Source organism: Leptospira licerasiae serovar Varillal str. VAR 010 (genome assembly GCF_000244755.1).
Classification (GTDB): domain Bacteria; phylum Spirochaetota; class Leptospiria; order Leptospirales; family Leptospiraceae; genus Leptospira_B; species Leptospira_B licerasiae.
On the sequence record NZ_AHOO02000012.1, the window covers coordinates 1 to 57,671 of the forward strand.

The window sequence follows — 57,671 nt, forward strand, 5'->3', positions numbered from 1 at the left end:
CCGTACGTACGTACGTACGTACGTACGTACGTACGTACGTACGTACGTACGTACGTACGTACGTACGTACGTACCCCGTTAAAGTTACCCCCCCGTTACGGGTTACGGTTACGGGACCCCTTTACGGGGTAACCCCGGTAGCTCAGTCCATCCAACGATCATGTTCCCAAACCTGAGCAACGATCGGTAGAGAGATATTATACACTATAACTGAAAAAAACATTCTCCAGCCGCTGGTAGCCGGGATCGGAAGCAATAAAACTATGATACATAGTATTGTGAAGGAAATATGAAAGAATATGGAATGCTTTTCTGTCGTTTTCATCGATGGATTTCTATCTTTACGGCCCGCCGAGGCAATCTTTTTTCCTCCTTTTCCCGCTTGATTTATTTCCCTGTGACAAAAGGATTTCAGGAAAAATCTATAAGAGATAGGTATTATAAGAATCACATGTCCCAATCTTCCAAAATTTCGGCGATCCGCGCCCGCGAAATCATGGATTCCAGAGGAAATCCTACGGTAGAAGTAGATGTAAAGCTGGAAGACGGCTCATTCGGTAGAGCCGCAGTCCCCTCCGGAGCCTCCACTGGGGAATACGAAGCAGTAGAATTAAGAGACGGAGATAAATCCCGCTACTTAGGAAAAGGTGTCCTGAAAGCTGTAGATCATGTAAACGTCAAGATCAAAGACATTCTAATAGGCGAAGATGCTTTAGACCAGAATCGAATCGATTTCCTTATGTTGGATAAGGACGGAACCAAAAACAAATCCAAATTAGGTGCAAATGCGATCCTCGGAACTTCCCTTGCGGTAGCAAAAGCAGCAGCGTCTCATGCGAGACTTCCACTTTACAGATACATAGGCGGGAATTTCGCAAAAGAGCTTCCTGTTCCAATGATGAACATCATAAACGGAGGAGCTCACGCAGACAATAACGTGGACTTCCAAGAATTTATGATCCTTCCCGTGGGAGTAAATAGTTTCCGCGAAGCTTTAAGAGTCGGGGCAGAAGTTTTTCACAGCCTTAAGTCTGTTCTTAAATCCAAAAAATTGAATACTGCAGTCGGAGACGAGGGTGGATTTGCACCTGACCTGGCAAGCAACCTGGAAGGGTTAGAAGTCATCCTCCAAGCCATCGAAAAAGCGGGTTATAAGCCTGAAAAAGACGTATTATTGGGCCTGGATGCTGCTTCTTCCGAGTTTTTCGATAAATCCAAGAAAAAATACGTTCTGGGCGGAGAAGGAAATAAAGAGTTCTCTAGCGCAGAATTAGTGGAATACTATTCAAATCTAGTCTCAAAGTATCCGATCATTACTATTGAAGACGGTCTAGATGAGAACGACTGGGAAGGTTGGAAACTTCTAAGCGAGAAATTAGGTAAGAAGATCCAACTCGTTGGAGACGACTTGTTCGTTACCAATATAGAAAAACTTTCTCAGGGAATTTCCCAAAAGGTGGGTAATTCCATCCTGATCAAAGTGAACCAAATCGGAAGTTTATCCGAAACATTGGCGTCCATCGATATGGCTAAAAAAGCCAAATATACGAATGTGATCAGCCATAGATCTGGAGAAACCGAGGACGTAACCATTTCGCATATCGCGGTAGGTACGAACGCGGGCCAGATCAAAACTGGTTCCCTTTCCAGGACCGATAGGATCGCTAAATACAACGAACTTTTGAGGATCGAGGAAGAATTAGGTTCTTCTGCGGTTTACAAAGGGAGAAATACATTCTATAATCTCTGAACTTCTATGGGTATAAATCTGGCGAACAAACTGTTTTTACTTCTGCTCTTCCTATCCGGAATGTTTTATTTCACGGTACTAGGAGAGTCAGGTTTGGTCGTAAGATCTACCCTAGAAACCAGTCTTTCCAGCCTTCGTTTGGATGTGGAAAGACTGGAGTATGAGAATAGACAACTAGAAGAAAGGCAAAAACTTCTACGCGACGATAAGGTTGCACTAGAGAAAGAAGCTAGAAAGTATTATCTTCTCTCAGAAAACGCACAAATTATTAAATTTAGGGAGCCAGAACCGAAAGCGGAGAATCGTCCGGTCCTCGCCTCTCGTCTAATTGCTTTAAGAGCGGACCGTGATATGCCGGTCCCTCCGATCCAGTTACTTCGCTTTTTTTACGTTTCCTTTGTAGCTTTCGTATTTATTGGAGTTTTCAGGAAATTACGGAGGAAGAAACTGGAAGAACGAACCGCTGCTTAAGGGAGCCAGAATGTCTGAGACTGAAAAAATATCCGAAGTAATCGAAGAATTAGCCGGTAGCAAAATTTCCAAAAAGTTCATCGACCATAGAAAAATTTTCTTATGGGGTGCGGTTACAGATGAATCCGCAAAAGACATCGTAGGCAAACTACTCTATCTGGAAATGGCGGACCCAGGAAAAGAAATTACATTCTATATCAATAGTCCCGGAGGAGTTGTTACTTCCGGACTTACCATCTACGACACAATGAAGATGATCTCTTCTCCAGTTCATACAGTTTGTATGGGACTCGCTGCTTCTATGGGATCCGTTCTTTTAGCAGCAGGAGTAAAAGGAAAAAGATCTATTTGGCCTAATGGTAAAGTTATGATCCACCAACCTAGTATCGGTGGACAGATCGTAGCTCCTGCATCAGATCTTAAGATCCAAGCAGAAGAGATCCTAAAGACCAGAGCAAGATTGAACCAAATACTTGCAGATGCTTGCGGTCACCCTGTCGAAAAGTTGGAAGAAGACACGGACAGAGACTATTATATGGACGCAGAAGAAGCGATCAAATACGGGATCGTAGACATTCTTGCTACCAAAATCGAATTCCCGAAACAAAATTAAGGTTTTCTAACTTGTCTGGTCCCTCTTCCTTAGAAGAAACCGTTCGCTCCTTTCTGGAAACTATTCCGGAAGGAGCTAATCTTGCAGAAAAAGAAATGCCTTCCCTTTTTCTGGAATTCTCAGAGCTATTATTTGAGAATCCAGAACATACCTCTGAAAAAATCCTAATCTCCGACCTGGGTGGTTTCGAATTAGATGAATTCTTGAATTTTTATTTGGAAGATATGTTTCCGGATGATGCAAAGATCAGAGAGAAAGGAAAAGTTTTTCTCAAAAAGTTCAGGAAGTTCTTAGATAAAAAATCACTTTTAAAAAAAGAACAAGAAGAAGAGTGGAAAGAGTTTTTTAAAGAAAACGAAATCCGTTGATCCATGGAAGCTTCTCATTTTCGACCTAAAAGATTCGTCTCGGGCAAACACGCTCAAACTATTTACAGTACACTTTTTCCTCCAGAAAATCCACTTAGGACTTCCTATTACTGCGAAGACATCCTTCTCACTGTAAGCGGAGAATCGGGAGATAAACTCTGGTTAGAACATAACCCTCCAGTTTCTTCCTATCGTAAGAGTTCCATTCCTTCCAACGGAACTTATATACTTATGATCCATGGGATGGAAGGAGATTCGGAAAGTTCGTATTTAGTATCTCTTGCAACTTCCGCTCTGGAAAGAGGATACGGCGTGATTCGTATGAATTTACGAAACTGCGGTAGAGGAAGAGGATTCGCTCGTAAATCGTATTACGCGGGTCAGTCGGAAGATGTTCAGGATGTTCTGGATTATATGTATGAGTATCTGAGCAAAAAGATCTTTGTATCCGGATTCTCTCTATCCGCAAACCTAGTCCTGAAATTTTTCGGAGAATCCAGAAATCATAAGTCGCTCGCATTCTCCGCAGTCTCCCCTCCTCTGGATCTTGCAAAAAATTGCGATTTTATAGACTCACTTTCCGGAAGATTTTATAGAAATCATTTTATCAGTAGTTTTAAGAAGAAGATCAAAGAAGGTATCTTAGATCTAACTCCTGTACAGTTGGAAAATTCCAAGAAGATAAAGACTTTTTTCGACTTCGACGATATGATCACCGCTCCTTCTTTCGGTTATCCTAGCGCAATGGAATATTATAAAAAGAATTCCTGTATCGGTTATATCCAATCGATCACTCATCCGGGAATATTGATCCATGCGGAAGACGATCCTGTCGTACCTTTATTCGAATGGAACTCTATCGACTGGTCCAAACTTCCCAACTTAAAAACCATTCTGACCAAACAAGGAGGTCATGTGGGATTTGTGACCGATTCTAATCCGGATCTTCCGGATGGTCGTTGGCTTACTAAAATTCTGCTGGATTATTTCGATTCCAAATTATAACCTGCTGCCTGAAACGAAGCTTTAACCAAGTGAATTCCAAACAAACCTCTTCCAAACCCAAAAAACCTCTTCCAGCTTCTTTCTTTATAGTGGTTTCCTATGAAAATGAAGAGGCTTACTATCGTTTAAAAGAAAAGGCAGAAGACGCATTTTCTCAGGCATTATACGAATCCAAACCTCTCCCTAAATGGACCCATCAATTCGAGAATTTTTTAGATTCTCCCATCGGAAGATTCACCCGTATTCTTTCTCTAAAGAGAAGGATTTCCAGAGAGGAGCTCCCGAGCCTCCAAAAAGAATGTACCAAATTTCAGACCTATTTGCGTAAATCGGACGAGTCCATCAGAGTATTACCTGGTTATCTCACTCCTTATAATTTGGTTTTGGCCTCTCTTGAGGAAGATCTACATAGGATCTATCTGTTCCATGGAGTATTCGCGGAAATCATTTATACGTATCAGGGACAAAAATGGGTCCCGGAAACAGCTGCGTGGGAATTTTTTAAACATCCTGAAGTTCTATACTTTTTTACTAATTTACGAGAATCTTATGTTAGCTCTTTGGAAAAACGTTAAATTTATATCTTTGTCTCTGATTGTATTCGCAGCCTGCGAACCTTCTGTTCTTTCCGTTAGCAATGTGGAACTTTGCGACTATTTCACTCGGGATGGGGTTTGCAGAGAACCTTCTCCCCTAAATAAAAAATATTCAGTAGATATTCCGAATGCAAAAAAGCCGAACACCTGGGAAGAATTAGGGAATTATCTTTATTTTCATGCTCGAGAAACTCCCGGTTTCGTTCTTAGAATGAATCGTAGGATGAGCCCGGAGGAAAGAAAGCAGATCCAAGAGACCTACTTTGCAATGTATGAATTTGCAGGAGTTAAAGGTAAAATGGAAGGTTTCGAGATCGGGGAAGATTGGATCGGTTCCTTTAATTACTTAGGCTCTATGGTAAAGGAAAAACAGAAAAAGGAAAATCGTTTGGGTCAATATCCTTACGAAACTTCCATCTTTCCTACCGATCTAGAGTTTACTTGGTCTGCAAAAGGGATCAAAGGTAGCACGAAGACTAAAATCGACTTCGTGTATCATGTTCTTCCTGCGGAGAAAACGCCTTAAAACTTCTTCGTAAAAAGTAAAAAGAAAATTCAATTTTCTTAATATGTTTCGAAGATCTGGACCGGGTTCAAAAAGATCTGCCCTATACTTAAATCTAAAGTAAAATAGGCAAAAAATCCCAATACCACTGCAGAAACTACCGGGATCAAAAGATTATCGTCCACGATGCCGTTCCAATAAGTTCCACTATACAGTTCAGTTACTGCAGCGGCGATCACCGCAGGCAAAACTAAAATTACATTCTGTAAAAACTCTCCGGAAGAAAATTGATAGATCCCGAATTCTCTAGAACCCGACTGGATCACATAGATAAACCAAAGTCCTACGATCGTGGAAGATAAAATGAATGCAAGTATCCCTTCTTTGGATTTACCGTTTGAAAATCTATTCTTCCCAAAATGAGTTCCTACCCAAGCAGCCATCGGATCTCCAATCACCAAGAATAGTAGGGAAAGAATTGCGATATCGGGAGGGAAGAAGAATACAACTAACGTTATGGAAAGAAAGTAAGGGAATGTTCCGTTGATCCTTGACTTTTCCTCTTCCTTCAATAAAGGACCGGCAAACCTTACGAATACGGTTTGGACAATGGGAATATGGAACCTAGCCCATTCCAATAATACCAAAAGCCCAAGACAAAGAACGAGTAAAATTGTTAGAATGGCGCGGGTAGCATACACTAACGAAAATTGTCCATGAAATACGTCGAAATAATAGAACGCAGGAATGATCAGCCCGAGCAAATGCCAGGCCTTTCTAAAATAATTAAAGGAAGAAGTTTTTTCAGATTTCATTTTCTATTTCCGAGATTTCAATCTTAGATCCGAGAATATCAACGTTTAGAAGCCATCTTTAAGGCAGCCTCTTCGTCGTTTGCGATTAGGAAAAATCCGCTTAGGCCGGCCATTTTAAAAACATTGATCACAGCTTTGGAGATATTTACAAGGACGAGTTTATTCTTACTGGAAAAACTGGATTGGCTCACTTCTTTTAAGGCCTGGACTCCAGTGGAGGATACCAAATGTACGTCTTCCATATCCATGATGACCGGTCCCTGGCGAACAGCCAAGGAAAGCACATCCTTAAATTTTTTCTCCGTAAAGGAGTTGATAGAACCCTGCAATTTCAGAACTTGAACGCTGTCTATCTTTTCCGTTGAGATGATAATCTCGTTCAGGATCATAACGGTTCGATTCGTCAAGATACCGGAATTTCACAATAGATACAAATGGTTTTTCTATTCTTCACCTCTGCTTATCTGTTTTTCAAAACCTATGGATTTCCATTTTCCGGTTCCTTGGTGCTTTGTCTTACGATAGCATTCTCCCAGTTCCATTCTTCTAAGAGCCTTAGACCTAATCTCGGTTTTTTACTTTTTCCGGCCTCATTATGTGCACTTTCCTTTTGGGATGGTACATCTGCAGAGTTCATTTTGGATCTTGTTTCTCTGACCCTTGCCGGAATGATCTCTTCCGGCGGTTTTTCTTTTTTAGGAAGTCGTTCCCCTGCATTTAAGGAAACATTAGGAGTTCTAATATTGGCAGGTTCCTGTATCCTATCCTTTTCTAGGAGAGAACTTTCTCCTTTTTTGATCCCGGCACTTTCATTATTTCTAATTTTATCCATTCCGAAACAGGTTCGTATTATTATTTTAGTATTTTGTGTTTCACTTTCGGGAGCTTGGATCTTATATGAGCCGGCGCATCCAGGCTTAGAACCTTCCCTATTTAAATCTGTATTGTTATTTTTAGGAATATTTTGGGTGATCTGGAAAGGAAAGAAGGACCTACTTAGTGGTCTCTTATTTTCCACCTTCTTTCTTCTTATATGCCTATCCAAACCGGGAGAGGAGTTGATGATACTCACTTGCGGGCTCTTTTTTTCCTACTTGCAAGAAGCAGCCTGGGGCCTAGACTCAGGAACTGAAGTTTAAAGTTCCAGGTCTTATTCCATGAAAATTAAAGTGGCTCATCTTTTACGCAAAACGGAAGAAATAGATAGGGACCTGACAGAACTAGGCAAAATCAAGGATAGAATTGCAGCAGACCGGGATTATTCCGAATCTTTAAAAGTATCTATTGGATCAGAGATGGATAAGCTCTCCGCTCAAAAACAAGAGATGCTTTCTATGAAGACTAAAGAAACTCCTTCCGATTGGAATTCTTCCGGCAATCCTTCCGGTGCAAGGGCAGCCGAAGGACTTTACCAAGACAACGAAAAACGCCTAACTCGCGAAATATCCGTTGAAATCCAAGGTAAGAAGCAGCAACCTGCCCGAAAGACCATCCATAAATACTAGTCTTTTCGAGATCCGAAAAGAACGGGTTATATAAAACAACATGAACAAAAAAATAATCGTACTCTCCATCCTGGCCGCATTACTCTTTCAGTGTAATTCAGACTCGGATGTATTAGCCTCATTCAAAGGGGGCACAGTTACCAGAAAAGAACTCAGGAACTTCTACCAACTCAATACAGGCGGACGCAAACCGGAGCCGAATCATCCAACCAAAGAAGAACAAACACAACTTCTGGAAACTTTAGGTCTTTTCAAATTGATCTCTTTGTACAATACGGAAAAGAAACTTGTATCCGAAGATGAATTAGCTGTTTTTCTAAAATATTCTAAGCCGCAGATGGCAGCTTCTTTCCTGCAAAGGAATTTAGCGGAGAAGTTAGAACAAGTAGGTAAATTAAAATTCGCTTTCGTAAGAGTGATCGCAGTTTTCTCTTTCGACCCTAAAGACGAAGAAGTTACCAGACAAAGAGCTCAAAGTATTTTCGAAGGTATCCAAAAACTTTCTTCTAAAAAAGAAATTATTCAATATGTAGTGGATAATACGAGTCAACCTGCTTACAAAGCGGTAGGCGGATTATTAGAACCTCAGTGTTTAAATTGTGGTAATGATCCAAACCTTGCTTTATACAAAGAAGCTGCAGAAAATGAAGGGAAATGGATCTTAAAAGAGATCGATGACCAACTTCCTCCGGGTGCGGATCCAAAAGCTCCTAGAAAGAAAAAATTCCTGATTTTAAGAGTAGAAAGAGTGGAAACAATCTACGCTTCTAGAGTAGGAAAGTTTTTCTCAAAAGAATTCGGAAAGTTGAAAGTTCTCGCTAAAAAGTATACTGAGACTCCTGGAATTCCCGAAGAGATTAAAGCGGAAGTAAAACGTAATTATTTGGATCTGAAAGTGGACGATATCGCTCCTCGTTACGAAGACTTTATGAAAAAAAGATTCTTATTCACTGCCGTTAGTGAACAAGAAGAACAATTAGTCAAGAATGCAGGTTTCGAAAAAGCGAATATCACTCAGGATAACTTGAACTCTTTCAATCACGAGTCAGTTTTATTGACCAATACCAAAACAGGCGAAACCGTTAAGTTCAAAGACGTTTTGAACGAGCTGGAGCAATTGGCAAAACAAAGCGGTCTTGACTCTTCCAAACTGGACGATAAAGCGAATGTGCTCCAATTTTTCAGACAACAGTATATTTGGTATAAGATAGCGGATCATTCTACTGAATTGAAAGAAGCCTTGGAATCCAAAGATTTCCAAGATATGTTCAATGTAATGAAACTATACATCGTACAACCTTTGGTATTCAAAAGAGAACTTCCTAGCGATGTAACGGTTTCCGAAGCAGAAATGAGAGAGCAGTACGAAGCTGCCAAAATGTTCTCTTATGCTAAATCGAATCCGAATAATCCTCAAGACAGGATCCCTATGCCTTACGGAGAAGTTAGAGAAAAAATCAAAGAAGATTTGATCCGAGCTAAGAAGCAAAACTTCGTTAGAGAACTTACTCAAAAGCTTAAAACAGATTACCAATTCATTCTGGACTCCAGCAGATTGAAAGAAGGTAAGATCTGATCGTTTACTCGATAGCTTAGACATCCATGTTCAGTAGTCCGAAAAGGTTATAGACCTTTGTACTTCGGACTACTGACCGCGTTCTACAAACTACTAGAAGTCTAACGCCCTTTTTTTATAGATTAAGATTTCAAATGCTTGATTCTTATTCTTATCTCTCTTAGTATAAGCCGACTTTGGAAAAAATTTCTATACTTAAGTGTCTGTTAGGCATGATGGAAATTTATTCTTGAGGCTAAGTAAGGTCGTTTTAAAACGGTTAAAAAGGGGAAAAGAATGAACAACCACATCTATATGCTCCGCAAAAAACGGGGAATCAAGCAATATGATATGGCAAGGGCTCTGGGTGTATCCCCTAGCTACCTTTCCAAAATTGAAACCGGAAGCCAAGCTCCTACTGAAAAATTCAGACAAGCTTGTGCTAAATATTTGAAAACGACATTAGATAAGCTGTTCAACGAAAGTCCGGTAGAAGAGGTTTATCCTGAATTCAGCCAAGGACTTACCAATAAACTTTGGGCAAAACGCAGAGAATTGGGAATTAAACAATATGATATGGCTAAAAAATTAAAGGTCTCAACTCCTTTCCTTTCTAAAGTGGAGTTAGGACTATTAGAGCCTCCTGAAGATTTCAAGAGTATGGCTTCTAAAGTTTTGAAAATGAAAAAAGAGGAATTATTTCTACATAAAGTAGAATTCTAAATCGAACGCGGGAGGTAATACTCCCGTAAAGTAATACTTCACATTCTTTTCCCAACTATGTGTTGTAGTGTGTAAAACCCCAGGTTTTCCCACCCGGGGTTTTTATTTTTTTGGCTACTTTACGATCACTGTTCCGCCGGAATAGTCCAGAACGATACTTTGGCCTTCCTTAAACTCTCCCTTCAGTATGAAGTTACTGAGTGCGTTCCCGATCTCTCTTTGGACCAGTCTTTTCAAAGGTCTTGCTCCGTATTCCGGATCGAAACCCGCCTGCACTATATGTTTTTTCAATGCAGGAGTGAAACTAACTGTTAGTCCATTCTCCGCAGCCTTCTTGGCCATGTTCTGCAATTGGAGTTCCGCAATCTTAGCGATCATTGCCTCGTCCACGGATTTGAACAGTATGACTTCGTCCAAACGGTTCAAGAACTCAGGTTTGAAATGTTTTTTCAACCTTTGCTCCACCATTCTTTCTTTTTCTTCTTCCGAATACTCGGCTGAACCTAAAACGTCCGAACCAAGATTGGAAGTGAGAATAATGACCGTATTCTTAAAGTCCACACTCCTTCCCTTGGAATCTGTCAGCCTACCCTCGTCCAGTATCTGCAAGAATATATTGAACACTTCCGGATGGGCCTTCTCTACTTCGTCGAATAATAGAACAGAGTAAGGTCTGCGTCTTACGGCTTCCGTCAATTGCCCGCCCTCGTCATGTCCAATATAACCTGGAGGAGCTCCTATGAGTCTGGATACGGAATGAGCTTCCATATATTCGCTCATATCGATTCGAAGCATTGCATTCACATCATCGAACAAGAACTCAGACAATGCTTTTGCAGTCTCCGTTTTACCCACACCTGTAGGTCCTAAGAATAAGAATGTACCGATAGGACGGTGGGGATCCGCAATCCCTGCCCTGGACCTACGGATCGCTTCCGACAATAATTCCAAAGCATGGTCCTGACCGATCACCTTGATCTTCAGGGAATCTTCCATTTTAAGGAGTTTTGCCTTTTCTCCCTGGAGCATTTTAGATACAGGAATTCCGGTCCAACGAGAGACTATGTTTGCAATATCTTCCTCATCTACTTCTTCTTTTAGAAGTCTTCCCGAGCCGGAGATTTTTTTGAGTTCCGCGTTTGCCTTTTCCATTTCTTTGGAAAGCTCTATTAGTTTTCCATAACGTATTTCCGCGACTCTATTGATCTCTCCCCTTCTTTCCGCCTCCGCTTCGAGAACCTTGTATTTGTCGGTTTCTTCCTTGATCTCCTTAATTTTGGCAATTTTGGATTTTTCAAGATCCCACCGCGCTTTTAGATTTCGGAAAAGTTCTTCCTGTTCGGAAAGTTCTTTTGCGATATTCTCCACTCTTTGTTTGGAAGCAGGGTCTGTTTCTCTTTTTAAGGCCTCTTTTTCGATCTTTAAGGACTGGATCTTTTTGCTCAGCTTGTCCAATTCTTCAGGCATAGAATCCATTTCTATCCTCATCTTGGAACTTGCCTCGTCTATCAGGTCCACTGCCTTATCAGGAAGGAAACGATCCGCTATATAACGATTCGATAAACTAGCAGCGGCCACAATTGCCGAATCCAATATCTTAATTCCATGATGAAGTTCGTATCTGTCTTTCAAACCGCGAAGAATGGTAACTGTTTCTTCCACAGTCGGTTCTTTTACATAAACAGGTTGGAACCTTCTTTCTAATGCTGCGTCCTTTTCGATATATTTTTGGTATTCTTTTAGGGTCGTCGCGCCTATACAACGAAGTTCGCCTCGAGCAAGCATAGGTTTCAGCATATTAGAAGCGTCCATCGCTCCCTCTTGCGCGCCCGCTCCTACAAGAGTATGGATCTCGTCTATGAACAGAATGATATTCCCATCACTATGTTTTACTTCGTCGAGTGTAGCTTTCAGTCTTTCTTCGAATTCTCCCCTGTATTTTGCACCGGCGATCATCGCTCCCAGGTCCAAGGCATAGATCGTTTTAGATTTAATTCCTTCCGGAACTTCTCCTTGTATGATCTTACCTGCGAGTCCTTCTACGATCGCAGTTTTACCCACACCCGGTTCTCCGATAAGGACAGGGTTGTTCTTGGTCCTGCGAGTCAGGACTTGGATGGTCCTTCTGATCTCCTCGTCCCTGCCGATGACAGGATCCAGTTTACCAAGCTTTGCCAGCTCATTTAGATTTTTTGCATATTTTTTTAAAGCATCTGCCTTGTTTTCCGGAGTATCATCCATGATTGGTTGTCCTTTTCTGAGTTCTATTACTGCTTTTAACAATTTAGGATAATCGAGTCCTAATTGATTGAATTCTTGGCGGAGAGAAGAAATACCATTCTTCAGAAATGCCAAGAGAACATGATCCGTTGAAAGATATTCGTCCTTCAACTCGGCCCTTATTTTATCTGCGGACTGTAGAAGAGAGATTGCTGCCCTAGAAAATCCCTTTTCGGAATTACCTTCTACCCTGGGAAGTCTTGTGATCGATTCTTCCGTTTTACGTAGGAACGCGGGCAGATTCAAACCCAGTTTGGAAAACAAAGGAGGCGCAAATCCATCACCCTGGTTTAGGATCTGAGCGATGATATGTTCCTCTTGTATCTCAGGATTCTTATCGTAAGAGCTTTGGGCTCCCGAAAGTGCCTCATTCAATTTTAATGTGATCTTATCTAGTTTCATTTTTCTACCGGATCTATAATGGATTCGACTTATAGCTTAGACTGGGCTCAAAGCATTTTTTCGTTAATTTCTGCCAGAAAGTCATAGACAATTCTCAATCGGTTATGTCTCTTTTTTTTCCAATTCTAAATCCGAATTCGTTTTGACAAGGAGGACTATTTTACTGGGATTATAGTGCATCACATGACTAAAGAACCGCCCAAGGAAAGTTGGAAATCCCGTACTGGACTCATATTAACCGTTGCCTCAGGCGCGATCGGACTAGGAAACTTCCTGCGATTTCCGGGACAGGCTGTGCAGAATGGAGGAGGAGCCTTCCTTCTTCCCTATATCATCAGCTTTATCCTAGTCGGGATCCCGGTCTGTATCACCGAATGGGTGATGGGAAGAATGGGCGGAGAACATGGACATAGCTTTCCGAATCTGTTCCGTGCCTATCTTTCCGGTGTTCCTCTTAGACTGTTAGGAACGATCGGAGTTACCATTCCATTACTCATTTATGTATATTATGTTTTTGTGGAAGCATGGTGCCTGGCTTACGCTTTCGATTTTGTTACTGGAAGTATCAGCCTGAAACCGGAGAACGGGGATTTGAACTCTCTCATCCAAAATTCTTCCAATCATTTTCATACCTTAGTGGGAGCTAAAGAGACTGGTAGTGCAGTCGAAGGTAAAATTTTTTACGCTACCCTCGCCTGCTTTCTAATGAACTTTATCTTAGTGTATAGAGGGATAGCTAAAGGAATCGAAATATTCGCTAAGATAGCTGTTCCTTCTATGTTGATCTGTTCTGTGATCGTTCTTGTTCGAGTATTAACCTTAGATAATATAGAGCTCGGACTTGCAAAGATGTGGAACCCGAACTGGGCCGCTTTAGGAGAAGCAAAGGTTTGGATCTCTGCTGCAGGCCAGATATTTTTCACTTTGTCCGCAGGATTCGGGATCGCATTAGTATTCTCCAGCTATCTCAAAAAAGAGAACGATGTGATCTTATCTTCCGTTTCTGCCGCTTCTTTAAATGAGTTTGTCGAAGTCGCGTTCGGAGGAATGATCACTATCCCTGTAGCGTTTCTGTTCTTAGGTGTTTCCGCCACTTCTTTTGGGACATTCGGGATGGGATTTATCGCCCTACCCTCCGTGTTTGCATTGATGCCGGGAGGATCGTTTTTCGGTGCCATTTGGTATTTCGTATTGTTCTTAGCCGCGCTTACTTCTTCCGTAACGATGTTACAACCTGTGATCGTATTTTTGGAAGAAGCATTCCATATCAGAAGGACTACATCCAGTTTTATTCTGTTCCTTTTCACGTTCGGGCTTTCTTTCCCGATATTGTATTTTAATAAAAACTTTAATGCGTTAGACCAAGCAGACTTCTGGGTTGGAACAGTTCTCATTTATATCCTAGCCACTTTGCAGATCGTAATTTTCGGCTGGGTGATCGGGGCTAAAAAAGGTTTAGAAGAAGGTCATAAAGGTGCACACGCCCAACTTCCTAAATTTTTTTGGTGGGTGATCCAATATATCACACCTGCTTTTTTACTGATCGTATTCGGTATGTTCCTCTACCAAAACCTGGGATCGTATATCAATAAAATGGACGTGGATTGGATGATCTCAAACGCAGTAGCCGGAACAAGCGCGGAAGAAGCGAAATTCCAGGCACTCATCTCTCGTTATGTGTTTCTTGCGATCATTGCAGTATTCGGACTTGTATACCTATTGGTACACCTGAGCTTAAAGGGTAAGGAAGAATCCAAGAACAAATCCACAAACAAAGTGCTACCAATCTTTTTAGGAAGTTTTATACTGATCCTGGCGTTTTTTATGAATTTTTTCCCATACAAAGATACTAGCTCCGTTAAAGCTACATTCGCCTCCCTTTCTCCTGAACTAACCTTAGACGGAACGATAATCATGTGGGTTTCTTTAGGCTTAGTGACACTACTATCCTTATATTGTGTGATCAAACTTTTCCGGACCAGGGAAGCGTGAGTTCCTTGAGTAGAGTAGAAGAACAATTCAAAAAACTTTCCAAACTCTGGCCTGACTTCGAGTCCAGATCTGGTCAGATCCAAATGGCAAACAGTGTAGAACAAGCGTTTGCAAACTCTGAGCACCTGATAGTAGAAGCGGGAACCGGTGTGGGAAAATCATTGGCCTACCTAATCCCTGCAGCGATCAGCGCATTGGAAGGAGAAGAGATCGTAGTCATTTCTACGGAAACAAAAGCACTCCAAGACCAGCTCATTCGAAAAGACATCCCTCTTGTTTCCCAAATTTTGGGACAGGAAGTAAAAGCCGAGATCGCGATGGGAGCTTCCAACTACGTATGTAAAAGGAAATTGGGAAACGTTCTTACCCAAGGAACCTTCGGGCCTGAGATGATGGAACATTTGAATTCCTTTAAAGACTGGGTTTCCAATTCCGAATCAGGAAGAAGACAGGAATACGATGGTTACGCTTCTCCCGATTTTTGGTCCAAGGTAACCAGAGAAGCCGATTCCTGCTTAGGAAGAAGTTGCCCTAACTTCTCCCATTCTTTCTATTTTTTAGAAAGAGCCAAATGGCAAAAGTCGAACCTTCTGATCGTAAACCATTCTTTATTAGCGGCACATATTGCATCGGATTTTAATATTCTTCCCGACTTCAAAAAGATCGTAGTAGACGAGGCTCATAATTTTCCGGAAGTTTTAGGAAACGCATTCAGAATTGAATTATCTTCTTTGGAGATCCAAAAACTTTTACAAGGCGTTTGGAATTCCCAGAAAAAATCCGGCTTGGGAGCAAGACTCAATTCTCCTAAGATCAACGATCTTACAAATCTTGCTGGAGAAAAACTTTTTCTTTGTTTCAATAAGGTTGTTGGCGAACTTCCTCTCAACTTTTACGGTTCCCAACGGATCCGCAGGCCCCTAAAGATGGACGGTGGAGAATTAGAAGCAGCGTTAGATTCCCTCCAAGAGGCTCTTCTTATAGAATTAAAAAAATATTCCAAAGAAAGCGACGAGTTGGAAGAAAAAGAGATCGCGATGGAGATAGAAATGTCTTCCGGACGCATTGGACAAATCGCAGAAGGTTTACATCTTTTTAGAACGATGGACGAGGGAGAAAGAGTATATTGGGCGGATCCTCCTAACACTAAAACAAAGGAGATGTTTCCTAAACTTCTGACCCAACCTTTGAAATCCGAAACAATTCTACGAGAAGTGTTAGAACCCAGAACTGAAAGTATAGTATTTACTTCCGCAACACTTTCCACCAATAAGGGCGACCTAAGTTATTTTGCGGACCGGATCGGAAGATTGCCTTCTCGTTCCAAGTTAGTTGCTTCTCCTTTTCCTTATGAAAAGAACGCTCTACTCTTTTTGCCTAAAGATATTAAGGACGCGACTGAATCTGCGGAAAGAAATGCTGCGGATCTATCTCGTTATATCTTAAAATTGATAGAGCTGACAAAAGGCGGAGCATTCGTTCTTTTTACTTCTAACAAGTCCTTAAATGAAATTATAGAAACGATACGGCCTCTTACTGATCTGCCTGTGATCTCTCAATTGGAAATGGGACCGGAAGCCGCTAAGAACCGATTTTTAGCGGAAAAGAATGCTGTACTTTTCGGAGTATCTTCTTTCTGGCAGGGTGTGGACATAAGGGGAGATAAACTTAGATCGGTGATCCTGACTAAACTTCCTTTCCAACCTCCGAATGATCCGGTGCTCGAGGCGAGAAGCGAGAAGTTGAAAGAAAAAGGCGGAAATCCCTTCAAAGATCTACAGCTTCCTTATGCGACGACAGTCCTGAAACAAGGTTTTGGAAGGCTAATTCGTTCGGAGAAAGATACTGGGATTGTAAGTTTACTGGATTCACGTATTTGGACTAAGTCTTATGGAACGGATCTGATCAATTCACTTCCTCCTGCCAAAAGGATATCGGACTGGAATCAACTAAAATTAGAATATTCTAAACTTCCCAATTACTCTTCCGGAGAAGCGGTATGAAACCTAAAGCGCTTGTATTCTTCCTGATCTCTGGACTTTCACTTTTTGCTTGGGAGTCCAAGGACAAAACGGAAACGATCGTAAACTGGAGAACCGGAGAGATCAGCAAAACCGTCGATGTCAAACTTCCTAAGATCGCATTTCATCCGGACGATCCGGATTATAATAAGATCGGAACCGCAAAAAATATTACGGAAGCCAGAAATATCGCCAAGGAAACCGCAAAAGAAGAGATTAAGAAATACTTATATAGAAGTATGGAGAATCTAAAATTGGATTCCAATCTTCTTCTTCGCGAAAAAATAGCCCAGGACGAATCCTTTCGAGAAATTTTCCAAGAGATCTACGAGAAAGAACCGATCGAGATCCACAATCAGTTCAAGGGAAATCATTTGATCGCCACCGGAATTATTTCCTTAAAAGGGAAAAAAGGGATTCTATCTCATATCACCCTTCCCTATTCTTCCGAAAGTTTTCCGGAGGTGCACCCGATCCACAACCCAGCCGATTCTTATACCGGACTGATCGTAGATGCAAGACACTTAGAAGTATTACCCGCTTTATTTTCCGAGATCAGAGACGAGGACGGTATCGGGATCTATTCTCCTCTATTCGTCAAAAAAAGTTCCATAGTGAATTACGGATATATTCGTTATTTTTCGAAAGTACAAGACGCAATGAAAGAGGAAGTGTCAGGTTATAAACCACTTTTGACTACCGCTTTAGGTGTTTCCGGGAAATTGGGAGCGGATCTTGTGATCTCCAACGAGGATGCGGAGAAAATTTTGGCCTCCCCTAAATCCAGGGAGGCTCTTTTGAAAGGAAGGGTTATCGTGATTCTAGGGAAACCAGAGAAGTAAATACCTCTTCCGCCTTTTTGTAAGACTCGGAGAATAGATACGCATATCCTAAATCTAAGAGTTCGGTTCTAGAAAGTTCTTTTTTTCGAGCTTCATACTTAGGGATATTTTTGATCCTATCCGAATATTCGGTCACTTTATCTTCGAAGGAAGGGATCTCGCCTGCACCGGGAAGTTTTTCCAGGATATTACAAGCTTCTTCGAATTTTCCTATATGAACAAAACATAATCCTAAAGCAGCCAGAACATCTCTGTCTTCTTTTAGACTTTCAGAATTTTCTTTGAATACTTTTAGAGCTTCTTCGAATTTTCTTAAGTGATATAGGGAGAAAAATTCTAATTTGGAAAAATATCCGTCCGACCAAAGTGCCTTGTATCTTTGGATCAGATCCACGCATGCTTTGTGGGCTCCCACTTCTTCGCATGCCTTGATCCCAGTGGTCAAAATAGAATATGATACCAGGCTGGAAGATGCCTTAAAGTATTCGTGAAATAATACTGCTGCCTCTTTTGCATTTCCTTTGGCTCTATGCAAATATGCACCAAGCAAAGGTGTCAGGACCGTTTTTCCTTCTAAAGGAAAATTATTGGCAGTATTCGTTTCCGTTTCGAATTCGCAAACCGCTCTTAAATGATTTAAGAAAACGTTTTTCGGATTCTTCTCCGCTAGTTTAGATACTTCCTCGTAAGCTCCTGTCTCAAAGAGTTCCCATGCGGACTCTTCCAAGGAAAGCTGTGTGGAAAGGGCGGAACTTTTAGCCATACGATACCTCTATTTTTGGTATCGGTAGGATCCGGATTTTTTAGCTGATTTTTTTCACGCAGAGGCATATAGACGCCGAGAGTTTTTAAATAGTACTAAAGGCATAAAAAGCGCTTTCTTTGCGCCTTTGCAGCTCTGCGTGAAATCGTTTTAAGGGTACAATCTTTCCATCATGCGGGGGAATGGGATACATTCTCGAACATGTTGTAATCCGCAGATCCAAGCGATCAGTCTTTCCGTCCCAAGGCCGAATCCTGAATGTGGAACCGACCCGTATTTTCTGAGTTCCAGATACCATTCGTAGGATTCTACAGGTAGGTTTTCTTCCTGGAGTCTTTTAGTTATATTTTCGTAACTCTCTTCCCTTTCGGAACCGCCTATAATCTCCCCCACTCCGTCCGGAGCGATCAAGTCCGCATTGAGTACGGTTCTAGGATCCTCCGGGTTGACCTTCATATAGAACGCTTTTGCTTCTCTAGGATATTTTTGAATAAAAACAGGTCCGCCGAATTTTTGGCAAAGCATCTGTTCTCTTTCCGAATTGATATCGTCTCCCCAAGTTATATCCTCTCCCTGGGACTGTAGGTATTCCAAAGCTTCTTTGTAATCTATAAGAGCAAACGGTTTAGAGATATAATCCAATAAAGGTGCAGGATCTCTTTCTAACACTTTTAGTTCAGGCAAACAAGCGGAAACAGTTTCTTTGATGACAGTTTTTACAAAATTTTCCTGTAATTTTAGATTTTCTGCATGTGTTAAAAATGCAGTTTCCGCTTCTACCATCCAGAATTCCGTTAAGTGTCTTCTGGTCTTACTCTTCTCCGCCCTGAATGTTGGACCGTAACAGTAAACCTTATTATGAGCGAATATCGCGGTTTCCAAGTATAATTGTCCTGTTTGGGCAAGGTAGGCATTCCCAAGATCGAAATATTCGGTAGAGAATAATGTTCCTGCAGATTCTCCGATGGAACCTGTTAAGATAGGAGTATCTATCAAAGTAAATTGATTGTTATGGAAATATTTTCGGATCTGATAGGAAAGTTCACTTCTTACCTTAATGATCGCAAGCTGCTTACTGGAACGTAACCATAAATGCCTTTGGGAAAGTAAGAAGTCTATTCCATGTTCTTTGGGTGTGATCGGATAATTGTCCGAATCTCCCACCTTCTTGAAAGAAGAAAGTACCAGTTCGAATCCTATTGGAGACTTTTCATTCTCCACTAATTTACCAATTACCTCGACGGAAGTTTCCTGCTTTAAGTGTTTGATCTCGGAGAATAGGTCTTCTCCTAAAATTTCCTTTTCAGCGAGAACCTGAAGTATCTTTCCGGAATTTCTCAGACTTAAAAATTGTCTGGCGTTAGATCCTCTCAAACCGTGGACCCAACCTTGGATACGTACGGTCTGGTTTACATGTTCCGGCAAACGATTTAGGTCAATGGTAGAAACTTCGGACATGATCCTATTTTAGGCATTCTATCCGACTGAAAAGAATTATTTTCGGATGACATCGGGACCGGAAGCTAAATCCTGAACCCATGACTGCGATTTTACTGGATGGCAAAAAACTTTCCCAAAAGATAAAAGATTCGATCGCCGAAGAGATCAAAACTCTCACGGCTTCCGGAAAAAAGCCCCCGAAACTCGCAACGATACTAGTCGGGAGCGATCCTGCCTCCGCCACGTACGTGAATATGAAAGTCAAGTCCTGCCACGCAGTGGGAATGATCTCCGAAAAAATCGAACTTCCCGAAACTACTACAACCCAGGAATTACTCGCAGTCATTGATCGCCTTAACGCGGATCCGGATACTCACGGAATCCTTCTACAACATCCAACCCCGCCCCAGATAGACGAAAGAGCTGCGTTCGACCGTATCGATTTGAAGAAGGATGTGGACGGAGTTACTACATTATCCTTCGGAAAATTGTCCATGGGAGTGGAAACCTATCTTCCCTGCACTCCGTATGGTATGGTCCTTCTACTAAAAGAATACGGTATCGACCCAGCGGGCAAAAGAGCTGTGGTTGTAGGACGTTCTCCTATTTTGGGAAAACCTATGGCAATGCTTCTCACCGAAATGAACGCGACTGTTACTCTATGTCATTCCAGAACCCAAAATCTAGCTGAAATCGTTTCTCAGGCTGATATCGTAGTGGGTGCTGTTGGTAAGCCTGAATTTATTAAAGCCGACTGGATCAAACCTGGCGCGGTATTATTAGATGCCGGCTATAATGTAGGGAACGTAGGAGATATCGAAATTTCCAAGGCTTGGGAAAAATCCTCCTATTACACTCCTGTTCCGGGTGGTGTAGGACCTATGACGATTTCTGTCCTTCTTCTACAGACATTGTATTCCGCAAAAGATCACTTTACACCCCCGTTGAAATGAAAACGATGTATCTCTGATGGCTATCAGTTTCGACGAGTGCTTCCAGACTTATCCTCCGTTCTCACCTCCCGCGGATTTGGACGATTTTTGGGCGGAGTCGATCCGAGAACTCAAAGGTTTTCCGGTTAAAAATCAAACCAAGGCCCTGCTCAAAGGGACCATTTTAAAAGAAACCATCTACGATATTTCTTTTCAATCTTATGGAAACGCAACTCTTACTGGCAGTTTGGTGATCCCAAGAAAAAGAGGAGATCTTCCTGTTTTAGTCTATTTCCACGATTACGCAAAAGATAGACCTCAGATCATCAAAGGCCTGACGGAGGCCGGGATCGCGCAACTTATCCTGGACCTAAGAGGTCACGGCACTCAGCTAATCCGACCGGTCTTAAAAGAGGGAGAAATTCCTGATCCGGATTGGACTCCCGGATATTATAGAAAAGGATTGGAATCTAAGGAATCCTTCTTCTTAAAATCGAATTATTTGGATGTTATCCGCACGATCGAATTTTTAAGACTCACCGACGGGATTGACGGAGATAAGATCATCCTGGCCGGAAAAGGGATCGGAGCCTCCATGGCTTTATTCGGCGCAGCAAATTCCCCTAGAGTCAAAGCGCTTATATTAGAAACTCCTAATTTTTGCCATGTGGATGATACCCAACTGAAGTTGGGGACAAGTTGGTCCAAAGAAATTTCGGAACAGATTGCCAATGCAAAATCCAAAAAAGCTCAGGTAAAAAAGAATCTTTCTTATTTTGATAGTTTGAATTTTTCCAAAAAGATCAAAATCCCAACTCTAGTTTCGGTCGGAATGGAAGACAAGGTTTCTCACCCTAAATCAGTATTCGCATTATTCAATCACTTAGTCTGCGATAAAAGAATGCAGGTGTATCCTACGGAAGGGAATGAGGCCGGTATAGCTGGAGACAAACAAAATCTGGCCAATTTGGAATTCGCGAAAGAGATCCTGTTCCCTGAATGAAAGAAATCCGTTTCCATAATTCTCTCAGCGGAATCAAAGAAGTATTCCGTCCGGAGTTTCCAGACAGAGTCCGAGTATATTCCTGTGGGCCTACTGTTTACAACTTTGCACATTTAGGGAATTTACGCGCATTCTTATTCGTGGATTTGCTTAGACGTGTGCTCGTCGCATTCGGCTATAAGCCGGATATGACCATGAATATCACCGATATAGACGATAAGATCATCCGAGAATCGTTAGCCCAAGGTAAGAACATCAGGGAATTTACGGAGCCTTGGGTAAAAGCATTTCAAGAAGATTTAGAATCCCTGAATATTCAAAAACTAGAACATTATCCTAGGGCGACGGATTCTATTCCATCCATGGTGGAGATTATAAAACATCTAAAAAGCCGCGGCTTGGTATATGAAAAAGACGGAAGTTTATATTATTCGATCTCAAAATTCAAAAATTACGGGAAACTTTCCAAGATCGATATAAGCGGAATGAAAACCGGAACCCGGTACGATACCGACGAATACGACAAAGATGATGTTCGAGATTTCGTTCTTTGGAAATTTCCAAAACAGGACGGGGAACCTTCTTGGGAAACTGAAATCGGTTCAGGAAGACCTGGGTGGCATTTGGAATGTTCCGCAATGGTGCGTGATGTCTACGGTTCCGGAGTGGATATCCATACCGGAGGTGTGGACCTAACCTTCCCTCATCATGAAAATGAGATCGCTCAAAGCGAAGGTGCCTATCCGGAAGAATCCTTCGTAAAATATTGGCTACATTCGGAACATCTGCTCGTAAACGGAGAAAAGATGGCCAAGTCTAAGGGAAACTTTTTTACCCTTAGAGATTTGATAAAAGAAGGAGTAGAACCTCGTAATATTAGGTTTCTTCTGCTCTCCGCACATTATAGAAGCAAATTAAACTTCACAAAAGAAAGATTAGAAGAAGCAGCACAATCGGTTGCCAAGATACAAAATTGTATCAATCGACTATTGGAAGAATTATCGAAATTCGGAAAAACGTTCCAACCTCAAACGAACGTAGAAGTAGCGACTTGGGACGAATTTTTGGATAGCCTAGCCGATGATCTGAACATTTCCAAATTTTTAGCGTCCGTTTTTGAATTGGTGAAAGATTCCAACCAATACCTGGATCAGAATGCTCCGGACGAAAATGAGATCGTCAAAAGATTGGATTTGTTTTATAAAATAGATTCAATCTTAGGGGTTTTGACTTTTGAAAAAAAAGTCGAAGTTTTAGACTCCGAAATCGACGAACTTGTGAGACAAAGACAAGAGGCTCGTAAAAACAAAAATTTTGCGGAAGCAGACAGACTCAGAGATAAACTGAACGAATTAGGAATTATACTCGAAGATACCAAAGAAGGTCTTCGCTGGAAAAGAAAATGAGCCGCCAGGATTATATCTACGGAAGAAGAAATATCCGAGAAATTCTGGAACGACATCTCGAAAAAGGTTCAGAACTTTCTTTCCAAGAAATTTGGCTGACTTCCGGGGCTAAAAAAGAATTACACGAAATTCTCTCCGAATTAGAAGACAAACTTCTGATCAAAGAAGCTTCCCCCAGCAAGTTAGACAAAATGGCTCCAGGCGTAAATCACCAGGGCGTACTTGCACTTAGAATACAGCTCCATTCAGGAGACAAAAAATCATTCGACTCTCATCTGGAAAATTGTAAAGGTCCAATTCTCGTTTTGGACCGCATCCAAGATCCGGGTAACTTAGGGAATATTTTAAGAACCGCGGAATGTTTCGGAGTAGAAACGGTCCTCATTCCAGAAAGAGATTCCTCGGGAATCACTCCCACAGTGGAAAAAGTTGCCTCAGGTGCACTCGCTTATCTGAACGTTTTTAAAGTCGGTAACCTGGCGCAAGTATTAGAAAAACTGCAAAAACGAAATTTCTGGGTGGTATCCACTTCCGACAAAGGTACAGAAGATTGGTCGAAAATTCCCGCTTGGGAGGAGCTTGTGATCCTTATGGGAAATGAAGGAGAAGGTCTAAAAAGGATCCTAATGGAAAAATCGGATTTTACGGTTCGGATTCCACTTCATGGTCATATCTCCTCCCTAAATGTGACAGTCGCCACAGGGATCGTACTGGATCGTTTGAAAAACCGACCGAAGTAAATTCTATTCAAACATTTATTTCCTTTTTGTTACGATATTAATGAACATCTACCATCAAATTCTAGCTTGCGGTTTTTGACGATCGGCCCCAAACTTTCTATAACATGTAGTTAGTTTGTTACTTTGTAGGAATTCCTACATAACACTTCATGCGACTTTGAATAGTATTGGGTCTTTTAATATGAAAAGATTTTTATCTTTCCAAACTCTGTTTTTATTTTTCACACTTCTATCTTTTGGAAATTGCGATTATCTGGAAGATCGGATCACTCCTTCCAATAGCAAATCAACAGCGGAAAAAATTAAGGATTATATAATCTCGGCTTATTTTGCGGAGCAGAACCATGCTTTATATAAATTTTCTACAGTGATCCCGAACCTACAACCTGAAAATCTTTCTCCTTTGTATTTCCAAGATCCTTATTTCCAAAGAGATAATAGACCCAAGATTGTATTCATCCACGGTTGGGATTTTGCAGAAAGACAAACGGACCCGCCCACAGATTTTAATAGAAAAGTGGCAAACCTACTTGGAACCTGGAACCAGGGACTTTCCTTTGTTACTGACAATGCAACTCCGCCAAGCAGCTACACTGGAAGTGTATATGATAATTTTGAAATATACGTTTTTACCTATAGGACTTCCGATTATATAGAAGTAAATGGAAGAAGATTCATAGATTCCTTAAATGCGGCATTCAATTCTTCCGACAAAGTGGTAGTGGTAGCTCATTCCATGGGAGGATTGGTCTCTAGAGCTGCAATCCAACACGCAAATAATACTGAAAATGTAATAGATCATATAGTCAGTTTAGGAACTCCCTATTACGGATCTCCCTACTCTTCTCCCCAATACACCGGAGATCTGACCGCAATCGGGACAATCATCAAGTTTATGACGGATACTCCCGGAGGACAAGGACTTGCCTATACAAACGGGATCAGTTCCGGAGTGACTGCAATTTCCCCTACTATAGTGGATGGGACCAACCAGGCATTTAACTTCTTTTTAGAAAGTATGATCGCAAAGACTTCCGAGGACTCGATTACTACTGTTTACGGAGGAGACATGGGGTCTGGGGATTGTGGAGATACTGACCATGCTACCACATATCGAGCTGCCTGTTTGGTAATTACAGGCGGAAACCCAGTGTTCGCCAATTCAGACGGAATTGTACCTTTGGCCTCTGCTCTCTTGAATGGACGAGCAGGAGCACAGCATACTGTTACAAATATGGATCATTCTCAAATGTCTTTTAGAAATGAAGGTGGAACAGGTGCAGGACTTACTTCAGTAAAAACGCATTTTAATAATGTGTTCAATGAAGTATTTACAATCGTAAGCGGGCTGTAGTAGACGACTTAAATTTTTTCGGTGTTGGAATTCCAACGAGTGCGGATGCGAGCGGCCCCCACCCTAATTTTGGGTGGTGGGGAGTGGCCCGTGGGAGTTCGCCTCGCCTGTCCTATATCAGAAAATTCTTAAACTAGCAAGCTGGATTTATATATCCAACAAAAGGAATGTGGATTCCGAATTCCGGTATATCTACTTTCCTTATAATCTTACCTTAATCCCCATTTCTCGCATATTTTCTTTGGTTTCTCTGATGGTGAATTCCCCAAAATGAAAAATAGATGCTGCGAGCACCGCATCAGCTTTCCCTCTCAGAATCGCTTCTACCATATGTTCCGGATTTCCGGCGCCACCGCTTGCAATAATAGGAATTTCTAAATTAGAAGAAAATGATTTAAGAAGTTGGATATCGAAACCTTTTTTGGTTCCGTCGCGATCCATAGAGGTAAGTAAAATTTCTCCTGCTCCTCTTTCTTGGGCTTCCTTTCCCCAATCCAATGCATCTCTTCCGGTTTCAGTCCGTCCACCATGAAGGAAGACTTCGTATCTTTGTCTATCAGGATGGAATTTCACATCCACAGCACATACGATACATTGAGAACCGTAAATTTCCGCAGCGGCACGAAGAAGGTCCGGATTTTGAAATGCGGCGGTATTGATAGAGACCTTATCTGCTCCCTTCTCCAAAACCGCTTTTACATCGTCTAAGTTACGAATTCCCCCGCCAACAGTAAATGGTATAAATATCCGTTCTGCGACTGCTTCCACCAAATGTATGAGGATATCTCTTTTATCACTGGATGCCGTGATATCCAAAAAACATAACTCGTCCGCGAGATTTTTCTCGTAAACCACAGCAGACTCCACGGGATCTCCCGCATCCACAAGATTTACGAAATTCACTCCTTTGACTACTCTGCCGTCTTTGATGTCCAGGCAGGGAATAATTCTCGCGGCAAGCTCGCTCATTTGATTGTTTCGGGCAGTTCTACCTTAGAAGCCCAGTCAGAGATCATTTTAGCAAAACCGAATATCTTATCTTCGTGTAAAGCTGGAGCGGTAATCTGTAAACCGATCGGAAGTCCTTTAGAATCTTTTCCGATCGGAACAGACATCGCAGGAACTCCGGCCAAATTTACTGAAGTAGTAAGAATATCAGCCTTATACATTTGGATCGGATCTGAAGTTTTTTCTCCCACCTTAAACGCAGTTGTAGGAGAAGTAGGCTGTAGGATAAGATCCACTTTAGAAAAATAACTTTCGTATTCTTTTTTGATCAGAACTCTCGCTTTCTGCGCTCTTCCATAATACGCGTCGTAATATCCGGCAGATAAGGAGAATGTTCCGAGTAAGATCCTTCTTTGGACTTCCTTCCCGAAACCTTCACTTCTACTAGTTACGTATAGATCGTCCAGTTTGCCGCTTGGATCTTTTCTTTGTCCGAAACGGATCCCGTCGAATCTGGAAAGATTGGAAGAGCATTCTGCAGTAGCGATGATATAGTAGATCGGAATAGAATTGGAAAGAAGAGAAAAATCCAGGTCTATCAGTTGAGCGCCTTTGGACTCCAACTCCGCTAAAAGAGACTCGTATGCCTTTGCAACATCCGGCTCTATCTCGGAGGTCATCTTCATCTTACCTATTTTCAAACCTTTCCAAGGAAGTTCCTTTACTTTAGAAGGATCGAATGCAGGAATATTTTTAGAAGTAGCGTCTCTCTGGTCCTTTCCGGAAATCACAGAGTACACATCGATGATCCCGTCTATATCCTTGGACAATGGACCGATCTGATCCAAGCTGGAAGCATAAGCAACGAGCCCATATCTGGAAACCGTTCCATACGTTGGCTTTAAACCATAGATCCCGCAAAGAGATGCAGGCTGTCTAACGGATCCACCTGTGTCTGAACCCAATGCAACAGGAACAAAAGAAGCAGCAACTGCGGCCGCAGATCCTCCGGAAGATCCACCTGGAATTCTATCCGTATCGAAAGGATTTTTTGTGACTTGGTATGCGGAATTCTCCGTAGAAGAACCCATTGCAAACTCGTCCATATTCGCTCTTGGGATGAGAACAAAACCTTTTGCTAAAAGTTTTTCGATCGCCGTCGCGTGAAATGGAGAACGGTAGTTTTCCAGAATTTTAGAAGCACAAGAAGTTATAGTATTCTCTATACAGATATTGTCCTTCACACCGATCGGGATTCCATCGAATTCGGAGAGAGGTTTTCCTGATTTTCTTCTTTCTGTACTTTCGATTGCTGCCTTTAGAATACTTTCTTTTTCCCAAGAAAGGAATGCTTTAATTTTGGAGTCTTCCGCTTCTATACGAGAGATCAAAGACTCGATCAATTCGAGAGGGGTAAATTGGCCGGAATTTAAGCCTTTTTTAATATCAGAATATTTTAATTTCCATAATTCTTTCATGTTTCGATCACCTTCGGAACTACGAAGTATCCGTTTTGGAAACTAGGAGCGAAAGATTCTATCTGAGAACGACTTAAACCTTCGGTTGCCTTGTCCGCACGAAGTGAATTTCCTTCGTTCGGGTATAAGTCCTCGTCTGATACGGAACTCACATTTAACTCAGTGATCGTATCCACATAATTCAGGACCTTATTAAAATCCGTAAGGAAGTTTTGGATATCCTTAGGATCTATTTTGAGCCTAGATAACTCTGCGATTTTTTGAAGGGATTCTTCGTTTAGGTTCACGGCCTTCGTTCTCCTTTTTCCCTTAATAGGCGTTCTTATCCATTACACCCTTTAAAGGTGTAAGTAGGATGATTTTAATATCCAACCAAAGAGACCAATTTTCTATATAGTAGATATCCGCATCTATCCTATCGTCGATAGAAGTGTCGCCTCTAAGACCCTTGACTTGAGCAAGACCGGTGATCCCAGCCTTGACCGCATGCCTTCTCATATAATGTCTATGATCCGTTTTGAATTTTTCGACAAAATGAGGTCTTTCGGGCCTTGGACCCACTACGGACATATCTCCTAAAAGCACATTAAAAAACTGAGGTATTTCGTCAAGGGAGGTCTTACGGAGGATCTTACCAATCCCGGTAACTCTAGGATCATTTTGGACCGTCCATGTGGTCTCCGACTGTGACCTGGTTTGAACAACCATACTCCTGAACTTGATCATCTTGAAACTTTTATTGTCCAAGCCCACTCTTTCCTGATAATAGAAAACAGGTCCCCTAGAGGTTAATTTGATAAGAAGTGCAATGATCAAAAACACGGGTGAAAAAAGAATAATAAAGAAAAGTGAAAATAGAATATCAAAACTTCTTTTGATCACCCGATTATAACCCAGACGGACCGGAATGTTTCTGATGGAAATTACGGGAAGGCCGTCCATCTCATCCACTCTTCCTTTCGCCTTGATAAACTCTTGGAAACCTGGGATTACTTTTAAGTCTATACCTTCCGTATCGCATGCATCCAAAACGGCTTCTAGACAATCCCCTTCCGCGTTATTCAACGCATAAACAACCAAGTCGGGTTTAATCTCAGAAAGGACCTTTTCTATTTTGTCCGTCTTCCCCAAAAGTTGCATATCCTTGCGGATCGCCTTACTATTTCCGGAACTTACGTAACCTATGATCTGGTATCCGTAGATCTGGTGTCTTTGGACCGAGTCGGCAAAACGGGCAGCGGTCTCTCTTGTTCCGATCACGAGCACCCTACGTAAGTTATATCCTTTGCTTCTAAGATATCTTAAAAATTGGCGGGCAAGAAGATGGAGAAGCCCGATCGAGAAAATATTAGTTACTGCGAAAACTAATATAAAAGAACGAGAAAATCTTTCGCTTCCGAAATCGCCTCGGAAGAAGAATAACATGGATAATACGAATAATAAGTTTAAGAACACTCCTCCGAAGATCGCAAGGAACTCGTCCAAAAAGGACAATCCTCTTCTGGGATGATATAGATCTATAAATAGGAAAACGATTACTTGCGAAATGGAAAGAACGGAACCTAATATAAAATAACTTTCCAGATCGATATAGGATCTATCTATTCCTGTTGGATCTCCTACATAGAAACGAAGGAGGAAAGCGAACACACAACTTCCCAAGGAGAAGATCAAGTCCAAGAATACGAACAATAGTTTAAAAGTCTGGCTTCTTTCTTTCAGCATATTATTCCGACTCGACTCCTTCCGTATAACCTGCCTTAAGAGGGCGTTTTCTAAATCTAAACAGACGTATCCTGGAAAGTTGGGAAGAATCTTCTTGGCCCAAACTGAAATCCGTTAAAGATATGGAGAAAAATATGGACTGATCATAAAAAGTCACCTGACTTGCTCCGGTAGTTCCCCCAGGTACTGATCTAAGGTCACTACTTAGACCTAATCTGAAATTCATAGTATGAAGATTATATTTTAAAACCGCCATCGCACGGTTGACATTCAAAGCGGTCGTCTGTCTGGCTTGAGTCCCATTAATCCCGGATCCGTTGATAATATCCTGACCTAAATTCGTAGGGTTCATATTCATGGAAGTGAATGGAGAAGTTGGATCCGTATTCAAGATATACCTTTGGTAATAATAATTGTCGGTTTGATTCGTATATCTCCAAGGTTCCGTTACCCTGGAATCGATCTCCGCCTCAAACCCGAACTCCCTAGTAATGTCAATACTTGCCTTAGCATATATCCTATAATTGTCCATCATAGAAGCATAATATATATGATACCAAGTTCCGCCTACTTCCAGCTCGCGGATATATCTTAAAAAAGGAAGTCTGAATCCCCCCATCTTATAAGACAGAGTGAAGTTATTGGACAAAGGACGATGCAAAGGTGTATGATATACAAAATCGTTATTGAAGAATAGTCCGTTATAAAAGCTTCTTTTTCGTTCCAGGAGGGTTCTCTTTCTTTTGCTGAATCCTTCCAAAAAGTCTATATAACCCGCAAAACGAAAAACAGTATAATACCATCGTTCCTGACTGGTCGGTTGAGGCTGGTATTCGTCGGAAAAATTCCTAAGATCTCGGATGGTTTTAAGAGAGATCTCGAAATTCTCCAGAGCGTAACTTTCCAATGAAAGTTCCAACTCATGCTGGCGATTTTTCATGAGAATTGGATCTTGTAAGTCAGGCTTTTCAGCTTCTAACTTACGATAAGTAGTATTGAAAAATAATATCGGAGCCCCGATCCTTAAATTGGTATTCGTTCTGAAATATTGATAACTATCCCTGGCCAAACTTCTTTCCAAAGAAGTGAAGTTAGTGTTAACTGTATCCGAATTTCCGGCTGGCAATTGAGCGGATTGTTTTTTAGCTCCATAATATGCGCTCGGAGCCAAGGACACGTAACTTCCAAAATTCATCGAAGTCCTAAATCCTGTCTCTCCCTGTAGGAAGTTCTGGGTCCTGAGAAGATTTTCCTTATAATCCCCGTTAGGATTATCATAACTTCCATCTGAAGTCGGTATTTTCAATTTTTCCTGGGTGGGAACCCCGTAAAATCTCATCAACGTATTCGTTAAATACACATCCCAATACACCGGAGTTTCGAAATGAGGAAGCCGTGCTATCTCGGAACTGTTCTTAATCGTAACGGAAGGAAGAACGTCGACTGTAGGAAAATAACCGGACTTAGTCAAAGGAGAAAGGTTATAGAAGAGCATATTTCTCTTCATATTGATATTGACCGAAAGATCTCCCCTATTCTCGGTATAATCCAATTTCCACTCTAAGTTATTACGAACATACCCGTAACGAACATCCCTGAACGTATATAACGACTGTAAACTATTGCTCGGTTGGTATCGATTCCCGTATTCATACTCGAACAAACGGTTCGTAAAATTCTCATACTGAACGGATAAATTTCGGGTAACGTCCTTTTCCGTATTGTTCATTTTAGAATTTAAGAATATTCTACCTTTCCACCAAGGATCCCTATCTTCTCCGATATTAGGGATATTTGTTCCCCAATAATTTCCCTTATCCACTTGGTTAGTGACCGCACTCGTTCCGAGACCGTAATTGGCAAATCTATCCTCGAAACCGGAAGTGATCTGGTAGGCCTTATGATTCGCGTAACCTATATCTATCAAATAATTTAGGTTAGCACTTTGCCTCCACATTTCCATTTGGAAGGCTTGTCCCGTTTTTTCGTAAAAGTCCGCACGGAACTTATAACCCATCGGGGTCCAAGAAAAAGTTGGGATCGTGGACCATTGCAACGAGTTTTGGATAAATAGACCTTGAGTATTGTTCTTACCGGCTTGGGTGGTCCAACCGTTCCCTAAATTATTATTATAAAAGAACGGAAGCCAAAATACTGTTGTACCTCCAACCTGGAATCTAACGTTAGTTCCGACAACAGTTCTATCTTGATAAAGCACCACCTTATCCACCTTGAAAGAATAATGTGGTTTCTCCGCATTACATGATGTGAAGTATCCCATCTCCAACATGTAACGTTTATCATCTAATTTTTTAACCTTCTCGCCGAAGAAATACGCGGGAGCGACGGTTCCCTTGGTATTATAGACCACACCTTTATCCAATCTATAGTCGTAGATGAATTTATCCCCTGTGATCTTCGCTCTTCCGTCCTCGAATTTGATCCCACCTTCCGCATACACTTCTTGGCGGTCAGAATCCACTGAAATTGTCTCAGCTTCCAGACTTCCTGATCTAAGTTTAATACGGACTCTACCCCTTAAGACCAAAACCCCACCTTTGGTCTGATCCACTCTCATGAGCTCACCTTCGGCGGCGTTTTCAATTACCATGGGCAGATCTTTTTTTGATGTTCCGGCTAACGCTGCGAAGTCAGGCTTATTATCTTCCTTCTCGCCTAATGCGGCTTTTAATCGTTTACGTCTGGTGTATATGGAACCTTCCCTGGAAAGACCCAGGTTTTCCAGCTGCTCATCCACTTCTCTTTCGCTAAGTACTTCGATGGATTTGTTTAAAAGGCGGTTTCTGGTCTTAACAACAGACCTTTGGGTATCGTCTTCCGAGTTCGTATCCCCAGCAGAACCCCTAGGGCCTAGATCGACCGGTTGCCCCCAAAGCAGACTAGGCAAAAAAAGTAAAAATAGACAATTTCGGATCCAGGGGCGCATTCCGATCTAAGCCACACTATTGTGTCGGGTCAGCCCTGCATCACTAATTTGTAGAATAGTAGCACTGAGATCCCAAGAAGTATCCGGTACCAGCCGAACCCGGTAAAGGAATGGGTCCGTAAATATCTCAGAAACCATTTGATAACGAAAAAACAAAGTAAGAAAGAAAGGACAAAACCCAAACTTAAGATCGGTAAATTCTCCCAATTTAACACTGCCCTATGTTTGAATAGTTTATAACCTCCGGCCAGAAATAGAACTGGGACTGCAACAAAGAATGAAAACTCTGCGGAACTTTTGGTGTCCTTTCCTAAAAACCGTGCAGTGACGATAGTCGCACCCGATCTAGAGACCCCAGGGATCAAAGCTAAACATTGGAAGATCCCTATAATAATCGCATCCTTTATACCAATAGGTTCGCTTGTTTTGATCTTCTCTCTTCTTTGAAACCAGAACTCGGAAAGTAAGATCAAAAGCCCGCCCACAAACCAGGCCCATCCTAAGATCGCCAAAATGTCTCCTCTGGATTTGATCTTATCTAAAAATCCTCTGAACAAGAATCCTGCCACCATGATAGGCAAGAATCCGATCGTCACTCTGGTTAAAAAAAGGAATCCTTCCCGGCTCTCTTCCTTACGGAGAAGGTAACATAGAGCGGACTTTCCCTGCTCCAGGAACTTTGCTCGGTAAAGAACAAGTACCGAAAGGATCGCTCCGCTCTGGATGAATATATCGAATAAGTCGTCGAAATCCGCTCCTTCCGAAAACGGATAGAAAGAGGAAAATAAGAAAAGGTGTCCTGTGGAGGACACCGGTAAGAATTCCGTAATCGCTTCAATTACGCTACGGAAGATTGCGTTTAGATATGAATTCAAATCGTTGAAAAAATTCTTTTTTTACTTAGTAGCTTCAGGCGCCGGCGTATTAGCTTCCGGTGCCTTGGTCTCTTCAGCCTTAGGAGCCTCTTCCTTGCTCAATTCAGGAAAGCTGAACTCTTTATCTAGATATTTTTCAAGATCAAACTTATCGTTATGTTTGATAGCGACAGTTTCTTTAATTCTATCCAGAACAGATTTATAAACTTCTTCAGATTTTCTTCCTTTAATCTGAGCTCTTGCAGCATCGTAACATTGTTCCAAAGTTAAGGACTCAGCTTGTTTGTATTTAGCGCGGAGTTCCTGGCAACCTTGGTTCAATTCCTGCTCGGTGATCTTAATTCTAGATTCGATCTGCTCAGCGATATACATTCCGTAGATCAATTGCATTTCTTGGAACTTTAAGATTTCTTTAATATCTGATCTTTTGCTAAAACCGCTCTTATCCGCAGCAGCTTTAACTACCATCATCTCATGATAACGATCGAAAAACTTTCTTTTTCTAAACTCGTTTCTGAGTTGGAGAAAGCTTTGAGGAACTTTGCTTTCTTCTTCGGTTAAAAATTTAATAACATTCTTTTTTTCGATGTTCTGAGTGCGGCTTAGAGTATCCAAAGCGGTGTCAAAAGCGCTTTCAAAACCCGCAGTAGTGATCTTATTACCGTCGATGGACTCGATAACCGGAGTCCCGTCTCCGCAATATGCGAAAGAGAAAAAAGATAAAAGTAAAGTGAGGGAGAAATATAGCCGTTTCATCTGTGTTGGAATTCCTACGCAAAAAATAGGAGAACCGGGCCTGGCGTCCATTACTTTTTGTCGGGTAACATTTCCGTTAAGAAGTACACAAGTTTCACAAGTTTGTCTTTTTGGTTGGCTTTCCCGGGAGCATATAAAAGAACATTCGGTTCTCTTGGATTCATGGTAAGACCCATCCGAGCGGAAATCAAGTTTACGATTTTGTCATAACTGCCTAAGAAATGAGTTCCTAATTTAAGGCGGATTTCCTCCCCTAACTCGGATACGGATTCGAAACCCAAAGCGGAAGCCAGGGTCCTGATCTTTTCCAACATTAAGAAAGTTTTTGCTTCTTCCGGAGGTTCTCCGAAACGGTCCGTCATCTCTCGAGTGACTTCTTCTATTTCGTCCAGGTCTCTTGCGCCTTCAAATCGTTTATAAAATTCTATCTTCTGTCTTGTATCCGGTATATAAGATTCGGGAATGAAGAAGTTAGAATCCAAATTGATAGCGGTCCGTACTTCAATTTTGACTTCTTCTCCTTTGATCCTTGCGATCGCTTCTTCCAACATCTGCACATACAGATCGAAGCCCACTTCCATGATGTCTCCGGATTGTTCCTTTCCTAAAAGATTTCCGGCTCCTCTGATCTCCAAGTCTCTCATCGCAACCTTGAATCCGGAACCGAGTTCTTGGTATTCGTAGATAGTATTCAGACGTTTTTCCGCATCCTCGGTCACTACTCTGTCTTTAGGGAGAAGAAGGTAGGCAAACGCTTTTCGGTCGCTTCTCCCCACTCTGCCTCGGATCTGGTAAAGCTGAGAAAGACCGAATAGGTCGGCTCTTTTTACGATCAAAGTATTCACATTCGGAATATCTATCCCGGATTCAATGATTGTAGTGGTCACAAGAATATCGAATTTACGCGCATAAAAATCCACTAGAGTTTCTTCGATCTCGTCCTCGGTCATCTGTCCATGAAGAACTCCAATGGCAGCCTCAGGCACGATCTCGTTCAATCTTTTGGTCTCTTGTTCAATAGATTCTACTCTATTATAAAGGTAGAATACTTGTCCTTCCCTCGCAAGCTCGGTGCGGATCGCATCTCTTAGTACCTCTTCATCCTCTTCGATCACGTATGTTTCCACACTTTGTCTATTCTTAGGAGGAGTAGCGATGATAGAAAGTTCCCTGATCCCCGTTAAAGCCATATGAAGAGTCCTGGGAATCGGAGTCGCTGTCAGAGTCAGAACATCCACAAGATTTTTGATCTTCTTAATGGATTCCTTATGGTTTACTCCGAATCTTTGCTCTTCGTCTATAATCAGAAGTCCTAGATTTTTAGGTTGGACTGAATTCGCCAAAACAGCGTGAGTTCCTATGAGCATATCCACTTTTCCGGAAGCAAAACGTTTCAGAACGTCACGGGTCTCAGCAGCGGTCCTGAGACGAGAGACGAGTTCGACCGTAATCGGATAATTCTCGAATCTCTTTTTCATATTATTATAATGTTGTAAAGCAAGGATAGTTGTAGGGGCAAGCATTAGGATCTGCTTACCGGCCATCGCAACCTTAAACGCAGCGCGGATCGCTACTTCCGTCTTTCCGTAACCGACATCCCCGCAAATAAGACGATCCATAGGTCTAGGAGATTCCAGATCTTTTTTGACTGCCTCTATCGCTTCTATCTGATCGGGAGTTTCCTCATATTCGAATTCCGCCTCGAACTCTTCCTGATAAATTGTGTCGGGAGGAAAGGCATATCCTTGAAGTTTGATACGATTGGAATACATATGCACCAGATCTTCCGCAAGACCTTCGACTGCCTTTTGGACTCTATCCTTCGTCTTTTTCCAGGTACTTTTCCCAAGACTGTCTAATCTTGGCCTTTCCGTTCCACCAACGAATCTTTGGACTAAAGAAATTTGGTCCAAAGGAACAAATAACGTGTCACCGCCGTAATATTCTAATTTTAGAAAGTCCCTTTCTTTTCCACCCGCGTTTACTCTTTCTATTTTGAGGAATTTTCCAACTCCGTGGTTTACGTGGACCACGAAGTCACCTTCCTTTAGGTCCAGGAAACTTTGGATTGCCTTGCTACTTTGTTTTTTGAACCTTGTCTTACGTTTGTATTCTCTTCCGAAAACGTCGTTCTCGGATAAGAACATAAGCTTTTCTTCTTCCCAAAGAAAACCGTTACGTATTTCGGAAACCGCTAAATATACTTCTTCTTTGGATTTGTTAGGAATAAGAATAGGTTCCGGTTCAGTTGCTTCCGGATTTAATAAACGAATTCCCTCCGATTCAAAAAGCCCTAAAAGTCTTTGGGTCTGAGCCTCAAAAGAAGAAGTAAGAATGATCCTCCATCCACCTTCCGCTTTTAATTCACCGAGCTTTTCCCTAACTTCTCTGATTTTTCCTTTGAAAGAAGGAGCCTGATGCAAAGGACAAACCAGATCTTCCGATTTACTTGGAGGAAGCTGTGTAAATTTGATACCGAGCCCATTCTCTAAAATTTCTGATTCTTCCTTGTCTCTTAAAAGGAAAGAAGGAGGAGCACATAACACCTCTTTACTTCTTTTTTCATACAGTGCGTCGTATTCTCTTAATAGATGAGAATATCTTTCTTTTGCACCATTCGGGTCAGGAAAGATCAATCCAGGCTTAGATTTAAAAAAAGATAATATTCCCTTATTCTCCCGGACCATCGGAATGAGTTCTTCGTAGTAAGTCCCACCCGCATCGTCGGGGATCTCGGGTAAATGAAGGGACTTATCCGCGTTTGCGATTAAATTTCGGTATGCATCCTTTTGTGAGTCCGTCAGTATAAATTCATCTGCGGGAAGTAAAAAAGCTTCTTCCAAATTTTCTAAAGATCTTTGTGTTTCCGGATCGAATGTGCGGATGGATTCCACTTCGTCCCCGAAAAAATCGATACGGATCGGATCGGCGGAAAAGGAGGAAAATACGTCTAAGATCCCGCCCTTCAAGCTGAACTCGCCGAATGCCTGGCACATATCCACTCTGTGATAGCCCAGGCGAACAAGTTCTCTCATTAAATTTTCAGGTTGGATCTCCTGTCCTATTTTTACGGACAAAGATCTTTCCTTTAATGCGGAAGCTTCCGGAAGAGTTTTCAAAAACCCGGAAACGGATGTAAATACCAGGACTTTCTCTCCAGATAAAATACGTGCAAGAGCCTGGATCCTCTCTCTTTTCATCTCCGCCGGATAACGCATATACTCGTACGGTAAAACTTCCTGACCAGGAAGATAACAAACCAGATCCGGATCCAAATAACTCAAGGACTCTCTATATAAAAACTCGGATTCAGTATTCGTAGGAGATATTACTATTTTAGAATTTTTCTGCGACTGGAACAGAACTGAGGAAAGAAGAGAATGAACGGAGTTTGGAACCGAAGAAATTTTAGAATTCTCTTTTGCAGAAGATAAAAGATCTTCTAAAGGTCTTTTCCAATCGGATTGAGTGGAAACGGACTTAGCCATACTAAATTAAGACACCTTAACAGTAAGATTGTCGATCAATCTTACCTGCCCCAAAAAGGCAGCAACTGCAAGAAGCACTTCCCCTTTTATTATATGAAGTTCTTCTAATGTGTTTGCATCCAATACTTCCAGATAGTCCGTTTGCACTTTGGAAGAAGAATCCAGAACATCTCTCATAACTGCAAGAACTTCCGAAGGATCTTTTTCTCCTTGTCGAATAAGACTCTCTCCCAAGCGTAAAGCACGAATGAGTAGCAAGGCTTCTTCTTTTTCCGGGTTCGTCAAACGAGCGTTCCTGGAACTGAGCGCCAAACCTTCTGCGGAGCGGACAGTATCCACTCCAATGATCTCCATAGGAAAACCGAGTGCTCTAACGAAATCTTTTACGATCAAATATTGTTGGTAATCTTTCTTACCAAAATAAGAACGATCCGCAGGAATTGTATGGAATAAACGAGAAAGAACAAGAAGAACGCCTTCAAAATGTCCAGGCCTCGTTGTCGCATCCAAATTATTCATTAAATGAGGGATACGTAATTCTACCTGAGGAATTCCACCCGGATACATAGTGTCTTTGTCCGGCAAAAATACAAGGTCCACTTTGGATGATTTACAAATTTCAAGATCTCCTTCCGTATTGATCGGATATTTTGCATAATCTTCAGGATCGTTGAACTGAGCAGGATTTACAAAAATAGAAACTACCGTCTTAGAATTCTCGGATGCAGAACGAACGAATAGATTTGAATGCCCCTCGTGCAAAAACCCCATGGTGGGAGCAAAACCGACCGAAAGTTTTTCGGACTTCCATGCGAGTATCTGGTTTCTGACTTCGTTTGGATCCTTGGATACGATCATGGTTTGCCGTTTTGAGAAAGACGCACTTTTACTGAATTCCCATGCTCCTCATCCAAACCTTCGAATTCGGAGAGAACCTTTACATATGGATATAATTTTTCCAAAGAGTCCCGAGTCACTTCCTGATAGGTTACTCTTTTTAAAAAAGTTAAAACTCCTAGGGAAGAAAAGATCCTACTTCCCCCTGCAGTCGGGAGAATATGATTTGTTCCGCTGATATAATCTCCCATGGCAACAGGAGAATAAGGGCCTAGAAACACGGATCCAGCATGTCTGATCTTCTTAAATAATTCCCGGTAATTCCTGGTTTGGATCTCCAAGTGTTCAGGAGCATAAAGATTAGAGAAGTTCACACATTCTTCTAAATTAGAAAAAACTAATATCCAACTTTCGTTTTCGATAGAGGCCCTTTTTATCGTCTCCCTCTTAGGTCTTTCTTTTAGAGCTTTGTCTATTTCGGCGGAAACTTTTTCTGCAAACTCGATTGAATCGGTGCACAGAATTGCTGCGGAATCTTCTCCATGTTCCGCTTGTGATAACAAATCCGCAGCCACCCAGTTCGGATTTGCGAAATTATCCGCGATCACAAGAACTTCGCTCGGACCTGCAGGGCTATCTATTCCGATCACACCTTGTCCGCTTAAAAGGACTTTTGCAGCAGTTACGAATTTATTTCCAGGTCCAATTACAAATTCGGAACGAGGGATCGTTTCCGTCCCGTAAGAGGCAGCAGCAATTCCTTGTGCGCCACCCACTGTTACGATTGCATCCGCACCTGCAATCTTTGCTGCAGCAAACAATCCGTCCGGGATACCTTCTTTTTGAGGAGGGGTAACTATCTGAATATGTTTTACACCTGCAATCTTTGCCGGGATCACTCCCATTAAAATGGTAGAGGGATATAATGCCTTGCCGCCGGGAGCGTATACGGTCACTGACTCGATCGGAGTATAACGAATTCCTAATGTATTTCCGGAGACATTCACGTCCAGGTTGGCGGGTATTTGGGCCTTGTGAAATGTTTCGATATTCTCTTTTGCCTTTTCCAAGGCGGCAACGAGTTCCGGATCCGCTTTTCCTTTCCATTCTGAAACTGGATAGACCAGCTTTTCGGGGTTTAGCCCGTCGAACTTCCGGGTAAGTTCGTAAACAGCTTTGTCTCCACCTTCCCTTACCTGATCCAGAATGGGACGTACCAAGGCTAAAGTATCATTTAGATCCTGCTTTGCCCTCTGGAGAATGGGTTCAAAGGAAAAATCCTTACCTACTTCCCTGATACGAATGCTCATACGGACATTTTTTTTCTTTGCCCGGACTTAGCATCCCGAAAATCCTGGGAACTCTTAAACGCCTATGAAAGTTTTCTGTTTGAACTGCAATGGGATCCGATCCGCCTGGGGCAAGGGCCTGGGGGACGTCATCTCTTCCGAAAAACCAGATTTTGTATGTTTCCAAGAAACCAAAGCGCAGCCGGACCAACTTAGTTCGGAAATTTGGGAAAATCTAGGATACAAAGCATTCTTCCATTCTGCCGAAAAAAAAGGATACTCCGGAGTTTCTCTTTGGACCAAACAGGAACCTAAAAAAGTAACGTACGGATTGGGATTGGATGAGTTCGATAAAGAAGGAAGAAGTGTCCTAGCAGAATTCGATTCATATGCGATCTGGACCGTTTATTTTCCATCCGGGACCACTGGCGACGTGAGACAAGCCGCCAAGATGAGATTCTTGGATGAATTCCTAAAAATTTCCGCAAAGTTAAAAAAGAAACATTCCAATCTAATCCTATGCGGTGACGTAAATATTGCTCATACGGAAATCGATATACATGACCCGAAAGGGAATGCCAAGAATAGCGGTTTTCTTCCGGAAGAAAGAGCCTGGGTGACTAAGTTTCTTTCCACAGGCTGGGTGGATAGTTTTAGAGAATTATATCCGAGCAAACAGGAATATACCTGGTGGACATTTAGAGCCGGGGCAAGAGGGAATAATAAGGGTTGGAGGATCGATTACTTTTTTGTGACCCCTGAGCTTAAATCCAAACTCAAAAAACTCACAGTCAAAAAAGATCCTATCCTTTCCGATCATGCAGCGATGATCTTAGAAGTGGATCTTCCTAAAAAGTAAAATTACTTTTTAGGAAGTGTAAGATCTATCTTTGGAAGATTCTTCTTTAAAAATTCGGAAAGTTCGGATTCGAAGACTAAAACCGTATCCGTGATCCTTTCGGAAGATTTGGATTTTACCACCTTCTTATCCAAAAGTTTTCCGGAAAACAATAACGGTTCTTTCCAAAAAGGAACACGTATCTCTATGACCGCATTGCTACCGTCCGGATCGGGATGAAAACGATCCAAGGTAAAGCTGAGCGCTGTGCCTTCGATCCCCTCCCATGTTGCCTGGAAATCCCCGGAAGAAGAATGCACTTGCACTGGAACCTTTACGGTCTCAAAAAACCTGTTTTTGAATTCCTGTACTATTTTATCCAATATAACCATTTCTATCTCTATATCGTTTATTAAGTTATAAGACTTAGTGCGATGCAAACAAATTTCCAATTTTAGGAAAAAAATGAAGAAGATTCATTACATTAAGGAAAAAAAAGAGGAAATAAGACCTTGGTCAGGACTTAGCCCAAGGGTCTAATCTTTAAAGATAGTACTTTTATTTCTTCCGGCTTCTTTGGATCTATAGAGCGCCTTGTCCGCTTCTTCCAAAAATTTTTTGCTTTCTATATCTTTTCCGGACATACGAGTACTGATCCCTATACTCACTGAAACAAACTCGGAAGTTTGAGATCCTTCGTGGGGGATCTTTAGTTCTTGTACACGTTTCCGAATATTCTCCGCAACTAACATCGCCTTATCAGAATCCGTTTCAGGAAGAATAACTGCGAACTCTTCTCCGCCGTAACGTGCAGGAAAATCTCCCGCTCTTCTTGCGGTATTTTTCAGAACTCCTGCAACCTGACGGATACATTCGTCTCCCGCTTGGTGACCGTATGTATCGTTATACTTTTTGAAAAAGTCTATATCCAGCAAAAGTAATGAGATCGGTTTTTCGGAACGACATGCCCTCTTCCACTCTACTTCTAAGATCTCGTCAAAGAACCTTCTATTCCAAATTCCGGAAAGACCGTCCGTTCTAGAAACTCTGAGTAAGGTTTGGTAAGCTTCCGAAAGTTTATCGGTGATCTCCTCTAGGTCTCTTTCTCTTTGTTTTCTCTGGAGCCTCTCATGACGAAGTCTCAAAGTAGAACGAACCCTTGCTCTCAGTTCATGAGCGTCGAACGGTTTCGTAACGTAATCGATCGCACCTAACTCGAATGCGGACTCTAAAGTTTGGGTATCGTGGATCGCGGTGATTATAATAACAGGCAAGTCTGAAAATTCTTCCTTAGAACTTAAGGTACGAAGAATGTCCAGACCGTTCATTCCCCCGGGAAGTAGAATATCCAAAAGTAAAAGTGAAATGTCCTTTTTGTTTTCCGGGTTTCCTTGGAGACCTAACCATTCCAAGGCGGTTTCAGGCGATTGTGTGGAAATCACATCCCCGTATCCTGCTTTTTTAAGGATCCTTTCTACGAGTTGGCAGTTCTCTGGTGCGTCGTCCAGAATGAGAATTTTGTCCGATTCGCCGATTAGTGCGGATGATTCGCTTCTTTCTTTCGTGGGTCCGAACATTTTAACTGGTTTAATTCATCCGACGAGTCTTTTCAGTTAGAGCAACTTAGTGGGAAGAATTTTCCAAACCTATTCTAAAAGTTCCGAAATGAAAGCGGTTTTTTTTAGGTATTTCAACCTATTTTAGGCGACGAAAACCGGATTCTGGAATAATTTAGAGCACCGAGGGAGGTTCCTTTGGAACAGAAAATATCTAGAAAACAAATCCTAGGCCTGGGTGCGACTACCATGGCATTACTCGCGAGTTCTTCCGTTTTAGGACATGACCACGGCGACAAAAAAGCTTCCAAAAAGAAGAAGGCGGATAAAATTTCCGTCCCAGGCTCCGCGATCGAAGCCTCCTCTGCTTGTATTTTAAAAGGTAGGATCTGCATCAATATGTGTGTGGATATGCTGGCAGAAGGTCATAAGGAAATGGCGGATTGTCTAAGATCGGTCGAAGAGACTATTGCACTTTGCGATGCATTCATCGTATTGTCTTCTTTAGGTTCGGCTTCTACTAAAAAATTAGCCTCTATCTGCTTGGAGTCCTGCGAAAGATGTGCGGCTCAATGTGACAAACACGCAGACCACCACGAAGAATGTAAAGACTGTTCGGAAGCTTGTAAGGCTTGCATTTCCGAATTTAAAAAGTTACTCGCAGCTTAATACGCGAACTCTATCTGAAATCGGGTTCCCGGAGCAGAAGTATTGATGTCCAATTTTGCCTTCAATTGTTTGGATAGTATCCGGATCAATTGTAAACCTAAGGTCTCTTTGGCTTCGATCTGAGCATAATCCGGGATCCCCTTTCCATCGTCCCCCACCTCCAAATAGAATATCCCATTTCCTGATTTTGCTTTTATATAGAACTGTCCTTTTTTCTTTTCAGAATAAGCATACTTGATAGAATTAGTGGCGATCTCATTGATCATCATTCCGATAGGAAGCGCCTTTTCCACTGCCAAACTTAAATTCCCTACATCGACTACTCTTTCGATCTCCGCTCCTATCCCGTAAACATTCCAGAGATTATCCAACAATTTATCTACATAAGAACCTAGACCGATCTCCGCCAGATTTTTGGAATTATAAAGTTCATTGTGCACTAGAGACATAGAGTAGATCCTACTCTCCGTATCTCTCAGTTCGCGAGTCACTTCTTTGTTCTTAGCATAATTCGCTTGCAGGTTCAGAAGACTTGCCATGATCTGCAGATTGTTTTTTACTCTATGATGAATCTCCTGCAGAAGAGCTTCCTTATCTCTCAGTGATTGTATTAGAGTATCTTCCGATTGTTTCCATTTGGTCATATCCACTAAAATCGCAAGGACCACTTCTTTTCCTTCCAACAGGAATCGATAAGAAGTCACCTCCATTAAGAGCGGAGTTCCTTCCTTAGATCTATGAACATGTGTTTCCGGAATATTTTTACCGTTATGTAGAGCAAGATATTGCCTACGCTCTCCGGAAGAGGCAGCGATAAATAGATCGGAAAACTTCATCCGAAGAAGTTCTTCCCTGTCGTAACCGTAAATCCGTTCCGTTTCTTGGTTCAGATCCAAAATACTTTCACAATCAAAATTATATAAAACGATCGGATGAGGATTATGTTCGAAGATCAGCCTGTATCTTTTTTCGTTCTCTTTAATAAGAAATGCCTGTTCTTCCAGTTTGCACAACATGTCTTGTCTTTCGATCGCATAAAGAATCGACCTGAAAAGTAGATGAGAATCGAATTTTCCTTTGATCAGATAATCTTGGCCTCCGGACTGCAACGCTTCCATAGCAATAGTCTCATCCTGGGTCCCGGAACAGATCACGATCGGTATCTTAGGGAATGCCTTCTTGATCATCTCGAACCCGTCCAGGCCGAAACTATCGGGTAACGTTAGATCCAAAAGAATACAATCAATCTCTTCTCCTTGGTCTTTCAGAACCTCCAAGGCATCTGCCACAGTAGGAGAATGTTTTAAAAGAACCCCGGAAGGATCCGCTTCTTTTAAGAATATTTCGAACAAACGAGAATCGTCCTCGTTGTCCTCCACTATTAAAATTTGTTTCACCCGAACGGACACTGCTTTAGCGCTCATTTTGGAGGCAACCTCGAAGTTTTGAACCAATAGATGCGTAACGTATCCATCGCTTCCAAAAAATTTTCGTATTCCACCGGTTTCTGTATATATGAGTTCGCGTGTAAATTGAAAGTGGCGATAATATCCCTCTCCGCTCCGGAGGTAGTCAATACCACTATAGGTATCCTTTTATATTCGGGATCCGATTTGAGTTCTTCCAAAACTTCCAGCCCATTCTTTTTCGGAAGATTCAGATCCAAAAGTATCAGATCCGGTCGCCTCGCTCCCACGAACTCACCTTCTCCTTTTACGAAGTCGATCGCTTCTTCTCCATCCTTTGCTACAAATAATCTTTTTTCGGATTTAAGATCGTTCAACGCTTCAATGGTAAGTCGAACATCCGCAGGATTGTCCTCTACAAGAAGAATATCAAAATATTGTTTAGGAGAAGCGCTCATCATTAAACCTCAGGCAGGAAAAAAAAGAACTCGGACCCTTTTCCGACGGAAGACTGGACCCAAATTTTTCCGCCGTGATTTTCTACGATCTTTTTGCAGATGGATAATCCTATCCCGGTCCCGGGATATTCCGATATAGTATGCAATTTTTGGAATATGATAAAAATACGATCAAAGTATTTGGGATCCATACCTATCCCGTTATCGGAAACGGAAAATATATTAGCACCCGGAACATTCTTTACTTTAATACGGATCTCGGGACTCCTGCTCGGAGAGCGGAATTTGATCCCGTTAGAGATCAAATTACTGAACAAACGTCTTATCTGGTCCTGATCCACATACACTTCCGGAAAAGGACCTTCTAAAACAAGATTCGCCTTGGCATCTTGGATCACGGAAGAAAGGTCTTTTCTAACATCGTCCAGGATACGGTTCGAATCTCCTTTGGATTTTTTAACGGAATCGGAACCAACTCTGGAATAACTCAAAAGGCTTTCTATCAGTCCTTGTTGCCTTTTGGCCGCTTCTACCGATACTTGGATAAATTCTTTCATCTCGGGTTTGATCTCTTCCGAAAATTTTCTCTCCAATAATTGCAGATAACTTGCAATCGTTCTAAGAGGTTCTTGTAGATCGTGGGATGCAATATAGGCGAATTGCTCCAGTTCTTTATTCGTTTTTGCCAAACCTTGGAGCGCCTCTTCCAAAGACTTTCTCGCTTCGATCTTTTCGGAGATGTCCCGATTCACCATTATGAGTCCGGGGACCAGATAGCCTTCTGCATTAATTTTTTTGAAATTACTTTCGACTGTGATCTTTTTGCCGGACTTTAAAGTGTGGACTAATTCTCTTTTGGAGGAACCGATACTATCCCAATCCTGCATAGCTTCCTTATAATTCTCGTCAGAGATCCAATCCTCTTGGAAAAGAGAAGTATAATGTTTTCCTAAACATTCTCCCTCTTTCACTTCATACATTCTGGCGGCGGATGCATTGTAATATGTGATGTTCATGTCGCCGTCCAAAGCGATGATCGCGTCGTTCACCTGGGAAATGACTTCCATATTAAACCGATTTTCCCTACTCATCCTTACACGTTCTGAAACGTCCATGGCTGAAACGAGAACAGACTCTGTTTCCTGGAATTGAATGGGGGAAGAGACTATATCCAAATATACGATACTTCCGTTCTTTTTTAGATGTCTCATTTCTTGGAAAAAATTCGGGCCACTTTTAAGTCCCTTAATCTTTTCCTTCATAAATTCTCTTTCTTCCGGAAGCCTAAGCTCCTGAGCGTTCTTACCTATAAATTCCGTTTCGGAATATCCATAAGCCTCGATTGCGGCTTGGTTTACTGCAGTTATGGTGAGGGAAGATCTTTCGAAAACGAACATGATCTGAGGATTGTTCCTGAATAAGTTCCTATACTTCTCCTCATTCTTACGGATCCTATCCTCGTATTCTTTCCGATCCGAAATATCATAAACAATTCCTAATATTTCCTGAATACGACCGCCCTTTCCGGTCCTAGGATACATTCTAGTTTCCAATAGAAGACCGTTTTGATTCGTATGATAGACACTCTCTTCTCCCTGAAGCGATCTGGAAAATGCCTCCATAACTTCTGGACGATTTCCTGCCCTTTCAAAAATGGTTTTTCCCACCACTTCCTTAGGATTGATCTTTAATCTTTCCAATCCTTTTCCGTCGGCGAGAATGATCTTTCCTTCCGGAGAAATTGAGAATACTGTTACCGGCAAAGCGCCTATCAAAGTCTGAAAATCTATAGTACGTTTTTCTAATATATCTTCCGCGATCTTACGTTCCGTAATATCTATGGAAACACCGACAAGGCCTCTGCTTTTTCCGTCCTCTCCTATTGCGGGAGAGATCCTAACCGCAAAATACCTTCCTAAAAAAACCGCCTCTGCACTGATCTCTTTTCCTGAAAGAACAAGTTTTAAAGCTTCCGTTTGTTCCAAACTGCGGACAGTTCCGTTTTCTTCCCTAAACTCGGCGTTCCATTGGTGATCTATAAAGTTAGTCCCGATAAATGCGTCGGAATCCAGACCAAGCATGTCTAACGCTTTTCCCGAGGCGTAGTTGATTAACCCCGTTTCGTCCGCGGAAAATAATACGATGGGAGAATTGGAAAGGATATAATCCAATAAGGGTTTGGGATTTTCCGGATTAGAATCTGAAAAAATAGGAGAAGGAGAACCCATAAATAGATCCGCCCGGAATATGGATTCCGGGCAGGGGTTTCTAATTATGGCGAAATATGGATATTTTCAAGCATATTTCGAATTTTTATGGAATTTGTGGAATCTATATCCCTTTAGGGATATGGTTAAATGATTTCGATCTTTTCAATTACCACTGGCTGGAGAGGACGGTCTCCCGGAGCTGTAGGAGTTTCAGAGATACTTTGGACTATATCCTCTCCCTCGCTTACATGTCCAAAAACCGCATGACGGTTGTCTAGATAAAGGTTATCTCTCACGTTGATGAAAAACTGAGAACCGCCAGTGTTCGGCCCGGCATTTGCCATAGAGATTGTAAATTTTTTATTTTTAAGATCAGGGTGAAATTCGTCCTGGATCTTATACCCTGGTCCACCAGTTCCCGTACCTTGGGGGCAACCGCCTTGGATCATAAAATTTGCAATAATTCTGTGAAAAACTAAGCCGTTATAAAAGCCTTTTTGGGCTAATTGGATGAAATTCCCGGCAGTGATTGGAGCCTTCTCATCTTCCAATAAAACGGAGAAGGTCCCTCGGTTGGTGGTAAACTTAGCAGTCGCCATAAATATCCTCAAAACCAGATTCTAACCGGTGTCTGTGTAATCAACTAAATAGGTATATCCTTAATGGGAGAGAACTCATTCTACTTGTTTTCAATATAGAATGTAGTTGTTCCGATAATTTAACAGAGGATTTCCAGAATCTACTTTCCGCTAGACGGATCGATTTTTTAGCTTTCTAAAAGAGAATTTTTATTCCGGAACTTCCTTAGGAACAAAATGCCATCATCTACAAAATACATTCCCTTCGGACCAAACGGTGCAGTCGCCTTCTGGGCCAAAGCAAAGGATAAGATCCAAAACCAGGACGAGTTAAGAGCCTGGGCAGATCTAGGGATCAAAACTGTAGTCTGTGTATTCTCCGAAAAAGGTTCTTCTTTAGTCACCGACTTGGAAGAAGTTCTGCATGCAGGAGAATGGAAACTATTCGCATTAGAAATTCCTCCTGGACCTGAAACGAACGAGTCCGTATTCTACTCCGCTTGGAAATTAATTTCAGCATCAGCAAAATCTAATATTTTATTTTTAATCCCGGAAGAATTGGAAGAAAGATGGGAAGTAATACTTTCCAAAATGGTAATTTCTTCTTATCCGCATATCGCCACTGGCGAGTTAGGCGCTTGGTTCCCTTCCCTCCAAGGACAAGCGGAAGCTGAATTCTTAGGAGAATTTAAAACATACGCTTCTCGTAAAAAAGCGCCTAAAGAGATCCCTGATTCTACGAGAGGAGAATTTTCACTTTATCTAAAGGAACTTCCGTTAGCGGTTTCCGGAATTGAATTGGGAGTTTTTAAGAACGGACATAAAGATCCTAACGGAAAGAAGAAGGTCCCAAAATTCCAAGAGGCCGAAAATTTCCGCACCTTGGAGAGTAAGCCGGTCATCTCCTTTGATACCGTATTCTCTGGAGAAAAACAGGATATAGAGACTCCTGAAGTGGTTCAGGAAACGCCAAAGCCTGAGGTAGTATCAGAAAAAAAGAATATTCCAAAAAAAGAATCCACACCTCCCCCTACCGCAGATGCGGGTAATTTTGCAACAAGCGCAAAATTCCCTCTTCAATTGAAACTGATGGCTGTGATCTCACTTTTACTTACCGTCACGGTTTCCACTGTCATTTTATATGCATCCAGTGAATTCAAAAAGAACTACGAAGTAAGGGTATTGGAGACTAACTTCTCTTTGGTGAATATTTTAGGGATCAAAGTAAAATCGGACCTAAAAGACATCCGTGACAAAGGTAAAACTCTTACGGAAAAACTTTTGGACCCTAAAGGCCCGGGAGCTTATGCGGATCTTTTCTTTAGGAACGAACCTGATTTCCTTTTAGCAGGAATTTATTCCGCGGAAGGAGACAAGCTCAAAAAGAGGACCGTGCTCTATAACGATTCTTATCTGGAAGGAATTTCCTCCAATAGAGATGAATTGGATGCAGCTGTTTCCCAAAAGGAATCTTCTTTTTTAAAAACGATCCAATCGGGGGGAAGGATAGACAATCTTACTCCTAATTTCAAAGAGCCTACTTTTTCTATTTCAGTTTATGATTCTCAGAGTAAATCTATTCTGCTTTATATTATCCGCGCAGAAAGACTTTTATCCGTATTCCAAAAACAGGATATTAACGTTCCATTCTTGATCAATGGAGATGGAGATCTGATTGCGCATCATGATCTTCAACTTCTTGCGTCCCAAACGAATTGGGCCGACTTACCGATCTTTGAAACAATGCTTTCTTCCGTCAGAGAGGACAGCCAACAGACAAGGTATGAGGATTCAACTAAGACAAAATATTACGGTTCCTACCAAAAATTAGGTTTTGGCGGAGCCGGAGTAATCGTGTCCGTTCCGGAAGAAAAAGTTTTCGAGATGGTCTATCGTATCCAGACCAAAAACCTTCTCATCATGGCGATCGCACTTTGTATCGCTCTTATCATTGTATTCTTCTTAGCAAGAACCATTACCATCCCTGTATTAAAACTTCTGACGGCAACCGTAGAGATCGCAAAGGGAAATTTCAGGATCGGGATCAAGTCTACTACGAAGGACGAGATCGGCGTTTTGACCGATTATTTCGTGAGTATGGGAAAAGGTCTGGAAGAAAGAGAGAAAGTTAAGGATGCACTTGGCCGGTTTGTAAACAAAGAGATCGCCGAAATGGTCCTAAACAAAGAGCTAACGTTAGGCGGAGAAAGAAAGATGTGTGCCATTTTCTTCTCGGATATCCGCTCCTTCACAGCTATATCTGAAAAACTACAACCGGAAGAGGTCGTGGAATTCTTAAACGAGTACATGACAGAGATGGTTCGTTGCGTAAACGATACTCATGGGATCGTGGATAAGTTTATCGGGGACGCAATCATGGCTACTTGGGGAGCGGTTCGTACTTCCGAACAAGACGCGGAGAATGCAGTGAACGGTGCACTTTTGATGAGGGCCGCCCTTATCAAATTCAACGAAGGAAGAGGTGGGGATAAAAGACCCGTTATCCGTATCGGTTGCGGACTTAACTATGGACCTGTGATCGCCGGACAGATCGGTTCCGAAGAAAGATTGGAATATACCGTTATCGGCGACGCAGTGAACCTCGCCTCTCGAGTCGAAGCCTTGAATAAACCTTTCGGCACGGACATTTTGATCACACAAGATCTACTGGATCATGTAAAAGATATTTTTGCGGTCGAAAAAATGCAATCTATCAAGGTAAAGGGTAAAGAAGAACCCCAAACCATTTACGCAGTTCTGGGAAGAAAAGACGATATGGATCGCCCTAGAGATCTAAACGATCTAAGAAGAAGACTCGGAATAGAATACGAATCCAAGAAAAAAACAAAAACGGGAGATGAGGAAGAGGAATTAAAGTATGAAATACTTGAATGACGGCCGCATTGTCGTCACTGCTTTAGTTCTACTTCTGTTCTTTTTTTCGGGATTATTATACCTTTATGCAAACGCAGGCCCTAAAACCGGGACCAATAAAGTTGTAGGACAGCTTAAAACAAAACAACTCAAAATATTAAGAAAATTGGATTCAGAAGTTATCTGGGAAGAATTGGACGAGTCCGACCCCATTCGATACAGGGATACCATACGCACGGAAGAAGGTTCGGAAGCAGTATTACTTTTTACTGATGGAGAAAATTCCGCAGAGATCAGAATGGACGAAAGGAGTATGATCCTTGTGGAAGATACCGACAAGATCAGCTTCGTATCCGGTTCCCTTTCCGCAACAGGAGGAGGATCGGGCAATTTGCAAATCAGCTCGGGAGATACTAAGATTTCTCTCGGGAATTCTGACCTAAAAATCTCCAAAGACGAGAACAAGGGTCTAAACCTAGAAGTAAAACAGGGAGAAGCTAAGGTAGTCTCCTCCTCCGGAGAAAATACGGTCGGTAAAAACCAATCCGCCGATCTAAAAGACGGAAAAGTGGAAGTACATACGTTAAATCTGGAAACGGTATCTCCTCCAGATAAAACTTTTTTTCCTATAGCAGTAGAAACTCTTCCGATTAGATTCGAATGGAAAAATTCCCCAAGCGTCAAAACATTCAGATTAGAAATCGCAAAGGATTCCGGATTCAGAACTGGTTTAAAAAAATTGAATGCAGTCGGTACAAACGCATCGATCTCACTCCCAGGCGGCTCCTACTACTGGAGACTTGCCGGAAAAAATCCACAGTCCGGAAAAGACGAATTCAGTTCTTCTAAAAACTTTAAATTAGTATCTTGGAATAAGCCAAAACTTGTCTCGCCGACTAATAAAGAGATCTTCTCATTTACGGAAACCACTCCTCCAGTCCGTTTTCAATGGAATACATTCGATTCCCAGACAAAATATAAACTGGAAGTTTCTTCAGATGCGAACTTTAAACAAATTGTATATACCGGAGACTCCTCCGCAGGTTTCTTAAAATGGGAGCCTAGATCCGAAGGCCAGTTCTTTGCTCGCGTCAAAATGAGTTCCGACAGACAGGGATTCACAGAACTAAGTTCCGATACGATCTCTTTCGTTTTGAGGAAATCGGAACAGGCAGAGCCTCCTAAACTTCTGAAACCTTTACAGGGAGAAGAAATAGGAATCCGTATATTTAAAGCGGGTTCTTTCTTCAGTTGGAGTTCCAACAAGGAATTCAAATCTTATTCCCTGGATATAGCCGCTGATTCCGATTTCAAAAATATCCTTTTCTCCAAATCGACTAACTCAAATTTTATGAAACCGGATCTAGATTGGAAAGAAGGCACATTCTTCTGGAGAATTAAAGGGAACTCTAACTCGGATGAAGTAATTTCTTCTTCCGTTGGTAAGTTTACGTTAAAACCTCTGGGTTCTATCCGACTTTCCTTTCCTAAAGATGGATCCGAATTAGGTCATCCAGTGGACGGCAAATTACAATTCAGATGGGACAGACCCGATCCGAGCGGAACTTATAAATTAGAAGTTTCTAAAGACCCTAATTTTACTTCCAAAATATTCGAAACCTCCGTGCGTTCCGGACAAAACTCAGTACCTCTGCAAGGCCCGGGGGACTATTACTGGAAAGTTACTCTTCTTTCTCCAGAGGGGGAAGTTCTGATCGCAAGTCCTTCGTCCGGATTCAAAACGTCAGACTCTGCTCCTTTCCTATCTCCAGTATATCCGAGGGATAGAGATAAGATAGACTTGGATGAGAAAGCAAGTTTGTCATTTTATTGGGAAATTGAAGGCAAATCCGAGGCATACATTTTGGAGCTTTTAGAGGCAGACCAAAAAACCCTAAAAACGGTATTTAAAAAGGAAATTAAGGGAGAATCCTACGACTATCGAGAGTTGTATAGATTAAGGGAAGGAAAATACCAGTGGAGACTGAGCGCAAAATACAGGGACAGCTCAGGGCGTCTCCGCGTAAGCCTTCCATTGACCAGGGATTTCGAAGTGATCATGTCCGCTACTTTCAAAGCGCCGGAGATTCTGACTCCTAAGGAATTTTATGTTGAGTAAAAGATTCCAAAAATCTAATACGATTGCGGCTCTTTTAGTAGGCTTCCTCCTATTCTCTCTTCCCATTTTCGCTAAGGAAGAAGGCGTAAAACTGGAATGGAGGCCGATTCCTGACGCGGGCGGTTACCTAGTCGAGATTAAAGATCCTCGAGGTAAGATCACCAAAGAAAAAACTACCACAACGCAGATCCAAATCGATTTACCTCCAGGCGCTTATGAACATAGGATAGGCGTTTTGAATAAATACGGGAGAGTTTCCGTTTTCTCCGCTTGGATCCCTTTCGAAGTTATTCTTTCCCAGAAACCTGAAGTGATCGCGGCCGAAAAAAGTAAGTTTTTAAGCAAGGACATGCCTGAAACTTTCGAGATAAAGGGTAAACATTTTACCGACGCCACAAAAGTAATATTAAAAGATTCTAAAGGAAACGAGATCCCCATTAAGTCGGTGGATCTTAAAAATTCGGAAACTATTGTAGTTACTATTGATAGGAAAAAAGCACCGGAAGGCGCAGTTTCCTTACGTTTAGAGAATCCGAGAAACAAAACTACGGAAAGGGAAAATTATTTCTTAGTAGCCGAAACGGAAGATGAATTAGCCGCTTTAGAATCCAAGTCCTCTTATTCCGGCTCATCCGGGCCTTCTAACTTTGATCTTGGAGCTGCAGCAAGATCTGCTGTACTTCCAGGTTGGGGACAATATTACCAAAAGAAGTCCACATTTAGGACGGCAATCTTTCCGAGTTTAATTTTTGTAGCAGGAGGTTACGCTGCTGCAAGAGGAAGTTCTTATTTAAGCGCAACTCATGAACTGGATGCAGCAAGACAGAGTAATATTTTATATAACTCTGCATTTTTACAATCTGGGAACCCTGCACTATTCAACCTAGCATTATATAATTACACTCAAATCTCTCCCAAATACTCTCACGCAGTTGGAGAATACAACCAACTTGGAGTGGCCTTAGGAGTATTAGGATTTTTTTATCTGATCAACGTGATCGACGCGGGATTTTTTCCCGGACCTAAACAAGTAAAGGTAGAAGGGACCGATACTCCCGTAACAGTCTCCCCGATCCTCAGAAATGTTAGAGACTCCGATAGAACGGTCACTTACGCCTCAGGAAATTCTTATCTTCTTCAGCAAAGAATGGAATTAGGAGTGGAATTCACATGGTAAGTCTCAAGAATTTTCTCCCAAAAGTATATTCTCTTTTTCTGATCGTATTCGCTTTAAGTACGTTCGGCTGTTATAGTCGTCCAAAAAAATCCGGCCTTCTAGATTATATGAATATTTCCAATATAGTTTCTTACTTAGGAGGAACTGCATCCGAGATCAATGTACAAGTAAATGGATTAACGAACTCCGGTATCTTGATCGTAGAGTTAGTTAGCACAGGAGAACAAATTACTTTCAATGCCGGTGCAGGAACATTGACGGACACTTTTTCCGGAGTTTACGATTATAATCAAACTTATACTCTAAACATATTTGCACAGCCTGCAACTTCTCCGACCCAAACCTGTATCATAAGTAATCCAAATCTGAATCTTAACTTCTATAATAAAACATTCGTGGTAAACTGTGCCGAAAACTGGTACAAGGCGAACGTAAGTATCACGGGGATAGACAGCACAAATACTACTAATTTAGAAATTTATAATAATGGCACGGACCTAAAAACGAGGACCTCCAACGGGACAGTCAGTTTCGACGTGGGAGACGGTTTAGGATACGATATCACTATCGGAGCAGTGCCTACAGTCCCTTCTACCCATACCTGTCAAGTAGTGACTTCTCCTGCGAACGGGACTATCAGCGGCGCGGATGTAAATTTACAGATCAGTTGTTTGAGTCTGATGAAGACAAGCGTGGCTTCGGGAAGTTTTATGCCTTCCACTAAGGCAATGACTTTCACATTCTCGGGACCTGTAACAGGTTGCATATTGGATTCTACCGGCGGCGGTCCTCCTTATAACGCGGGTACTGCCAGTGGAAGCCCTGGAATTACCTACGCTGGGAATGGGGCAAAGATTGCTCCGACCACTCTCCCCTGGTCTTTTGGAGCTCTCACATTTCCGCTACAAGTAAGCTTTACTCTCACAGGATGTGCGGATGCGGTGGCAGCAGCGAATAATGGGGCTACTCTATCCGTGACCGTCAAAATGATGGATGGGGACGTTTATTTCGTAAGCGATACTTCAGGAAACGATTCAAATAGCTGTTTGGATCCGAGCGTATCCTGTAAGACAATCCAAACAGCGGTCAGCCAATGTTCTTCCTCGAGTATCTGCACGGTATTTGTAGAAGGTGGGAATTATATTATCTCAGGAAGCGTTTCTCCCATTACTCTAAACTCTAGCGGAGGAGTAAGACTTCTTGGAAGTTTTGACCCGACATTTAGCACACAAAGTTTGGATCTAACCCCGAGCAGAATTGCAGATAATAGGACTGTCGCTCAATGTCCAGGAACCATTTTAAGCTCTAATGAATGTGCTCCGATCACGGTAACCGCAAGCGGGATGGGTGGAGATTCAACCAAAGCACATGTAATCCAAGGGTTTAGTATATTTGCAGATGAAACTAAACAAAACTCTTTCGGTATCCGTATCAAAAACGGAGATTCGAATAGTTTCTCCTATATCTTCGGAAATTATATTTCCGGAGGAGAAGGAGGATTAGGAGTCGAAAATTCCGCCGGAACACGAGGTGGGATCTACCTTCTTAGCTCTCCCTCGAATAACCAAATCGATACGAATGTGATCAAGGGTGGATTTGGTGCATCAAATTCTACGGCGGTTTATAGTACTGATTCTAATCTATACTTACTTCGAAATAGAATAAGTGGAGATAAAGCTGTAAACGATTCCCATTCAGTGTGGCTTGTAAATTTTGTAGATTCCTTAGTAGCAATTATAAATAATACAATGAACTTCCGCCCGTATTCGGATGGTTCCGTAACCTCTAAGTTTACTTATGGAATCCGTAATGAAGAGAATACAGCTCTAATTAAGTTCTATATAGCGGGAAACACGATCTATTCGGGTGGAGCTACCGTCGGTTCTAACTACGGAATATTTATGACCGGAGTTGCAACGAACGCGCAGATGGCAAATAACCTGATTGTTGGACAGGGAACAAGTGCAGTCTGTTCTTCCTTTAGCACCACTCCGTCTACTAATGCAGTATTTAGAGGAAACAGTTTAGATTGTCCATCCGGCAAAACGGTCACTGTTGGAGCTACGAATTTTGCGATCTTCTGTAGTGGAAATGGAACTTTTAATATTTCCGGTCTCTGCCTTGTGGCTAATGCTTTTATGAACGATGTTCTAACTGCAACTAGATCAAACCAAAACTTTGTAACGACACCTTCTTTCAACGGTTATCCGATAGCACAACCTTGGCTGTCTATGAATACGGCTACCGGTGGACCTTGCTCAATCGCGTTTGGCGGTGTGGAAACTTCTTCCTATCTAAATAGTTTCGATCCGAATTATAAGTTGGACGCAGTCATTGGAGCACCAGTAACAAGAACCTCATCTTCCGGTGGAACTACACCATTCGGTTCAGATGGGTATTCCATCGGAGCATTCGAGCGAGACGATCCAGGTTGTTTCTAAAAGACAGCATAAATTAAATTATCGAAAAATAATTTCATAATTTTGCTACGCAGATGAAACTAGAAATCGCTGTTGAAGTAGCGTTAGTAGAAAAGAATCGATCAGTTGCACTTCCATAAACATTTACGATGCTCTGCGAATTTCTTTGAGTAGTTGACCAAGCTCCCCCCACCCTTGCCAAAGAGCTTTTAGTTCCAAAAGAACTCAAAGCAAAAGGATTCGTTGAGCTATACAAAGAATACAATTGAATTGCATCTGGTAGCATCCAATCGGAATGACCAGCTAACGTTAAATTATCACAGAATGTTTCCGCTTCGGCTTGGGTAATATTGAAATCATTCGCGGTAACGGAGCCCGCATTACAATCCCCAGTCACATAATCATATAATGAAATGGTTCCGGTTCCGGAATTGAATCCAGTGCACAAAGTCCATAAAAAGTGATTTTTGGAATCAGTAACCGTTCCATTATCATTGTCCACGAGAGTCGCTGTCCCGCAGTTATTTCCTCCCAACGCTGTGATAAAAGAGTCGTTGTTGACGCTATTAATATAAGCATCATTAGCATTCGCAAACGTTACAGGATTCGCAACCGTCTGACCGCAATGGAAAGAATTTAATCCCCCGCCTCCTGCCAATAATAATAGTAAACCGCTTAGATCTTGTTTGGAATCACTACCACAATTGGCTAAAGAAAGATAAGAAAATAAGAATAACAATGTCAGACGTTTCATAGGAAGGAAGATGGTTATAGCTCTTTTTTAGTCAAGCATCGAGCGACACTAAGGAATAAAAATCATGTGATTAGGAATATACGAACATGACAACTAATCACTTTGGATTAGTTCGTTTAACACTGTTTAATGAAGATAAAAGTTTGAGTGAGTATAAGGGATCGGCTTTCTATTGTTAGATTAGAGCAGATTCTATTCTTTAGAAGCTAGCTCTTCCCAATCGGCGACCTTCTTATGTAATTCCTCTTGTAGATGACTCAATCTTTCTCCCGATTTTCTGGCAAGCTCAGGATCGGGAGACTGTAAGTTTTGGACCAACTCCTTCTCCTCCGTTTCCAAAGAGAGTATCTCTTTTTCCAAGATCTCCAGTTTCCTTTTATCTTGGTAGCTTAGGCCCTTTTTCTTATTGTCCGGTTGTTTTTCGGGCGGTTTAGGAGTGTTTGTCTTGGTTTCTTTCTCTTCGTATTCTCTATATTCCAGATATTCAGAATAATTGCCGGGGAATCTGTCGATCTTCCCATCTCCTTTGAATACGAATAGATAGTCGGTGACCCGATCCATGAAGTAACGATCGTGAGAAACCACAAGTACCACTCCCGGAAAATCATCTAAGAATTCCTCAAGCACCGACAGTGTAGGAATATCCAAATCGTTTGTGGGCTCGTCCAAAACTAAGAAGTTCGGATTTTTCATGAGAAGTAGAATAAGATAAAGCCTTTTCTTTTCGCCACCGGACAATCTTTCGATCTTAGTCTGTTGTAATTGGGGAGGAAACAAAAATCTCTCCAAGAACTGAGAAGCTGTCCAAGTAGATCCGTCGTTCATCTTGATCGTAGGAGCAATCTCTTCTTTAACATATTCTAATACTTTTTTCGGACCAGGGAGTTCCTTTCCCAACTGATCGAAATATCCAAAACTTGTATTTAAACCTGCTGCCACATCTCCAGAATCGGCTTTTTCTCTTCCAGTGATCAAATTCAAAAGTGTGGTCTTTCCGGCACCATTCGGTCCCACGATGCCGATCCTTTCTTTACTCTTGAAGACGTAAGAGAATCCGGAGATTAACTCCATATTCGGATATGATTTTTTTATATTCTTTAATTCTAATATTTTTCCGCCCAATCTTCTTCCGGAAACGGAAATATCCAAGACTATATCCTTACCAGCCTTCTTTCTTTCCATTACTTC

Annotated in this window: 48 protein-coding genes and 1 pseudogene (1 of these 49 running past the window's edge); 24 read left to right on the plus strand and 25 right to left on the minus strand. The window is 41.8% G+C overall.

The features are described 5' to 3' along the window. Window positions 1-142: 142 nt before the first annotated feature. A complete protein-coding gene (locus LEP1GSC185_RS20345; RefSeq protein ID WP_008597110.1) occupies window positions 143-325 on the minus strand; it encodes a hypothetical protein in 183 nt (60 codons plus the stop codon). Between the two features lie 126 nt (window positions 326-451). On the opposite strand from LEP1GSC185_RS20345, the gene eno reads away from it, so the two are divergent. The 7 genes from eno to lcpA are packed head-to-tail and all read left to right on the plus strand — an operon-like array spanning window position 452 to window position 5,329. Continuing rightward, window positions 452-1,750, plus strand: coding sequence for a phosphopyruvate hydratase (eno, locus tag LEP1GSC185_RS14935; protein WP_008590140.1), 1,299 nt, complete (start codon window positions 452-454; stop codon window positions 1,748-1,750). A 6-nt stretch (window positions 1,751-1,756) separates the two neighbouring features. Then, the gene (locus LEP1GSC185_RS14940) at window positions 1,757-2,221 is read left to right on the plus strand and encodes a septum formation initiator family protein (protein WP_010515687.1); all 465 of its coding nucleotides are present in this window, start codon (window positions 1,757-1,759) and stop codon (window positions 2,219-2,221) included. Window positions 2,222-2,231: 10 nt separating this feature from the next. Continuing rightward, window positions 2,232-2,834: a ClpP family protease gene (locus LEP1GSC185_RS14945; RefSeq protein WP_008589791.1), complete on the plus strand. Its 603-nt coding sequence runs from the start codon at window positions 2,232-2,234 to the stop codon at window positions 2,832-2,834. Between the two features lie 11 nt (window positions 2,835-2,845). After that, a complete protein-coding gene (locus LEP1GSC185_RS14950; protein ID WP_008591224.1) occupies window positions 2,846-3,202 on the plus strand; it encodes a hypothetical protein in 357 nt (118 codons plus the stop codon). Between the two features lie 3 nt (window positions 3,203-3,205). After that, window positions 3,206-4,207: a YheT family hydrolase gene (locus LEP1GSC185_RS14955; RefSeq protein ID WP_008589441.1), complete on the plus strand. Its 1,002-nt coding sequence runs from the start codon at window positions 3,206-3,208 to the stop codon at window positions 4,205-4,207. A 29-nt stretch (window positions 4,208-4,236) separates the two neighbouring features. Beyond that, entirely contained in the window at window positions 4,237-4,782 is a 546-nt protein-coding gene (locus tag LEP1GSC185_RS14960; protein ID WP_008590852.1) for a DUF4416 family protein, read from the plus strand. Next, window positions 4,757-5,329 carry a complement regulator-acquiring protein LcpA gene (lcpA, locus tag LEP1GSC185_RS14965; RefSeq protein ID WP_008590924.1) on the plus strand — a complete coding sequence of 191 codons (573 nt, stop codon included), beginning with the start codon at window positions 4,757-4,759 and terminating at the stop codon, window positions 5,327-5,329. Before LEP1GSC185_RS14960 ends, lcpA begins: the two co-directional genes overlap by 26 nt. 38 nt (window positions 5,330-5,367) lie before the next feature. Here the strand turns inward: lcpA and LEP1GSC185_RS14970 are convergent, their stop codons facing one another. From LEP1GSC185_RS14970 to LEP1GSC185_RS20080, 3 genes are all read right to left on the minus strand, one after another. Next, window positions 5,368-6,123 (minus strand): diacylglycerol/polyprenol kinase family protein, encoded by a 756-nt coding sequence (locus LEP1GSC185_RS14970; RefSeq protein ID WP_008589503.1) that lies wholly within the window; start codon window positions 6,121-6,123, stop codon window positions 5,368-5,370. Between the two features lie 38 nt (window positions 6,124-6,161). Continuing rightward, window positions 6,162-6,512, minus strand: coding sequence for an STAS domain-containing protein (locus LEP1GSC185_RS14975; RefSeq protein WP_008590048.1), 351 nt, complete (start codon window positions 6,510-6,512; stop codon window positions 6,162-6,164). Between the two features lie 89 nt (window positions 6,513-6,601). Beyond that, the gene (locus LEP1GSC185_RS20080; protein WP_175284898.1) at window positions 6,602-7,195 is read right to left on the minus strand and encodes a hypothetical protein; all 594 of its coding nucleotides are present in this window, start codon (window positions 7,193-7,195) and stop codon (window positions 6,602-6,604) included. An 85-nt stretch (window positions 7,196-7,280) separates the two neighbouring features. Between LEP1GSC185_RS20080 and LEP1GSC185_RS14985 the strand changes: the two genes are divergently transcribed. The 3 genes from LEP1GSC185_RS14985 (at window position 7,281) to LEP1GSC185_RS14995 (ending at window position 9,906) form a co-directional block, all read left to right on the plus strand. Further along, window positions 7,281-7,628 (plus strand): hypothetical protein, encoded by a 348-nt coding sequence (locus LEP1GSC185_RS14985; protein WP_008590437.1) that lies wholly within the window; start codon window positions 7,281-7,283, stop codon window positions 7,626-7,628. A 40-nt stretch (window positions 7,629-7,668) separates the two neighbouring features. Next, a complete protein-coding gene (locus LEP1GSC185_RS19955; protein WP_008591523.1) occupies window positions 7,669-9,204 on the plus strand; it encodes an LIC12015 family putative lipoprotein in 1,536 nt (511 codons plus the stop codon). A 294-nt stretch (window positions 9,205-9,498) separates the two neighbouring features. Beyond that, window positions 9,499-9,906: a helix-turn-helix domain-containing protein gene (locus LEP1GSC185_RS14995; protein WP_010515694.1), complete on the plus strand. Its 408-nt coding sequence runs from the start codon at window positions 9,499-9,501 to the stop codon at window positions 9,904-9,906. Between the two features lie 114 nt (window positions 9,907-10,020). Here LEP1GSC185_RS14995 and clpB read toward each other — a convergent pair whose 3' ends face one another. Continuing rightward, the gene (gene clpB / locus LEP1GSC185_RS15000; protein ID WP_008591735.1) at window positions 10,021-12,588 is read right to left on the minus strand and encodes an ATP-dependent chaperone ClpB; all 2,568 of its coding nucleotides are present in this window, start codon (window positions 12,586-12,588) and stop codon (window positions 10,021-10,023) included. Between the two features lie 183 nt (window positions 12,589-12,771). Here clpB and LEP1GSC185_RS15005 point away from each other — a divergent pair. From LEP1GSC185_RS15005 to LEP1GSC185_RS15015, 3 genes and pseudogenes are all read left to right on the plus strand, one after another. Next, a pseudogene (locus LEP1GSC185_RS15005) lies at window positions 12,772-14,436 on the plus strand (sodium-dependent transporter); the annotation flags it as partial. A 149-nt stretch (window positions 14,437-14,585) separates the two neighbouring features. Next, window positions 14,586-16,583 carry an ATP-dependent DNA helicase gene (locus LEP1GSC185_RS15010; protein ID WP_008590092.1) on the plus strand — a complete coding sequence of 666 codons (1,998 nt, stop codon included), beginning with the start codon at window positions 14,586-14,588 and terminating at the stop codon, window positions 16,581-16,583. After that, entirely contained in the window at window positions 16,580-17,443 is an 864-nt protein-coding gene (locus LEP1GSC185_RS15015) for a hypothetical protein (RefSeq protein ID WP_008590539.1), read from the plus strand. Before LEP1GSC185_RS15010 ends, LEP1GSC185_RS15015 begins: the two co-directional genes overlap by 4 nt. Here LEP1GSC185_RS15015 and LEP1GSC185_RS15020 read toward each other — a convergent pair. Together LEP1GSC185_RS15020 and asnS are read right to left on the minus strand one after the other, a co-directional pair. Then, window positions 17,412-18,206, minus strand: a complete 795-nt coding sequence (locus tag LEP1GSC185_RS15020; RefSeq protein WP_008591497.1) for a hypothetical protein — start codon at window positions 18,204-18,206, stop codon at window positions 17,412-17,414. The two genes, LEP1GSC185_RS15015 and LEP1GSC185_RS15020, sit on opposite strands and share 32 nt — an antisense overlap. A 150-nt stretch (window positions 18,207-18,356) precedes the next feature. Further along, window positions 18,357-19,664: an asparagine--tRNA ligase gene (gene asnS, locus LEP1GSC185_RS15025; protein ID WP_008591779.1), complete on the minus strand. Its 1,308-nt coding sequence runs from the start codon at window positions 19,662-19,664 to the stop codon at window positions 18,357-18,359. An 80-nt stretch (window positions 19,665-19,744) separates the two neighbouring features. On the opposite strand from asnS, the gene folD reads away from it, so the two are divergent. From folD to LEP1GSC185_RS15050, 5 genes are all read left to right on the plus strand, one after another. After that, the gene (gene folD / locus LEP1GSC185_RS15030) at window positions 19,745-20,599 is read left to right on the plus strand and encodes a bifunctional methylenetetrahydrofolate dehydrogenase/methenyltetrahydrofolate cyclohydrolase FolD (RefSeq protein ID WP_008590439.1); all 855 of its coding nucleotides are present in this window, start codon (window positions 19,745-19,747) and stop codon (window positions 20,597-20,599) included. Between the two features lie 16 nt (window positions 20,600-20,615). Further along, a complete protein-coding gene (locus tag LEP1GSC185_RS15035; protein WP_008590654.1) occupies window positions 20,616-21,581 on the plus strand; it encodes an acetylxylan esterase in 966 nt (321 codons plus the stop codon). Then, window positions 21,578-22,987, plus strand: a complete 1,410-nt coding sequence (gene cysS, locus LEP1GSC185_RS15040; RefSeq protein ID WP_008589863.1) for a cysteine--tRNA ligase — start codon at window positions 21,578-21,580, stop codon at window positions 22,985-22,987. The genes LEP1GSC185_RS15035 and cysS overlap by 4 nt, the downstream gene beginning before the upstream one ends. Further along, window positions 22,984-23,727 (plus strand): 23S rRNA (guanosine(2251)-2'-O)-methyltransferase RlmB, encoded by a 744-nt coding sequence (rlmB, locus tag LEP1GSC185_RS15045; protein ID WP_008591092.1) that lies wholly within the window; start codon window positions 22,984-22,986, stop codon window positions 23,725-23,727. The genes cysS and rlmB overlap by 4 nt, the downstream gene beginning before the upstream one ends. Before the next feature lie 181 nt (window positions 23,728-23,908). Then, window positions 23,909-25,081 (plus strand): alpha/beta fold hydrolase, encoded by a 1,173-nt coding sequence (locus LEP1GSC185_RS15050; RefSeq protein ID WP_008589943.1) that lies wholly within the window; start codon window positions 23,909-23,911, stop codon window positions 25,079-25,081. A 201-nt stretch (window positions 25,082-25,282) separates the two neighbouring features. On the opposite strand, the gene hisF is transcribed toward LEP1GSC185_RS15050, so the two are convergent. From hisF to hisD, 10 genes are read right to left on the minus strand one after another with little or no spacing between them, the layout of a single operon-like run. After that, window positions 25,283-26,050: an imidazole glycerol phosphate synthase subunit HisF gene (gene hisF, locus LEP1GSC185_RS15055; RefSeq protein ID WP_008590106.1), complete on the minus strand. Its 768-nt coding sequence runs from the start codon at window positions 26,048-26,050 to the stop codon at window positions 25,283-25,285. Then, window positions 26,047-27,507, minus strand: a complete 1,461-nt coding sequence (gene gatA / locus LEP1GSC185_RS15060; protein ID WP_008591526.1) for an Asp-tRNA(Asn)/Glu-tRNA(Gln) amidotransferase subunit GatA — start codon at window positions 27,505-27,507, stop codon at window positions 26,047-26,049. Before gatA ends, hisF begins: the two co-directional genes overlap by 4 nt. After that, entirely contained in the window at window positions 27,504-27,794 is a 291-nt protein-coding gene (gene gatC, locus LEP1GSC185_RS15065) for an Asp-tRNA(Asn)/Glu-tRNA(Gln) amidotransferase subunit GatC (protein WP_008591767.1), read from the minus strand. Before gatC ends, gatA begins: the two co-directional genes overlap by 4 nt. Before the next feature lie 22 nt (window positions 27,795-27,816). Next, complete coding sequence (locus tag LEP1GSC185_RS15070) at window positions 27,817-29,232, minus strand: undecaprenyl-phosphate glucose phosphotransferase (RefSeq protein WP_008591322.1); 1,416 nt, start codon at window positions 29,230-29,232, stop codon at window positions 27,817-27,819. Between the two features lies 1 nt (window position 29,233). Then, a complete protein-coding gene (locus LEP1GSC185_RS15075; protein WP_008591143.1) occupies window positions 29,234-32,179 on the minus strand; it encodes an LPS-assembly protein LptD in 2,946 nt (981 codons plus the stop codon). A 29-nt stretch (window positions 32,180-32,208) separates the two neighbouring features. Next, on the minus strand, window positions 32,209-33,054 hold the full coding sequence (locus LEP1GSC185_RS15080; RefSeq protein ID WP_008597089.1) for an undecaprenyl-diphosphate phosphatase: 846 nt from the start codon (window positions 33,052-33,054) through the stop codon (window positions 32,209-32,211). A gap of 21 nt (window positions 33,055-33,075) precedes the next feature. Next, window positions 33,076-33,810: a lipoprotein LipL31 gene (locus LEP1GSC185_RS15085; protein ID WP_008590882.1), complete on the minus strand. Its 735-nt coding sequence runs from the start codon at window positions 33,808-33,810 to the stop codon at window positions 33,076-33,078. A gap of 50 nt (window positions 33,811-33,860) precedes the next feature. Beyond that, window positions 33,861-37,298, minus strand: coding sequence for a transcription-repair coupling factor (gene mfd / locus LEP1GSC185_RS15090; protein ID WP_008590821.1), 3,438 nt, complete (start codon window positions 37,296-37,298; stop codon window positions 33,861-33,863). A 6-nt stretch (window positions 37,299-37,304) separates the two neighbouring features. Then, the gene (gene panC / locus LEP1GSC185_RS20085) at window positions 37,305-38,156 is read right to left on the minus strand and encodes a pantoate--beta-alanine ligase (RefSeq protein ID WP_008590583.1); all 852 of its coding nucleotides are present in this window, start codon (window positions 38,154-38,156) and stop codon (window positions 37,305-37,307) included. After that, complete coding sequence (hisD, locus tag LEP1GSC185_RS15100) at window positions 38,153-39,445, minus strand: histidinol dehydrogenase (protein WP_008591657.1); 1,293 nt, start codon at window positions 39,443-39,445, stop codon at window positions 38,153-38,155. The genes panC and hisD overlap by 4 nt, the downstream gene beginning before the upstream one ends. A 64-nt stretch (window positions 39,446-39,509) precedes the next feature. On the opposite strand from hisD, the gene LEP1GSC185_RS15105 reads away from it, so the two are divergent. Further along, on the plus strand, window positions 39,510-40,283 hold the full coding sequence (locus LEP1GSC185_RS15105; protein WP_008590303.1) for an exodeoxyribonuclease III: 774 nt from the start codon (window positions 39,510-39,512) through the stop codon (window positions 40,281-40,283). 2 nt (window positions 40,284-40,285) lie between these two features. Here LEP1GSC185_RS15105 and LEP1GSC185_RS15110 read toward each other — a convergent pair whose 3' ends face one another. Both LEP1GSC185_RS15110 and LEP1GSC185_RS15115 read right to left on the minus strand, forming a co-directional pair. Continuing rightward, window positions 40,286-40,654: a hypothetical protein gene (locus LEP1GSC185_RS15110; RefSeq protein WP_010515703.1), complete on the minus strand. Its 369-nt coding sequence runs from the start codon at window positions 40,652-40,654 to the stop codon at window positions 40,286-40,288. 144 nt (window positions 40,655-40,798) lie between these two features. Further along, window positions 40,799-41,839, minus strand: a complete 1,041-nt coding sequence (locus LEP1GSC185_RS15115) for a GGDEF domain-containing response regulator (RefSeq protein ID WP_008591414.1) — start codon at window positions 41,837-41,839, stop codon at window positions 40,799-40,801. 177 nt (window positions 41,840-42,016) lie between these two features. Between LEP1GSC185_RS15115 and LEP1GSC185_RS15120 the strand changes: the two genes are divergently transcribed. Then, a complete protein-coding gene (locus LEP1GSC185_RS15120; protein WP_008590050.1) occupies window positions 42,017-42,487 on the plus strand; it encodes a four-helix bundle copper-binding protein in 471 nt (156 codons plus the stop codon). Here the strand turns inward: LEP1GSC185_RS15120 and LEP1GSC185_RS15125 are convergent. From LEP1GSC185_RS15125 to LEP1GSC185_RS15140, 4 genes are all read right to left on the minus strand, one after another. Further along, entirely contained in the window at window positions 42,484-43,911 is a 1,428-nt protein-coding gene (locus tag LEP1GSC185_RS15125; protein ID WP_008591768.1) for a histidine kinase dimerization/phosphoacceptor domain -containing protein, read from the minus strand. The genes LEP1GSC185_RS15120 and LEP1GSC185_RS15125 overlap by 4 nt on opposite strands. Further along, window positions 43,908-44,351 (minus strand): response regulator, encoded by a 444-nt coding sequence (locus LEP1GSC185_RS15130; protein ID WP_008590936.1) that lies wholly within the window; start codon window positions 44,349-44,351, stop codon window positions 43,908-43,910. The genes LEP1GSC185_RS15125 and LEP1GSC185_RS15130 overlap by 4 nt, the downstream gene beginning before the upstream one ends. Before the next feature lie 2 nt (window positions 44,352-44,353). Continuing rightward, entirely contained in the window at window positions 44,354-46,579 is a 2,226-nt protein-coding gene (locus tag LEP1GSC185_RS15135; protein WP_008590380.1) for a PAS domain-containing sensor histidine kinase, read from the minus strand. A 125-nt stretch (window positions 46,580-46,704) separates the two neighbouring features. Beyond that, window positions 46,705-47,160, minus strand: coding sequence for a peptidylprolyl isomerase (locus LEP1GSC185_RS15140; protein WP_008589654.1), 456 nt, complete (start codon window positions 47,158-47,160; stop codon window positions 46,705-46,707). A gap of 216 nt (window positions 47,161-47,376) precedes the next feature. On the opposite strand from LEP1GSC185_RS15140, the gene LEP1GSC185_RS15145 reads away from it, so the two are divergent. From LEP1GSC185_RS15145 to LEP1GSC185_RS15160, 4 genes are read left to right on the plus strand one after another with little or no spacing between them, the layout of a single operon-like run. Next, complete coding sequence (locus tag LEP1GSC185_RS15145; protein WP_008590792.1) at window positions 47,377-50,034, plus strand: adenylate/guanylate cyclase domain-containing protein; 2,658 nt, start codon at window positions 47,377-47,379, stop codon at window positions 50,032-50,034. Beyond that, the gene (locus LEP1GSC185_RS15150) at window positions 50,018-52,132 is read left to right on the plus strand and encodes a FecR family protein (protein ID WP_008589766.1); all 2,115 of its coding nucleotides are present in this window, start codon (window positions 50,018-50,020) and stop codon (window positions 52,130-52,132) included. Before LEP1GSC185_RS15145 ends, LEP1GSC185_RS15150 begins: the two co-directional genes overlap by 17 nt. Continuing rightward, window positions 52,122-53,309, plus strand: a complete 1,188-nt coding sequence (locus LEP1GSC185_RS15155) for an LIC11435 family protein (protein WP_008591200.1) — start codon at window positions 52,122-52,124, stop codon at window positions 53,307-53,309. The genes LEP1GSC185_RS15150 and LEP1GSC185_RS15155 overlap by 11 nt, the downstream gene beginning before the upstream one ends. Then, complete coding sequence (locus tag LEP1GSC185_RS15160) at window positions 53,303-55,750, plus strand: hypothetical protein (RefSeq protein ID WP_008590324.1); 2,448 nt, start codon at window positions 53,303-53,305, stop codon at window positions 55,748-55,750. The genes LEP1GSC185_RS15155 and LEP1GSC185_RS15160 overlap by 7 nt, the downstream gene beginning before the upstream one ends. A 34-nt stretch (window positions 55,751-55,784) precedes the next feature. Here LEP1GSC185_RS15160 and LEP1GSC185_RS15165 read toward each other — a convergent pair whose 3' ends face one another. Both LEP1GSC185_RS15165 and LEP1GSC185_RS15170 read right to left on the minus strand, forming a co-directional pair. Continuing rightward, entirely contained in the window at window positions 55,785-56,483 is a 699-nt protein-coding gene (locus tag LEP1GSC185_RS15165; protein WP_008590533.1) for an Lcl domain-containing protein, read from the minus strand. Window positions 56,484-56,675: 192 nt separating this feature from the next. Then, a protein-coding gene (locus LEP1GSC185_RS15170; RefSeq protein WP_008591721.1) for an ABC-F family ATP-binding cassette domain-containing protein crosses the window boundary here: on the minus strand, window positions 56,676-57,671 show its 3' portion. It continues 867 nt past the right edge of the window; the window shows 996 of its 1,863 coding nt (coding positions 868-1,863); the start codon falls outside the window, past its right edge; the stop codon is at window positions 56,676-56,678.

Coding starts and splice junctions, on each gene's coding strand:
- clpB (WP_008591735.1), bottom strand. CDS start 12,588: ATGAAACTAGATAAGATCACATTAAAATTGAATGAGGCACTTTCGGGA.
- LEP1GSC185_RS15155 (WP_008591200.1), top strand. CDS start 52,122: ATGTTGAGTAAAAGATTCCAAAAATCTAATACGATTGCGGCTCTTTTA.
- LEP1GSC185_RS15105 (WP_008590303.1), top strand. CDS start 39,510: ATGAAAGTTTTCTGTTTGAACTGCAATGGGATCCGATCCGCCTGGGGC.
- LEP1GSC185_RS15050 (WP_008589943.1), top strand. CDS start 23,909: ATGAAAAGATTTTTATCTTTCCAAACTCTGTTTTTATTTTTCACACTT.
- LEP1GSC185_RS15020 (WP_008591497.1), bottom strand. CDS start 18,206: ATGGCTAAAAGTTCCGCCCTTTCCACACAGCTTTCCTTGGAAGAGTCC.
- LEP1GSC185_RS14955 (WP_008589441.1), top strand. CDS start 3,206: ATGGAAGCTTCTCATTTTCGACCTAAAAGATTCGTCTCGGGCAAACAC.
- LEP1GSC185_RS15125 (WP_008591768.1), bottom strand. CDS start 43,911: ATGAGCGCTAAAGCAGTGTCCGTTCGGGTGAAACAAATTTTAATAGTG.
- LEP1GSC185_RS15075 (WP_008591143.1), bottom strand. CDS start 32,179: ATGCGCCCCTGGATCCGAAATTGTCTATTTTTACTTTTTTTGCCTAGT.
- LEP1GSC185_RS15145 (WP_008590792.1), top strand. CDS start 47,377: ATGCCATCATCTACAAAATACATTCCCTTCGGACCAAACGGTGCAGTC.
- LEP1GSC185_RS14970 (WP_008589503.1), bottom strand. CDS start 6,123: ATGAAATCTGAAAAAACTTCTTCCTTTAATTATTTTAGAAAGGCCTGG.
- LEP1GSC185_RS14975 (WP_008590048.1), bottom strand. CDS start 6,512: ATGATCCTGAACGAGATTATCATCTCAACGGAAAAGATAGACAGCGTT.
- LEP1GSC185_RS15135 (WP_008590380.1), bottom strand. CDS start 46,579: ATGGGTTCTCCTTCTCCTATTTTTTCAGATTCTAATCCGGAAAATCCC.
- LEP1GSC185_RS15070 (WP_008591322.1), bottom strand. CDS start 29,232: ATGCTGAAAGAAAGAAGCCAGACTTTTAAACTATTGTTCGTATTCTTG.
- mfd (WP_008590821.1), bottom strand. CDS start 37,298: ATGGCTAAGTCCGTTTCCACTCAATCCGATTGGAAAAGACCTTTAGAA.
- eno (WP_008590140.1), top strand. CDS start 452: ATGTCCCAATCTTCCAAAATTTCGGCGATCCGCGCCCGCGAAATCATG.
- LEP1GSC185_RS15015 (WP_008590539.1), top strand. CDS start 16,580: ATGAAACCTAAAGCGCTTGTATTCTTCCTGATCTCTGGACTTTCACTT.
- LEP1GSC185_RS14995 (WP_010515694.1), top strand. CDS start 9,499: ATGCTCCGCAAAAAACGGGGAATCAAGCAATATGATATGGCAAGGGCT.
- LEP1GSC185_RS15035 (WP_008590654.1), top strand. CDS start 20,616: ATGGCTATCAGTTTCGACGAGTGCTTCCAGACTTATCCTCCGTTCTCA.
- LEP1GSC185_RS19955 (WP_008591523.1), top strand. CDS start 7,669: ATGAACAAAAAAATAATCGTACTCTCCATCCTGGCCGCATTACTCTTT.
- LEP1GSC185_RS14940 (WP_010515687.1), top strand. CDS start 1,757: ATGGGTATAAATCTGGCGAACAAACTGTTTTTACTTCTGCTCTTCCTA.
- LEP1GSC185_RS15085 (WP_008590882.1), bottom strand. CDS start 33,810: ATGAAACGGCTATATTTCTCCCTCACTTTACTTTTATCTTTTTTCTCT.
- LEP1GSC185_RS15140 (WP_008589654.1), bottom strand. CDS start 47,160: ATGGCGACTGCTAAGTTTACCACCAACCGAGGGACCTTCTCCGTTTTA.
- LEP1GSC185_RS14945 (WP_008589791.1), top strand. CDS start 2,232: ATGTCTGAGACTGAAAAAATATCCGAAGTAATCGAAGAATTAGCCGGT.
- LEP1GSC185_RS15110 (WP_010515703.1), bottom strand. CDS start 40,654: ATGGTTATATTGGATAAAATAGTACAGGAATTCAAAAACAGGTTTTTT.
- LEP1GSC185_RS15130 (WP_008590936.1), bottom strand. CDS start 44,351: ATGAGCGCTTCTCCTAAACAATATTTTGATATTCTTCTTGTAGAGGAC.
- rlmB (WP_008591092.1), top strand. CDS start 22,984: ATGAGCCGCCAGGATTATATCTACGGAAGAAGAAATATCCGAGAAATT.
- lcpA (WP_008590924.1), top strand. CDS start 4,757: ATGTTAGCTCTTTGGAAAAACGTTAAATTTATATCTTTGTCTCTGATT.
- LEP1GSC185_RS15160 (WP_008590324.1), top strand. CDS start 53,303: ATGGTAAGTCTCAAGAATTTTCTCCCAAAAGTATATTCTCTTTTTCTG.
- gatA (WP_008591526.1), bottom strand. CDS start 27,507: ATGAAAGAATTATGGAAATTAAAATATTCTGATATTAAAAAAGGCTTA.
- cysS (WP_008589863.1), top strand. CDS start 21,578: ATGAAAGAAATCCGTTTCCATAATTCTCTCAGCGGAATCAAAGAAGTA.
- LEP1GSC185_RS14985 (WP_008590437.1), top strand. CDS start 7,281: ATGAAAATTAAAGTGGCTCATCTTTTACGCAAAACGGAAGAAATAGAT.
- LEP1GSC185_RS20345 (WP_008597110.1), bottom strand. CDS start 325: ATGAAAACGACAGAAAAGCATTCCATATTCTTTCATATTTCCTTCACA.
- hisD (WP_008591657.1), bottom strand. CDS start 39,445: ATGAGCATTCGTATCAGGGAAGTAGGTAAGGATTTTTCCTTTGAACCC.
- folD (WP_008590439.1), top strand. CDS start 19,745: ATGACTGCGATTTTACTGGATGGCAAAAAACTTTCCCAAAAGATAAAA.
- LEP1GSC185_RS15115 (WP_008591414.1), bottom strand. CDS start 41,839: ATGTTCGGACCCACGAAAGAAAGAAGCGAATCATCCGCACTAATCGGC.
- panC (WP_008590583.1), bottom strand. CDS start 38,156: ATGATCGTATCCAAGGATCCAAACGAAGTCAGAAACCAGATACTCGCA.
- hisF (WP_008590106.1), bottom strand. CDS start 26,050: ATGAGCGAGCTTGCCGCGAGAATTATTCCCTGCCTGGACATCAAAGAC.
- LEP1GSC185_RS15150 (WP_008589766.1), top strand. CDS start 50,018: ATGAAATACTTGAATGACGGCCGCATTGTCGTCACTGCTTTAGTTCTA.
- asnS (WP_008591779.1), bottom strand. CDS start 19,664: ATGTCCGAAGTTTCTACCATTGACCTAAATCGTTTGCCGGAACATGTA.
- LEP1GSC185_RS15165 (WP_008590533.1), bottom strand. CDS start 56,483: ATGAAACGTCTGACATTGTTATTCTTATTTTCTTATCTTTCTTTAGCC.